Origin of the sequence: Bacillus sp. EKM501B, from assembly GCF_011800505.1 — a bacterium.
Taxonomy (GTDB): Bacteria; Bacillota; Bacilli; order Bacillales; family Bacillaceae_G; genus Bacillus_A; species Bacillus_A cereus.
Window position 1 is genome coordinate 518,356 of the sequence record NZ_JAALFZ010000001.1, and the last position, 56,438, is coordinate 574,793.

The window sequence follows — 56,438 nt, forward strand, 5'->3', positions numbered from 1 at the left end:
CAATGAACTTACACGGATATTTAGCAAAAAATAAAATCGCTTATGAAAGTGCAGAAGCGAAAGAATTCGCTCGTACATTCTTTATGATGTTAAATTACTATTCTATTGAGAAAAGTATGGAAATCGCTACAGAAAAAGGCGAGACATTTAAAGACTTCGATAAATCTGATTATGCGAATGGCACATACTTCGAAAAGTATGAAACGACAGATTACAGTCCTGTAACTGAAAAAGTTCAGCAACTATTTGAAGGAATTCATATTCCGACAAAAGAAGATTGGACAAGTTTAAAAGAGCAAGTGCAGAAGAATGGTTTATACAACTCATATCGTCTTGCCATTGCTCCAACACAATCAATCAGTTACGTTCAAAATGCAACTTCAAGCGTAATGCCGATCGTAAGTCAAATCGAATCAAGAACATATGCGAATGCGACAACATATTATCCAATGCCGTATTTATCAAAAGATACGTTCTGGTACTATAAATCTTCTTACGATATGAATCAGTTTAAATTAATTGATTTAATCGCAGAAATTCAAGAACATATTGACCAAGGAATTAGTACAATTCTTTACGTTAATAGTGATATTTCAACACGTGAATTAGCACGTTACTACATCTATGCACATAAAAAAGGCTTAAAGAGTCTGTATTATACGAGAACACGTAAATTAAGCGTGGAAGAGTGTGTGGCTTGTACCGTTTAATATAAAAAGTGAGACATGATGAGCAGGGTTTTCTGAACCCTGCTCATGCTTAGTTATCATATTTAGAGAAGGGGCGATTTAATGCGTGCGGTAAACTGGAACAAAAAAGAAGATGATTTTAGTTTAATGTTTTGGAAGCAAAATATCGCTCAGTTTTGGACAGAAGAGGAAATCGCGGTATCTTCTGACAAAAATACTTGGGCACAATTATCAAAAGAAGAGCAGATTGCTTATAAGCGTGTATTAGGTGGTTTAACACTTTTAGATACGAAACAAGGCGGCGAAGGTATGCCTCTTGTACTTGTTCATCTTGAAAATTTACAAGCGAAAAGTGTATTAGCTTTCATGGGTGCTATGGAAGAAGTACATGCGAAGAGTTACAGTCATATCTTTACAACGTTAGCTACTGAAGAAGAAATTGATGATATTTTTGAATGGGTAGATACTCATCCATTACTTGAGAAAAAGGCCGGTATTATTACTGGTTACTATCGTCGTTTGCTAAAGCCTGAAGTAACGAAAAAAGAGTTATACATGGCAATGGTAGCAAGTGTGTTCTTAGAAAGTTATTTATTCTATAGTGGATTCTTCTATCCGCTTTACTTAGCTGGTCAAGGAAAACTAACAGCAAGTGGTGAGATTATCAACTTGATAATTCGTGATGAGTCAATTCACGGCGTATTCGTCGGTATTTTAGCACAACAAATCTTCGCAGAACTTTCTGCAGAAGAGCAACAAGAAGTGCAAAAAGAAACACAAGAGTTATTAATGGAACTATATGAAATTGAAATGGCCTATACAGAAGAAATTTACACTTCTATCGGTCTTGTAGAAGATGTAAATCGTTTCGTTCGTTACAATGCGAATAAAGGGCTTATGAACTTAGGACTTGAGCCAAAGTTTGAAGAAGAAGAAATTAACCCAATCGTTTTAAATGGTTTACGTACAGATACGAAAAACCATGATTTCTTCTCTGTAAAAGGAAATGGTTACGTAAAAGCAACGAACGTTGAAAAGTTAGCTGACGATGACTTCGTGTTTAACTTTTAATATAGGATTATAAAGAAAAGCTGTCTTATTGATTGATAAGACAGCTTTTCTTTATAATTTTGTTTACATAACACTATTATTTTTGTATAGCAATTTATATTTGGGAAGTTCTATTCGGTTAACGGATAGAACTTTTTTGTAATTAAATGGGTATTTACAAACCTTTTGTATCAGTGTATTATTTAACTAGTACACCGATACAAAAGGAGGGAAGAAATGAAAATAGAGTTTTCTCCAAATACACCAATTTACATTCAGGTAATGGAATACATAAAAAAAGAAATCGTAACAGGACATTTATTGCCTGGTGATAAAATTCCCTCTGTCCGTGAATTAGCGAGTGAATTACAAGTGAATCCAAATACGATTCAGCGTACATTTCAAGAGCTAGAACGGGATGGAGTTGTTGTAACACGTAGAGGAATGGGACGGTATGTAACGAATGAAGGGGAGAAAATTATGGAGCTGCGAAAAGAGATGGCGAAAGAATTACTTCATTCTTTTATAGATGGAATGGACAATTTAGGTTTTTCAGAAGAAGAAATTCTTACAATTCTTCGTTCTTCATTACATGATAAGAGGGAGGAGAGCCAATGACAGAGCTATTGAAAATAGAAAACTTATGGAAGAGATACGGATTAAAAGCAGTGATCCGTGAATTAAACATAGAGATTACGGAAGGGAAAATCGTTGGGCTTGTTGGAGATAACGGGAGCGGGAAAACGACGTTATTGAAAATGATTGCAGGCTTGCAACACCCTTCTGAAGGTAGTATTACAATAGACGGTAAAAAGGTAGGATTACAGACGAAAGAAATCGTTTCATTTATGTCCGATAAGCCAGTCTTTGATGATTGGATGACTGTAAAAGATGCTTTATTTTTTTACCGAGATTTTTATAAAGACTTCGATATTCAAAAAGCGGTAGATACGATTGCAGAATTTAAAATACCGTTAGAAGAAAAAATTACAGCATTGTCAAAAGGTATGGTTGAGAAGCTGCAGATTATTTTAACGTTTTCTCGAAAAGTGAAGCTATACGTACTGGATGAGCCGTTGGGCGGGATTGATCTTGTTTCTAGAGAACATGTACTTGAGCTAATACTTAAATTTTATCGTGAAGATTGTACGCTACTTATATCGACTCATTTAATAAGAGAAATCGAAAATATATTCGATGAAGTAATCTTTTTGAAAGATGGAGAAATAATATTGCATGAAAATGTGGAAGAACTACGATTTCAAAAGGGTAAAGCAGTACATGAGCTGTTTAAGGAGGCCTATGAGAAATGAGTCAGCTTTTTCGTTATCTGTATAATTGTAATAAGAGAAAGATAGCCATTATTTACTTTGGTTTTATTACAGTTTCATTCATTCTTTTATTTAATATGAAAGGAGTTTCAGGAGTTAGAATTTCAGGTAGGCAAGATATAATTATTATTATATTCTTTATCGTACTAGGTATAAATGGATTTGCAATTCTTTTAACAGGTATATCGTCTTTTCGGAAAATGTTAAAAAACTCTATGCTACGTTATACTTCTATTTCAGCAAAAAAGTATATATGTGCAAATATTTTATTCTGTGTACTACTCTTTATGATTTTACTAGGAATAGGAATCATTTTTCTATACTATTTTTCTTTAAATATTTACAATGGAAAAACTAATTTAGGTATTCAGCAAGCAATACACAGTTTATATAATTATGGAATATTACATCATATATTATCTATTTTCTTATGGGGACTAGATTTTCTTAATATGCTAGTTTCTATTTATTTTATTATAGTAATTGTAAAACTATTCAATGTGAAATCATCGATGAATAAAGTTGCTTGTTTAGTTTTATTCGTCATTTTTACCGCATTTAATGGAGGAATAACGTATATTTTTCAGCAAATAGAAAAGTATGTGTTTGCTATAAATAATATTGGATTTATAGATCAAAATGGTTTTTTAAATACATCATTTTATTCTGGTACAGAGGTTACAATTTTAAATCTATTTTTTAATTGTTTATTAACAATTATATTACTAGTAGTTACAGGTCACATTATCGATAAAAAACTAGAAGTCTAAAGGAGGAATCAGCATTGGGAAACGTAGTAGTAAAGTTAGAGAATGTTCGAAAAAGGATTGGTGGAACGGAAATTATTCGTGGTTTATCATTTGAGGTTCGTGAAGGAGAAGTATACGGATTCCTTGGACCGAATGGTAGCGGTAAGACGACGACGATCCGTATGATGACAGGTCTTATTTCAATGACAGAGGGCGATATTACAATTTGTGGACATAGTATTCGCTCGGAGCGTGAAAAGGCACTAGAGCAAATTGGAGCGATTGTAGAAAATCCTGAACTATATGATTATATGACAGGAATGCAAAACTTAAAGCATTTTGCGAATATGGCCATTACACCAATTAGTAAAGAGCGGATTGCTGAGATTGTAAAGCTTGTTGAATTAGAGCATGCGATTCATAAAAAGGTGAAAACATATTCACTTGGTATGAAACAACGTTTAGGAATTGCACAGGCATTACTTCATCAGCCGAAAATCTTAATTTTAGATGAGCCGACAAATGGACTAGATCCAGCTGGTATTCGCCAAATTCGTGATTATTTACAACGTTTAGCGAAAGAAGAGAATATTGCTGTAATCGTATCAAGTCACTTATTGAGTGAAATTGAATTAATGTGTGATCGCGTCGTTATTATTAAACAAGGTGAGTTTGTACAAGAGTACAACTTACATGAAAAAGTGAAACATGATGAGGCAGTCGTTGTAGCGTTTGAAGTAGATGAAGTTCAGAAAGCAAATGAAATCATTAAAGGTAAAGCAAAAGGGAATGTAATTGTAGCATCTGTAACAAAAGACAACATTCCGCAACTTGTAAAAAAACTTGTTCATGCTGATGTGCTTGTATATGGCGTTACTGTTCAAAATAAAACGTTAGAGGATGAGTTCTTAGCGATTACTGGGGGAGTGAAAGCGTAATGTTTAAATTAATTCAAAATGAATTTTTAAAGTTGCATGCGAAAAAAGGTATGTATATTTTAATTGGTGTCATTGCTTTATTAGAGATTTTAGGAACAGTAGTATTGGCGAAATGGGGCGACGCTGGTAGCTTAAGTGGATCTTACTTAGATTTTGCAAGTTCAAATATCGGCTTAATTATGATATTCACAACGATCTTTGGAATTACAATAGCTTCTCGTACAATTACAGATGAATTCCAAAAAGGAACGATTAAGCAATTATTAATTCGTCCAAGAAAACGAATGACAATTTTATTTTCTAAATATATTACAGTATTATTAACGATGTTATTTATCGTATTTGCTAGTACGTTAATTGCTATGATTATTGGTATAATTGTAATGGACGGTAGTAAAACTGAATTAACGTTAGGAATTGCTTTAAAAACAATTGTATATCAGCTGTTATCACCATTTTTCTTTGCAACACTTGCATTTTTCTTAGCAAACGTGTTTAGAAAGTCTGTATTACCAATAATTATTACGATGTTTCTATTATTCTTACAAGGTACAATTAACATGGTATTAATGATGTTTGCAAAAGGTGTAGCGAAGTTTGTAGTATTTAGCCATTTGGATTTAAGAGCTTACGATAGCAATAAATTAATTAGTGGCGGAGTAGAACCAACATTTACAGAATTTACATTTACAACTTCATTATTACTTGTAGCTGCATACTTTGTTGTGTTACTTGTAGCATCAAGTGCATTATTCCAAAAACGTGACGTATTATAATAAAAGAAATCCCCGCTTGTAAAAACGGGGATTTTTATTACATAAAATTCACTTAGATTGCAACTTGAAGAACAGCGATATGGTATTTTAAGAGATATGCTGTTTGAAATGATTTGAGAAAAATAGGAAGAATTTCAACTATATTCATATTATAATTTAATTATCCTGCTATTTATAGGGAAAGGATTGCCTATAAAGTACTGATTAAAGTTTTATTGTATTTTTACTATCTTTGGGGGTGTTCTATATGCACTATGCATTTTCACGTATAAGGCTACGTAGCTTTTTTGGATGGATGATTATAGGGGTGCTCCTTATAATGATCCCATTAGGTCTAGCAAATGTTTCTGAGAATACGATGGAGGTTATTTCACAAATAACTGTATTTTTTGTATTTCCGTTACTTTGGCTATACGTAAAAACAAATAAAAATAATATTGTATTTAACAGTTTTTTTAATAAGCCAGGACGTTTACCTTGGGGATTAATTATATTAGCAACGATAATGGGGATGATTTTTTCAGTTGGCATATCTCAGATTCAATTTTACATATTAGCACATACGTTACCGAATTTCTTAGTTACTATGCTAGAAGACGGAAATGTTATTAATACGAGTAACGTATATATGACGATATTTACTTTCATTTCAGCATGTGTGTTAGCACCTATTATGGAAGAGGTTATTTTTAGGGGATTTTTCTTACAGCGAATGGCTTATAAATGGGGAATTAAAAAAGCTGTAATTATATCTTCAATTATTTTTGGCTTAGGACATTTTGATGTTATTGGTGCGTTCATGTTTGGTGTCGTTATGTGTCTTTTATACATAAAGACAAAAAATATATGGACGAATATAGCTGTGCACGCTCTAAATAATTTGATTGCAACAAGTATGCAATTTTTCGGTGGAGAAGAAAGTGGTACAATCTCAATTACTGAATTACAAGCGCAAAGTAATTTATGGATTGGTATCGGTCTTACAGTTGTTGGATTACTTTGGTTAATTCCTTATGTTTGGAAACAATGGCGTACAGTAAAAGAAGTTGGCGTGCCACCAGTACGTTTTATAAATGAGCAAAAAGTAGTGAGTTCATCACAAGAAAATGAAGTGTATAGTCAAGTGATCGTAACCGATAGATTGATGGCCATAGAGTTACCAGATGAGGCTGTAAATAAGCTTCGGTTAGAAGAAAATGATTATGTAACAGTATCTGTAGAAGAAGATAAAATCGTTATAAAGAAAGCACATAATAGATAATTAAAAAGTAGCTCCTTAAGAGCTACTTTTTAATTTGTAATAATTTCCACACGAAAATTATTACCGTTCTTTACATATTTAATATCTGTAACAGTGCGGACCGTCTTTAAAATCTCCACTTTTTCACCAATTCGCGGGATGGTCGGAACATTGTCCCAAATACCAAGCAAGTCATCTAATTGTGCCGTTTTTTCATAAAACCAGATTTTCAATGTAAAGCCCCTTTCTCGAACTTTATGTATTTTAATACATAATATATTATTTTTATTCTTATTGTAAGGGGTTTTTTTATATTTTATGAATAAAAATAAATTAATCTTCTGGGAAGATATGTTCAATATCAGGAGTAAGAGATACTTCTGATAATACGATATGAGAAACGGTCGTTGCATATGAAGAAACATCATTGATAAATTCTTCCAGTTCGACGAGTGAAGGAACAGAAATTTTTACAATGTAGCATAAGCTTCCTGTTACTCGGTAACAAAAACTTGCAGATGGATAAGACTGAATAAACTGTTGCATACGTGTTGTATCACCATTTTTTAAAGTGATTTCTAAAATACAATCTAAAACGAGTCCTGCCTTTTTATAATCAATATCGATTGTGTATTTTTGAATAACCCCTTCGCTTTCGAGCTTACGAACACGTTCTGAAGTAGACGGAGCAGATAAGTTTACTCGTTTCGCCAATTCACGCATAGAAAGGCGACTATCATTATATAATTCATTTAAAATTTTTCGATCAACACGGTCTAGTTGCATTTGTAAATATACCTCCAGTAAAATAATGATTTTTGTAAAGGAAAAATATAAATTAAGATTCATATGAAATGTAAAGTGAACGTTATTTATTTTACAATAAAACAGAAGGAAATAGGAGGGGAAATAATGGAGAGAATTTCATTATCAAATGTAGGAGATACAAAGTTTCAAAAGTTATTAGGGCATAATTCGGATATATTACATTCGTGGATTACGTTAGAAGATACACTGTACAATAAAGGAACTCTTTCAGCAGAGTTGAAGGAGCAAGTGAGAAGAACATTAGCGTATGGGAATGAATGTCCGTACTGTATGGCAAAGGGAAGACCTGATGATGTGCAAAGGGCAGAGGAGATTGGTGTAGCTGTTACTTTTGCGCATACATTTGTTCATGACCGAAAAGCAATAGATGATACTATGTTTCACGTATTAAAACAATATTGGACAGAAAAAGAAATTGTAGAGCTTTGCGCCTATGTTTGCTTTATTACTGCGTCACAACAACTTGGTTTTCTATTTCAATTACAGCCAAATTAAGGGGGAAATGATGACAAATCAAATAGCACTTATCATAATCGATGTACAAAAGGCATTTCAATTACCAGATTGGGGCGAGAGAAATAATATTTTTGCTGAAGAAAACATGAGAATTTTGTTAGAAGAATGGAGAAAAAGGAAACGACCAGTTTTTCATATTCAACATGTAAATAAAGAAAATGCTCAGTCAATGTTTTATGAGAGAGCGGAAACGGTAAACTTTAAAGAAGAAGTGCAACCACTACTTGGTGAAGTGGTTATTCAGAAATTCGTTAACAGCGCGTTCATTGGGACAAATTTAGAAGAACAATTAAGAAAGAACAAATGTAATGCAGTAGTGATTGTAGGATTAACGACAAATCACTGTGTGGAAACTACGACACGAATGGCAGGGAATTTAGGATTTACAACATATTTAGTGAGTGATGCAACGGCTACTTTTAACCGTAAAGGTTTAGATGGTAAGGAGTATAGTGCAGAAGATATTCACAATATGACACTTGTAAATTTACATGAAGAGTTTGCTACGATTGTGACGACAAAAGAAGTATTAAAATTATTTTAAGAAAATAATTGCAAATTATGTAGAAAAAAATAAGAATATTTCGTATAATCTAAGTACAATCATTTTGAAAATAGGGGTGGCATCATATGGAGCAAATTTCAGTAAAGAAATTAGAAGAGGTACTTGTTGTAGCAGGGGATGATAAACAGAAGCAAAAGGAATTTTATGAATTGCTCTTATCTACTGAGTTTTATGTTGCTGGTTCACTAGAAGCAGAGGACGGGGCAACAGAGGGAATACTTCGTTTGCGTCATTTCCAAGGAGAAGGTAGATGGATCGTTCCGTTCTTTACACAAATGGAATTTGTAAAAGATGTGTTGCCAGAAGGAACGCCCCTTATTACGATACGTGGGAAAGAGTTATTTGGTAGCATTGAGAAAGATGCTACAGCTGTATTAAATGTTGGTACTGATATAAGTAAAACATTTATTCCAGAAGAAATTGCAGATATCGCATCTGGACGAATTTTTAATTATTATAAGTAAAAGGAAAAGCGTAATCGCTTTTCCTTTTTAATTTGAATATGGAGTGGCTATACCGGAAGAAATAGAGACTGTTTTATTATTCGTGTTTATTGTCGCTGTAGCTCCAAGTGGAATACCGATGTTTGGACTTATATGTCCAATTGGTAAACCGAATAGGACCGGTATATGATATGGTGCGAAATATTCATATAATATTGCTTGCAATGATTGAGATGGCTTTGAAGGAGTACAGTCGTGACAACTTGTGAAAATAACGCCCCTGCATTCATTAAACTTTCCAGATAAAAGTAGCTGATTTAACATACGGTCAATGCGGTACGGTTCTTCACCAATGTCTTCAAGTAATAAAAGTGTATTGTCCGTATTTATCTCATAGGGCGAGCCAATTATACTTGTCAACACAGCTAAATTTCCTCCAACTAACGTACTTGTAACTGTACTGTGAGAGCTAGATACGATACATTCTGATGCAGATAAAATGGTTGAATACGGATGGAATAGCTGATTGAAAGAGGATAAAGATAGGGAATCAATACCTTTTCCTAGTTCTTCAATCATCGGACCATGAAATGTTATAAGCTTTGCATAACGTGAAACAGCAGTATGTAAAGCTGTAATATCGCTATATCCCCAAAAGATTTTAGGGTTTTGCCGAATGATTTCATATTGAATGTGAGGGAGGAGACGAGCACTTCCGTAACCACCTCGTGCACAGAAAACGGCCTTCACTTCATTATTTGTAAATGCTTCATGTATATCGTCAAGCCGAACTTGATCACTTCCGGCTAAAAATCCATATTTCTCGTAAACGCTCTTCCCGATTATTACGGATACCCCCATCTCTTGTAATACATTCACACCTTGTAATACATTTTCGATTGTAGGTGGACCAGATGGTGCAATGATCATTACTGTATCACCTTGTTTTAATGCATTTGGATAAATCATTAAGCTCAGCCTCCTTCTCTTTCAATATATTCGCTTCATATGAAGTTCAACCCTTGCAAAAGCAGGGGAAAGCTTATCAAATAAAGAAGATATAAGGGAAATAGGAGGGAAAATGATGTTTACAAGTCGAGTAACAGACATATTAAAAATTGAGTATCCCGTTGTTCAAGCCGGTATGGCAGGCGCGATTACGACGCCAGAACTTGTTGCAGCAGTAAGTAATAGCGGAGGATTAGGGACGCTTGGAGCGGGCTATATGAGCCCAGAACAAATTCGTGAAGCGATTTATAGAATAAGAGAACTAACAGATAAGCCGTTCGGTGTTAATTTACTTGTAACGAAAGAGATAGAAATAGAAGAAGAGAAGGTAAATGAGGCGAAAGTATTACTAAGCGGAGTGAATAGAGAATTGGGTATAGAAGTAGAAGGAACGTTAAAGCTTCCAAAAAGCTATAAGGAACAATTACAAGTGCTATTAGATGAAAAAGTACCGGTCGTTAGCTTTGCATTTCAAACGTTAGAAAAAGAAGAAATAAATGATTTAAAAAGAAGTGAAATAAAAGTTATCGGAACAGCTACCCATGTGAAGGAAGCGAAAGTACTTGCCGAGCTAGGAGTAGATATTATTGTCGGGCAAGGAAGCGAAGCCGGAGGGCATAGAGGAACGTTTATTGGGAAAGAACGAGATGCTATGATTGGTACTTTTGCGTTGATACCTCAGTTAGTAGGGGTTATTCCGCATATCCCAATTGTCGCAGCAGGTGGTGTAATGAACGGACAAGGGCTTGTTGCGGCATTGGCACTAGGAGCAGAAGGTGTTCAAATGGGATCGGCCTTTTTAACAAGTGAAGAGAGTATTACGCACGATGTGTATAAAGAAGCGGTTTTACATAGTACAGATACGAGCACAACTGTAACTCGTGCGTTTTCTGGGAAATATGCGCGGGGTATTCGGAATGAATTTATAGAGAGACATGAAGGAAAAGAAGAAGGGCTACCGATGTATCCAGTGCAAAACGTATTAACTTCTAAAATACGCCAAGAGGCAGCGAAGCAAAATAAGGAAGAATATATGTCACTTTGGGCAGGACAGGCAGCATCATTAGCTCGAATCGAATCAGCTCAGCATGTAGTGGAGCGAGTTATGAAAGAAGCAGAGAATGCAATCGAACAATTACAAAATATATACAAAAAGACCACTTGAGTAATTCAAGCGGTCTTTTCATTAGTTTGCTTTATAAAATTGTTGGATGGCTTCGTCGATGTAAACCCAGCCTTTCCAACCTAAGTGCATATGATCTTTTAAGAAGTATTTATCGTATTCATGATTTGAGAAGTCAGCAATTGGATAACCAGCTTTTTCAATTTGCTCATGAACTTTCTTATAGTATGCTTCGCGGCGTTCTTTCGGGAAGCCAGCGTAGTCGTACCAAGGACCTTTTACAGGAACAGAAATGAAGAGTGGTTTTGCACCAGATTGTTTTAATAAATCAAGTACAATTTGTAAATCTTCATATTCTGGCGATTGATCATAAGCATCATTTTTTAAGTAGCCTTCACGTTGCTTTAATTTCTTCTTGATTTTGCTATTGAAGTAACCATCTTCGATACCATATTCATTAGATCCAGATTCTGCTGCACCTGTTTGATCTGCATGTTTACGAGCTTCATCCCAGTTCATTTGTTTTAATGAAGGGTCAAGCTTTTCTTTATGCGGTTTAATATTAAACATAGCTGTAAATAAATCTTTACGATCTAAAATGTTACGGTAAATATAAGCGAAAGGTTTAGCAGCAAGTGCTTTTACTTTATACTTCGTATCATCATAAGCGATGCCTTCAAGCGAGATTTTTAATAAAGTTTCTTTTTTTACAATCTCAAAGTTTAATAAACGCTTTGCAATTTGTTTTTTCATTTCAGGTTTTAAATCATTGTTGAAAATGAAGTGGTAACCTTGTTGTTTTGAAAAGTTAGGTGCAAAGTGCGTTTCATCAATACCTTGTGGTACAAACCATTGCGGAGAAAGAACGAATACCATTTTCTTATCTTTCAATTGATCCATTGTAGATGCGAAGTTTAACACATGTACAAGGTCTTGTGTTCCGCCGCGTCCAAGAAGGAATGGCGTAAATCCTTCAGGCTTTACTTTAAAATAATTAGATGGATGGAAAGCATCCATACGTGCGAATTCCGATGAACCGTACATCGGAAGATATTTTGGATCTGCTAACATCTTTTGCTGTAAAATCATACTTTGAATTTTTTCTTCTTTTAAAGAAGTAGCAGCTTGTTCTACTTTTTCATCACTTAAAAGTGGAAGTAGGAAGCGCGTTGGAATAAGTAAGAATACAGCAAAAAGGGCCAATGCTAAAAGCATCGGACCAAATTTTGCTTTGTTCATCGGATTTCTTCCAACTTTTTAATAACCATGTTTGGTGTAGCCCACTCGTCACGGTCAAAATCAGAAATAGAAACTTCAATATCTAAACGCTCTTGGAATTCAACTAATAAAGATACTACAGCAAAAGAATCAAGAATACCTTCTTCAAATAATTGAACATCTAAGTTTTCTTTCACAATATCGTTTTCACATACTTCTTCTAAAATATCTAATACTTGCTCTTTGAATTCTGCCATTTTTAAAATCTCCTTTATATCCGAAATTATTATATGTGCAACTTCTTAATGGAATAAGAAGGGTGCATTAAAAGTATCTGTTAAGGTGTCCAGAGAAGATTAGGAAACCGAAACATACAATGTGGAACGTAATTACAATCGCAAGGATGCGTGTGAATTTATTGTTTGGCCAAAATTTATGCTTCTTGTTTTTTCGTTCGAAAATATCGAATAAAATAAACAGTGCGGCATGATATAGACCATAAATAATATACTGCGCAACAGCGCTTCCTTGGATATGCCAAATTCCCATAATGAAGAAGTTTAAAAATGCACCGATATACGAAATTGTGTAACGGTTCTTAATTAACTTTTTCTTCGTTGCAAAAAATACGAAACGCATGTAGATGAAGTCACGGAACCAGAATGATAAACTCATGTGCCAGCGGTTCCAGAAGTCTTTAATATTACGACTAAGGAATGGCTTATTAAAGTTTTCTGGCGTTTTAATTCCCATCATATAACTTACACCAATTACAAAAGAGCTATAACCAGCAAAATCAAAGAATAGATATAAGCTATAGCTATACATGTAAATCATATTTGAAAAGATTGTATCGTGTTGAGCGAATGCTGGATCCATACAATATTGCTTTATTAAGTAAGCAATAATAAATTTATACAAGAAACCTTGGAAAATACGATTTAGTCCTGTATATAGTAAATTTTGATATTCTTCAGCGCTAGGTGGCTTTTGAATATCTTTTTGGAATCTACGGTAACGATCGATAGGTCCTGTTGAAATCGCAGGGAAAAATAAAACGAATTCCCAGAAGTTAAAGAAAGAAAGCTCTTTAATTAAACCATCACGAACTTCAAATACCATTTGAACTGCTCTGAATGTTACGTAAGATATACCTAGAAAAACAACAAGTTTTAACTCAGGTAGTAACGATGCAAATGGTGCGATTTTTGCCAAAATAAGAGGCAAAATCGATAAAATAACAGCTATGCAAAATGTGAATGTACTATTATTTTGTTTTCTTAAAATTAAATAGCCTTTAATTAGGGCATATTGCCAAATAATAAATGCGGCTAACATCATTGCTTGCTTTGGTTTATCTGAGAAGATAATAGCAAGCATGACTAATGTTAAAACGGCATTATATTTACGCAACATTTTACCTTTTAATCCAGCTATGATAGTAGGTATTAATAAAATGCCCACTATAGCGAAAAAATAAAATGATCCATATGCGGTCATGCTGTAACCTCACTCAATAATTTTTTGCGATCTACCTTTCCATTTGGTGTCATTGGAATAGAAGATTGATACATGAATTTACGTGGAATCATGTAGTTTGGTAATCGCTCATTGAGTTCTTTTTTGATTGCAGATGTTAATTTGAATTCTTTTTCAAACGAATGCTCCCCAGGAACAACAACCGCTAATAAATAATCGTATTTCTCACCTTTTTTAATTGGAACGATAACTGCTCCTTCTACGTAAGAACACGCACGAAGGTGATGCTCAATTTCTTCTAATTCCATTCGATAACCATGCAACTTAATTTGGAAATCAAGACGACCATTATAGAATAGAAGACCATTTTCAACATAGCCAGCATCGCCTGTTTTATAGGCGCGCTCACCGTCAATCATAGTAAATGCTTTTTCTGTTAATTCAGGGCTTCCTAAATATCCAACGCTTACGCTTGGACCGACAATTACGATTTCACCTTTTTCACCATCAGGTGCAATCGTGCCATCTTCTTTCATAATAAGAAGGCGACAGTCTGATTTACAATAGCCAACTGGAAGTGATTTGTATTGATTAAGCACTTCTTCTGTAACGTGAATACCTGTTACAGCGACAGTAGCTTCTGTTGGACCGTAAGTATTCATAATTGTTGCTTTTGGGAAACGCTCAATTAATTTTCTAGCCACTTCATTTGGTAACACTTCACCGCAGAATAAGAATGTTTTCATGTTCGGTAGCATACTTTCAGAGAAGGATGCTTCCATTAAACACATTTCAGCGAAAGAAGGTGTCGAAGTCCATACTTGAATATCCGATTGCTCTAAAGAAGCAAACAAGTCTTTTGGACGCGCAATCATATCTTTATCGATTGCCCAAAGTGTACCACCTGTTACTAATGATGGGTAAATATCCATTACAGATAAATCGAATGAGAAAGGTGCTTGATTTAAGAATACTTGCCCTGTTTGTAAGTTGAAATCTTCTACAGCCCATTTTGTAAAGCTAACAAGGCAGTTATAAGTAATCTGAACCCCTTTCGGATTACCTGTGCTTCCTGATGTGTAAATAATGTAGAAGTTCTCATCACCTTTTACCGCATGTTCAGGATTTGGAGTGTTCCCTTTATGAGTAAAGAAAATATCTTTTAAGTTGTCTTCACTTACGATGCGAACTGGTAAATCAGTTACAGTTACTGCTGTTGCCGATAAAAGTAATTTCGCACCAGAATTTTCAGCAATACGTTGTACACGATCAGCTGGGATAGATAAATCTACAGGAATGTAAGCATGTCCAGCTTTTACACATCCTAAAAAGTTAACAATCATTTCAGGTTGCATATGGCCATACACCATAATTGGTGAACGATCGTCTGGATACTCAGAAGAAATCCAATGTGCCAACGCATCAGAATCTTCCTTTAATTGTTTGTACGTAATTTTCGCATCTCGCCAAACAAAAGCGGTTTGATCAGGCGTTTCTGCAGCCCACTTTTCAATTTGTTCTAATAACTTCATAACGTTCCCACCCTAGAATTCATTGTAAATAAATGTACTTGTGTTTGTATCATGGAATCCATACAACCACAGTAATGCAAATAAAATTGCAAGATAATAAACCGTCTTTGCAACCCATTGTGTGAGTGGTCGAGACCATATCTCTTTTAATCTTTCCATGTCTTTCCCTCTCTTAATGAAATAATAGCTCTTTGTAGGTATCATGTCCTACATTATTGTGAAAAAAACAAAATCCCACATTTTAGGTAAAAATAAGTCAAAAGGCTCTTTTTTGATATTAGCACTAAATACTAAAAAAGAAAATCCCTAACTTAGCAATTATATTACATTCAGCATGAATTTGTAATGGGTTTGACATGTAAATAGAAAGTGGATTGTGTGAATACATAAAAGTGGACTATAAGAATACGTAAAAATACAGTATTTGTTTTTATTAATCATTCAAGACGGAGTAAACTTTTAAATTTCTAGTTCTTTTGAAAAGGAGGAAATTATCATGAATAGAGTGTGGAAGAATCTAATTTCGGAAGAAAATATCGTGAAATGGAGAAGGCACTTCCATAAGTATCCGGAATTATCATTTCATGAAAAAGAAACTTCGCAATTTATATATGATACATTATGCTCATTTTCTTCTTTTGAAGTAACGAGACCGACGAAGTATAGTGTACTAGCAATTAAAAGAGGTGTGAAGCAAGGGAAAGTAATTGCGATTCGAGCTGATATAGATGCTTTGCCAATTCAAGAGGAGACAAGTAAATCTTATACATCTGTGAATAAAGGAATGATGCATGCATGTGGGCACGATGCTCACACAGCTATTTTATTAAGCACAGCAGAGGTGCTATCAAATATAAAGGAAGATTTTGCAGGTGAGATTCGTCTATTCTTTCAGCACGCAGAAGAGGTGTATCCCGGTGGGGGACAAGAAATGGTTGAGGCAGGTGTAATGGACGGTGTTGATTATGTAATAGGTTTACATGTTATGTCTGGATTAGAAAGCGGAAAGATAGGAATTGTGTATGGGCCGATGATGGCGGCACCAGACGTATTTACAGTTGAAATTCAAGGCAAAGGAGGACATGCGGCGCGACCAGAAGAAACGATAGACCCTATTGCTATCGGAGCACAGATTATTACAAATTTACAACATATCGTATCAAGAAATACGAGTGCTTTTATGCAAAGGGTTATTTCAGTTACACAATTTCATGGGGGAACGGCTGACAATATTATTCCTAGTACAGCAACTTTAATGGGAACCGTTCGTTCATTTAATCAAGCATTGAGGATGGAAGCAGAAGGGAAAATCGAGAAAATTGTGAAAGGAATTACAGAAGCACATGGAGGATCGTATACATATACGTATCGATATGGATATGATCCGGTTATTAATGATGAATATATTACGAAAATAGTAGAAGAAAGTGCACTACATTTGTTTGGGAATGAGCGTGTTGTGAAGCTTGAACCTTCTATGGGTGGGGAAGATTTTTCAGCATATTTAAGAAAAGCACCCGGTTGTTTCATTAAATTAGGAACAGGTAATGAAAATATATATACTTGTTATCCACATCATCATCCGAAATTTGACGTGGATGAATCAGCATTAATTTGTGGAGTGGAGCTATTTTTAGAGACGACTATAAGATTACTAAAATCATAGAAAAACAAAAAAAGGCAACTGCACTCTATTGCAGTTGCTTTTATTTCTTTCCGTCAGAGAGGGCTGAGAAAGAACTATGCTCATTCATAGTATATGAATAGCTAACGGACAAGCTTGTACATTTTAATCATTTTTTTAAAAATAGTTGTTGACATTGATAATCAATGTCAATTAATCTAAAAGTAGTTGAAATTGATAATTATTATCAATAGGATGGATGCGACATGTTAATGAGAAAAAATTTTCACCTTCTGCGGAGGGGATTAAAAGATAAAAATAAAGATAAAGATAAAGATGTTGATCAGCATATGGAATGGCAAAGAAATGTAATTCGGTCTGAATATGTAGATGAGAAGAAGAGCATTCAAACAGAAAAAGAGATACAAAGTAAAGGGAGAGGTTCAGTTGAGTAAGTTAGTAATGATTTTTGCAAGTATGAGTGGAAATACAGAGGAAATGGCTGACCACATTGCCGGCGTAATTCGTGAAACAGAAAATGAAATTGAAGTTATTGATATTATGGATTCACCAGAAGCTTCTATATTAGAACAGTATGATGGAATTATTTTAGGTGCATATACTTGGGGAGATGGTGATCTTCCTGATGATTTCTTAGATTTTTATGATGCAATGGATTCTATTGATTTAACTGGGAAAAAAGCGGCAGTATTCGGATCGTGTGATTCGGCTTATCCGAAATACGGAGTGGCAGTTGACATTTTAATAGAAAAGCTACAAGAGCGCGGGGCAGCAGTTGTGTTAGAAGGACTAAAAGTAGAATTAACGCCAGAAGATGAAGATGTAGAAAAATGTTTACAGTTTGGAGCTGAATTTGTAAAACACCTTTCTTAATGGCAGAAGGGAGATGAAGAGCAAGTGCATGAGAAAATCTCAATCAAAACGATGACAGATTATCATTTGTATGATTTTATGCGTTGTCCGCATAAATTTTATTTTCGTCATATAAAAAGAAGAGAACCTTCTTCATTTGAATGGCAACAAATAGCACAAATGATTGTCAATCAAATTATTAACGAGTATTACACGCTACCTGCGGGTCAACAAACGAAAATTGTACTTTTAATATTAATAGAAAAGTATTGGAAAAAAGTAAGGATTAATATGTTTGCTTCGAAGACGGAGTACTATATTGTATTAGCTAAGCTAACGGATCACTTATTACAGTTTGTTGAAAAGGATGATAGTCAGACACCACCATTGTTTTTATACGAGAAGTTTCAAACATATATGGAAGAGTTAGGTGTCCACATGTCATTGACATTTGAAGTTGGTGAGTGGAGTGCTGGGTCGTTTGTAATTAAAAAGTATGTCGTCGATGCGGATGAGGAAATGCTTGCTCTTTGTCAGAAGCTAATGACAGTATTCAGTTATAAAGCTTTCGGCGTTCTTCCAGGAAAGATTGAAGTTATTAATTTAATAGAAGGAACTAAGTATGAGTACATTCCAAAACAGGAAGATATTATAACTGGAATGGCTGATTTATCTAGAATGAAAGAAATGTTGCAACAACCTGAGCATTATACAGAGCGTCATTTTCGTTCTGAGTGTATAAGTTGTGCATTTCGTAGTGAATGCCAAGGGGAAGAAGTAAAGAAAGAAGCGGAGCAGAAGAAAAATATCGTACATTAAAGGATGCAACTTTGCATCCTTTTTTGTTGTTGACATGAAAAGCTTTTCATCATTTACCGTATATTTATAGCAGATTTTAATAAAGTGAATCTTTAATCAGTGGGGGTTTTGTCAATCCCCCACTGATTATCAGCCCTCATTAATCGGACTACCCGCGAATAGCAGGATAAAGGGAGGAATAATCAATGAAAGATGAAACGAAAGTATTTCAATGGTTAAAAGAACAGAATGCTCCTTTTGAAATTCAACTGCAAATTTTACAGGCATTTCAATTGTATAAAGTCATTGTTGAAATGGATAAAAAGTTAATGTTGTATGAGGAGAGAGTATATAGGGAGAGAATGTAATCTCATCCCTGTAATATCGTTTTTAGCTGTTCTGTGCCTGTAATGAATTCGAGTTTATTCTCTGACTCAAAGTTATAAATAATATTATGTAGTAAAGGACTGTATTGATAGAAGATAGTAATGCGATGAATGAGTAATGGATCATGATGAGAAATAAGTGTACTGTACTGTTCATATACAGATGTAGTAAACTCATGTCCGAAATCATAATATAGTCCTGCAAAATCAAAAGCAGGATCGCCAATTTGCGCATCACCAAAATCGATAACACCTGAAATACTTTTGTTATGCTTGTTAAATAAAATGTGATGATGAGTAAAATCAGCGTGAATGATTGTGTTTTGAAAAGTGGATGTAGCTAAACATGCAAAGAAATTTTCAAATAAGCGATTTAAGGCTAGTTTCTGTAATGAAGTAAGGCTAGTAGTGAGATATTGGTTTAATTTTGTTTGTAGCTCTTTCCAGTAGGTACATGTTTTTTCAATAGGGAAACATAGCGTTGTAACTTGGTGTAAAGGAATGCTATGTAGTACCGCAAGGAAAGTAGCTAATTGTGTAATAATTGCTTTCAGCTCTGGATCCTCCAGCGTGGCAACTGTGTCTGTTTTTAATGGTTCACCATGAATGAGAGTATAGTAACTACAAAGAGGAACCTCATCAGATTCATTTTTATAAATTAGGTGATATTGTGGAACTTCGATTTCTTGTAGTGATTGAGTGAGAATTGCGCATAGTTCTTTTTCTAACGGAATTCGCATCGCATATTCCTGTTTTCGCGGGAAACGAAACAATAGCTCATCATTTACTATAACTGCTACATTATCCCATCCTTCTTCATTTTGTTTATATGAATGTATAGAAAGATTAGGCAAAGCTTCTTTTATATAATGTTTGTAAGAGTCCATAATTGTTCCTCGTTTCTAAGTTAAGTTATTCCACTTTATGATATCAGAATTTTCTTTCTATATGTTAAGATATAGCTATCATTATTAAGAAGGGTGGGAGTATTACGAAAAAAAGACTGTTAATCAGTTCTCTATGTATCGCTTTTATATTGTTTTGGTCATATAAAGAGGAGGTTTTTGCTACCTTTAAACCGATTGATCAGTACGAGTTAAATAAGGAGTTAAAGAACAAAAGTATAGAAAATTTAACTCATAATGAAATGAAAAAGGTAGGAGAGCATTTTGTGACCGAGCAACTATCAGTGTTTGGGTCTACTAATAAAGAAGATGTGAAACGAAAAGGTGAAGAACTATTTTTAAATAGAGGGTATGAACAATTAATGGGAAATTATTATCCAAATCGTTTTCGAGATTTAGAGTATAAATTTACAAACGAGGAGGTACGTGAAGAGACCGATGAGAGTTTTCTTTATCAAGCTGTAGCGTACGTTGCGGGTACTGAAAATGGTAAGAGAAGTGAAATGAAATTGAATTATGAAGTGAAAATTGTAAAGGTTAATAATATATTTATGGTGCTAGAACAAAAGCAGCGCGTACAATAAAGGAAATTCATTGCTCAATAGAACATTTGGGGGGTGTACTACTTAATGCGGAATAAAAAGGCCCTCAAGGAATAAAGGGCCTTTAAAGATTTTCATTTTGTTGACCAAGTTCTTTTTGAGCAATATATAAATTTCCTTGCTCGACTTGTTTAAGGGTATGAACAGAATCTCCTGCATATCCTTTTTGTGTTTTAACAGTTCTTTTTGAACGATTGGAATCTTGTTTCTTCATATAATAGGCCACCTTTCATCAAAAATAAACGAAAATGATAAGTATGAGTAATACAGCAGCGAAAATGGTAATGCCCATTAAAAACGAAGTGTTTTTATATTTAGGTGGCTTATGTACATCTTGCCGATATCCAGGTGAAATTTCAGGGGCAAATTCTTCATCGAATGATTGCTTTTTTTCTTTGTCGTCCATATGTACCCACCTTTCTTTTTCATTATATTATACGTTACAAGAAAAAATATGCATAAAGAAAACAGCCGCTTTATTATTAGCGGCTGTTTTGTGTTGTATATTTTCGTTGTACTTGAAAGAGACGGATAAGTAGGAAGGCAGCGCCAAATGCTAGACCGATAATAAGACCGATCCAATAGCCTTTTGCGGCCCATTCTGTATACGTTGCTAATATATAACCTAGTGGTAGACCTATTATCCAATAAGCAATTAAAGTCATAATTAGAGCGACATTTACATCTTTATAACCACGCAGAGCTCCTTGTACAGGAGTTGCAATTGCATCTGAAATTTGAAATAAAATCGCAAAGATAAGAAATTCTTTTGCTAAATGATGAACTTTTGCATCTGTCGTATAAATAGAAGCAATTTGATCATCAAAGAAGTAGAGAAGAATCGAATATAATAAAGCAAAGGCAAGGGCTAATCCAATTCCAATCAGTCCGTATTGTTTTGCATTATCGAAACGTTTTGCACCAACTTCGAATCCGACCGCAATAGTCATTGCCATTGCTAAACTTAGCGGAGTCATATATAACAAGGAAGCAAAGTTCATAGCTGCTTGGTGAGCTGCAATAGTTGTCGTACTAAAATTACTCATCATAAGCGTTACCGCAGCGAAAATACTCGTTTCAAAAAAGATAGCAAATCCGATAGGGACGCCAAGCTTTAAGAATGCTGTCCAACTCGAAAGAGAAGGGCGGTATAATTGTTTGAAAATGTTGAAAGAGGCAAAAGGCTCTTTCGTCTGAATAATAATGACTGTAATAATTAAAATGCACCAATATGTTGCAGTGGAAGCAATTGCCGCTCCGACACCACCAAGCTTTGGGAAACCGAAGTTACCAAAGATTAATAAGTAATTTAATATTACGTTAATTGGTAATGATAGTAATGTAATAATCATCGTTGTTCGAGTTTTTCCTAATGCATCAATAAATCCACGTAAAACCGTGTAAGTGAATAAAGGTATAATTCCTATTGCGATAATACTTAAAAATTGAGCTGCAATACGTTCCACAGGTTCTTCTAAGCGCATGCCGTTTAAAATAGGTGAAACGACGAAGAAACCGATGAGGATAACAACGAAGCTAGCACAAATTGCTAAATAAACTGCTTGTATGACAACGTGAGGAACGTCCTCTTTTTTCTTGGACCCAACGAGCTGGGCAACAATGGGAGTCGTGGCCATTAAAATCCCTGTTAACCCAGTACTAACTGGAATCCATATACTTGTTCCAATTGCGACACCTGCTAAATCAGTTGGGCTTGCATGTCCTGACATTGTTGTATCAAAAAAACTCATCGCAAATAATGACATTTGCGTTACGAAAATCGGAAAAAATAGTAATACAAATTGCTTTAACTTTTGTGAGAATGAAGTAGTTTCTTTCATAAAATCCCCTTTCCGTATAAAAAAACAAACTCTTACTATCATACAATTTAATCAAAGATTAGAAAAGAAATACGCGCCTACAACATATGAAACCAATAAAAAAAGGATGCACTTTGAAAAGGGATAAGGTATTATGATAAGGTGTGAAAAAATTACATATTATTTGTTATTAAGGAGGCACTACTTGTGGCTGATTGGTTAATTGGTTTAATCATGGGTGCTGTTGAAGGGTTAACAGAGTTTCTACCAGTATCATCAACAGGACATATGATTTTAACAGGACATTTAATTGGATTTGACGATGAGAGAGCGAAAGTTTTTGAAGTTGTTATCCAATTGGGATCGATTTTAGCAGTTGTTGTTATATTTTGGAAGCGTCTATGGTCGTTAGTTGGAATAGGTAAAGTAACAGACGGACCATCGTTAAATTTATTACATATTATTATCGGGATGATTCCTGCCGGGGTACTTGGCGTATTATTCCATAGCACTATTAAAGAGGTTTTATTTGGTCCAGGACCAGTTGTTATTAGCTTAGTAGCCGGTGGTATTTTAATGATTGTTGCTGAGAAGTTTTCAAAACCAAGTACAGCAAGAACGTTAGATGAAATCACATATAAACAGGCATTTACAATTGGAATGTTCCAATGTTTAGCTCTTTGGCCAGGATTTTCTCGTTCTGGTTCTACAATAAGTGGTGGTTTATTAGCTCGCGTGTCGCATACAGCGGCAGCTGAATATACGTTCATTTTAGCGGTACCGATGATGGTAGCTGCAAGTGGCTTAGATTTAATTAAAAGCTGGGATGTATTAAGCTCAGCAGATATAACGCTATTTGTAACAGGATTTGTAACTGCATTCGTTGTTGCGATGCTTGCAATTGTTTCATTCTTGAAATTATTATCTCGTGTAAAACTAACACCGTTCGCTTATTATCGTTTCATTTTAGCTGCGGTATTCTATTTCTTCATTATGTAAAATAAAAACCTGCCGAGCTCGGCAGGTTTTTATTTTACTAATTTTTCTATCATGTTTTCCATTACATGTTCCCAAAGAGAAGTATCATCAGCTAATGTAGCACGGAAATTAGCATACATTTCTTTTTGTTTTTCTTCGAATGTTGGATCTTCTTTTTCAGGTAATGTAGCGCGCATTGAAGTTACTAATTCTTGTACTTTTGGAGCGCGTGGTCCAAAGACGGCTTGTTCATTTCCATCTTTATCAATGAAAATAAAGATTGGAATCGCACGTGCTGTTCCATTTGTTAAATATTGATCCATTAATTCTAAGTTTTCATCGCGAATTAATAAACGCATATCAATATTTGCAACTTCAGAAATTCGTTTCATAACAGGTACGCATAAAAGAGCATCGCCACACCAATCAGCAGTTAATACGATAACACGCCAGCCATCATTTTGACGTTCTTCTAATACAGGAAGTAATTCATTTGGAATTAAAAAATTATTGTAAATGTGTAGTAGCTCGTATTGGTTTACTTGCATTTCATTCACATATGTATCAAAGGACATACCTTTATCAGCCCATTGTTGTAAGTTCATAATTAACACCTCTTTAGTAAGATTTGCTTTCATTGTACCAATTTTTATATAGAAAAGCTTGTATTCTTACTCTTTCTTGTCACTTAATAATTTATTTAATAGAAAAAAGAATAGTACGACACATAATTCAGTTAAGTTGGACATTTGTACGCTTTCTATCCAATCATCAGCAGTATGAATGACGAACCAATCTAGTGTAATTTCAATGAATGAGAAAAGAGTGAGAGAAATCCAATTTGGCATGTTTTGAGTCAATGGATATAGCAGGGCTTTGAAGAAACTGAAAATAAATAATGTAATACCATCTAAGAAAGTGATTAATAAAAAAAAGAGAAGTAAAGCAGTACGTGAACTATATGCTATACCTGTAATTTGAAAGATTCCTACATATACAAAAAATATAAATGTAAAAACTATAATGAGAAAAAGAGCAATAATACTAATGATAATTGTTTTATCTTTTAGGCTGAGATTTGAGAACCTATCCTCCTCATGCATTAAAATCCCCCTTTTTCTGGAAGTTGACTTCATTTTATCATGAAATACATATTAAAAAACTACGAATTATGGGAAAATAAGGTGACAAAAAGTAAGATTTCATGTAAAATTATTAATAAGGTTTTTATTTAACTAAATGAAATAAAAGGAGCTGTCAATGTTGTCTCAAAATCGAGAGCAATTAATGGAAGAACTATCGACAAATGTGTTTGCTATGTTTCGCACGTTGCGTAATGATATCGGAAAAATATTCGGTGGTTACATACCGTGGAATGAATTCATCGTCCTAAGAATATTAAATCGTACGAATAAAGAAATGGTATCGCGTGTAGCAAATGAATTAAATGTGTCGAATAGTCATATTACAGCTGTTACAGAAAAATTAATTAATAAAGGTTTTGTAACTCGTTCACGTTCTACATCAGATCGCCGAGTTGTGTATTTAGAGATTACAGAACAAGGGAAAGATTTAGTTGCGAAAATGGAAGATGCGAAAAAACAATATTTACAAGAAAGATTCTCTGCACTTTCAGAAGATGAAATGAATGTAATGATTTCAATTTCCAAAAAACTTATTTAAGTGATTATAAACAAGAAAACGCTTACGTGATAAAATAGAAGATCTTCCTTATAGATGGGAGATCTTCTTTCGTGTGTAATAGATGTTAATAAATAAAATGTGTATGAAAAAAGATAGAGCGCCATACTACTAATACAAGGAAGGAGGGAGAAATATGACGAATCGTAACGGTAGTAAAGGGAGCGGTAATCAAGGATCACCAAAGTCCGGCCAGTTTAATCAGGAATTTAGCACTGAATTTGAAACTGGTAATGATAATAAAGGGAAAGAATATCGTTCTAAAAAAGGGAGTAAATCAAAAAAGGAGTGAATTAATTCACTCCTTTTTTGATTTACGATGCTGCCGATTGATCCGTATTATATTTTTCTTCTGATTTTGCGACAATCATTGCGCAAATTGCATCGCCAGAAATGTTTACAGCTGTTCTAGACATATCTAGAATACGGTCAATACCGATAATTAAAGCGATACCTTCTACTGGTAGATTTACTTGATTTAAAACCATTGTAAGCATTACAAGTCCAACACCAGGTACACCAGCAGTACCGATACTAGCTAGTACAGCAGTTAATACGATCATAGCTAATTGCGGTAATGTAAGTTCAACTCCGTATACTTGAGCGATAAATACAGTGGCTACTCCTTGCATAATGGCAGTACCATCCATATTAATAGTTGCCCCTAGTGGTTGTACAAATGAGCTTATCGCTTTTGGAACGCCAAGCTTATCTTGTGCTGTTTTCATTGCAAATGGAAGCGATGCATTAGAGCTAGATGTACTAAATCCAATTGCCATTATTGGCCCGAAATGTTTAAAGAAACGAACAATACTTTCTTTTGCTAATATCTTTAATAAGCCACCATATACAAAGACCCCGTGAATAATGAGTACTAACATAACGACAATCATATACTTGAACATCGCAGCGACGCCTGCAAGCCCCATTTTACCAACGGATGAAGCGAGCAAACCGAATGTTCCAATTGGGGCTAATTTCATAACGAGATTAACAAGATACATCATTAATTCGTTGCCCTGTTCAAGTAATGAATGGATACCTTGAACTCGTTTTCCTAAAATAGCTATACCGAGTCCAATCAATACGGCAAAGGCAATGATTTGTAACATGTTTCCGTCAGTCATCGCTTTTGCTGGGTTATCTGGTACGATATTTAGCAATGTGTCAACGAAAGATGTTTCAGTTTTTGCACCTTCATACTTCAGACCTTCTGTTTTAAAATTACCGCCAGCTCCTGGTTTTATAATAAGTGCAAATGTAACCGCTATAGAGATGGCAACCGCAGTTGTTACGAGAAAGAATGAAATTGATTTAAAACCGATTCTTCCAAGTTGTTTCGGATCTCCAAGGCCGGCAGCACCAAGTACGATAGAAATGAACACAACAGGAACAACTAGCATTTTAATAAGTCGAATAAACAATTGACCAATTGGGTTGAACATATATTGATTTAGTGGCTCAAAGATAGATGGAGCAGCTAAATTTAGAGTGAGTCCAACAACTAGACCTAGAAATAATGCGATTAAGATTGCTTTTGTTTGTTTCAATAAAATCCCCCCTTTTGTTTTTGTGAAATTTCTTTCTAAAGTAATTATACCGAAAAAACCCCTAATTTAACTATATTTTCTGAATTTTTGGTTTTTAGGTGTAGATAGACTGATTTTGTGTTTGGAAAATAAAATAGACCATCACATAGGATGGTCAAGGGAAGGGGACAATTTATGTCAATTTAATTAGGGATGGAAGTTGCTTTAAGACACTGGGGAATGTCTTATAAATTAGGGAGGAACAACTTCAATACATATACTTTAAAAGGTATGTGTGACTCTCATGTGAACATAGGGTGAAAGAGAGAGGGAGTTTTAAATAAAAGGTAGAAAGACAAAAAAATAAGACCATCACATAAGATGGTCAAGGAAGGGGACAATTTATGTCAATTTAATTAGGGATGGAAGCTGTTCAAAGACACTGGGGAATGTCTTATAAATTAGGGAGGAACAACTTCGATACATATACTATAAAAGGTAGATGTGACCTCTGTGTGAACATAGAGTGAAAGAGAGAGGGAGTTTTAAATAAAAGATAGAAAGACAAAAAAATAAGACCATCATTTATAAGATGGTCAAGGAAGGGGACAATTTATGTCAATTTAATTAGGGATGGAAGCTGTTCAAAGACACTGGGGAATGTCTTATAAATTAGGGAGGAACAACTTCGATACATATACTATAAAAGATAGATGTGACCTCTGTGTGAATATAGAGTGAAAGAGAGAGGGAGTTTTAAATAAAATGAAAATTTAATGAGTGTTTTTTGTTCATCCCCTGTTGATTATTAGCCTTAACCAATCGGGCGTTTATTGCCCACAAATAGCGGAATAAAAGATAGAGCAAACAAAAAATAAGACCATCATTTATAAGATGGTCAAGGGAAGGGGACAATTTATGTCAATTTAATTAGGGATGGAAGCTATTCAAAGACACTGGGGAATGTCTTATAAATTAGGGAGGAACAGCTTCGATACATATACTATAAAAGGTGGATGTGACCTCTATGTGAACATAGAGTGAAAGATATGGGGATTTGAAAGATAGTACATATGAAATTGTTATTGCTAGCAATATAGAATTAGGATATAGAGTTTTCCAGCATAAAACGAAAAGGAATCTGAATATAAATAAAAGTTGTAATCTATGAAAAAAAGGATTATGCTCAACTATATTATGAGAATATAAGGTTTGTCCCAATTATTTAAGGGCTTTTAAAAAGCTTTTTATTTATGAGGGGAAGCTTCACTTTAATAAGGGAGTTAGTGATATGGACGTAACAAAAAAACAAGGGCTGTATAATCGTCTTATACGATTAAACCCACCACAAATATTAGCATTAGGCTTTTTCTGCTTAATTGTGGTTGGTGGTTTGTTATTAAAATTACCATTCGCAACGAAAGCACATATTAGTTGGGTAGATGCTTTCTTTACAGCAACGTCAGCAGCGACCGTAACTGGTTTGGGAGTAGTGGATACAGCAAGTACATTTACGGTGTTTGGCGAAATTGTTATTATGTTTTTAATTCAAACAGGTGGTTTAGGTCTTATGACAATTGCCATTTTAATTGTTTGGGTACTAGGTAAAAAAATCGGATTACGCCATCGTTTATTAATTGGAGAAGCATTTAATCAAACAAATATAGGTGGTCTTGTAAAATTAGTAAAGCGTGTCTTTATATTTTCGATTTGTATTGAACTTATTGGGGTCATCTTTTTATCGTTTCGCTTTATTCCAGAGTTTGGTTTTGGAAAAGGTTTATACTATAGTATTTTTCATGTAATTGCATCTTATAATAATGCAGGATTTGCTTTATGGCCAGATAATTTAACAAGATATGTAGGGGATCCCATTATTAATATTGGGATTTGCTCTTTAATTGTAATCGGAGGACTCGGTTTTACCGTATTAATTGATATATGGTATAGTCGCAGTTTTCGAAAATTATCACTTCACTCAAAAATAATGATTATTGGAACAGTAGTGCTAAATGTTATAGCAATGATTGTAATTTTTGTATTGGAATATAATAATGTGAAGACGTTAGGGAATTTATCTTTAAATGAAAAACTATGGGCTTCCTTCTTTCAAGGTATTACTCCGCGGACAGCTGGATTTAATACGGTTGACTATGGAGGTATGGAAGAATCATCTATATTATTTACGATGATTTTAATGTTTATTGGTGCAGGAAGTGTATCGACAGGTGGAGGAATTAAATTAACGACGTTTGTTATCTTAATTACATCTGTCCTTTCTTTCTTTAGAAAAAAGGAGGAAATTGTTTTATTTCAGCGTACAATTAAAATGTCGACAGTAACGAGGGCATTAGCAATTGCTGTTGCCAGTCAAATACTTATTTTAGCAGCGGTATTCATATTAATGCTTACAGAAAACTTCAGCTTTATTCAATTATTATTTGAGACAATATCAGCGTTTGGCACAGTCGGATTAACGATGGGAATTACTGCACAGCTATCGGCATTCGGAAAATGTATTATTATGTTTGTTATGTTCTGCGGATTAATTGGACCATTAACACTTGTGTTCTCTTTAGCGCGACCAGCAAAACAAAAAATAAAATATCCATCGGAAGATGTGTTTACAGGATAAGGTATCCCGCGTTAAGCGAGATACCTTTTTCTTTTTTAGAACAGGGAGAACAATAGACCAATAAGTGCTACTCGGAATAAAATTGCGATAAGTGCAGCAATTCCACCGACAACTGCAGCGATACCGCCAGTTACAGTAGCTCCGCGATTATAAGCGTAAATACCGAGTAAAACAGAAACAAGACCAAATAGTGTTGGAAATGTAAATAGCGATAAGATAGATAGCGCAAGAGCGATAAAACCAGCAGTTGATCCAGCAGCGGACGATTTTACAACATCTTTATCGTCTTTATCATCGTAATCATAATCAATGCGTTGTGGTGCAACCTCAGCGGCGTATTCTTCTTTATAGTCACTATAATCACTATCTATTCTATCTCTTCTTTTATAATCATCAAATTTCTCAGTCAAAGTCATGACTCCTTTCATAACAAGGTTCAATAGTAGTATGTATCTCTTTTTCTTTTTTATCCCGCTATTTGTGGGAGTCGAGCTACGTACACATCCCACTGATTAAAGTTTCACTATACCGGAGCATGTACAGGGAGTAGTATCTTTTAAAAGAAGGAAAATGTTTTTTTGAAATAGGAAAAGTTAGTATGACTTCCTCTATTTTGGAAAATATAAAAAGGAATAATGAGGAAAGGGTGCAATACATAATGGAACATCCAATTGAAAATTTAATGAAAACGGCAATGACAAATTTAAAAGAGATGGTAGATGTAAATACAATTGTTGGGAGCCCGGTTTCAACAGCTGACGGAAATGTAGTATTAACAGTATCTCAAGTGGCTTTTGGTTTTGGAGCTGGTGGAAGTGATTTTAAAGGGGATTTCATCACTGAAAAACATAACGGTGGGCAAAATCAGCATAAAGAGAACAAACAAGGGCATCCATTTGGAGGAGGAAGCGGGGCTGGGGTTTCCATTAGTCCAGTAGCTTTTTTAGTAGTTGGTTCTAATGGGGTGCAAGTATTACATCTCAACAGCAGTACACATTTAATTGAAAAGGCTTTAAATACTGTACCAAGCACTGTAGATAAATTTGTGAATGGTCGTCAAAAGTGAACTTGCATTTTTTAGGAATTATGATATATTAGAAAAAGTGCGCTTTAGGATGATCGGAATAATTGAAATGTAAATATATATGATGTGTGGAATAAGGGAGAGGAATTTATGATTAATATCAAAAACTTAGTAGTTGGCTTATTTATGTTAGTAAGCGGCTTTGTTGTATATGTAATAAAAGAAAAAGCTCCATTCTAAAACAGACAAACCGTTAATGTCTGTTTTTAATTTGCGGAAAAAAGTTGACAAGTTATTGTATTGGTGTTAAGATTTTAATTCGTGTCTCGGTTACAGCTAGTGTAAAGTAAATATCTCTTATGAATGCAATACGAAAAGTTTGCGAAAGATCGGGTAATTTTATCAACAACTTTTGTGAACAAACCCTATAAATTGTATTTGTAAGCTATATATGTATACTAGTGAATCAAGGAGCGGTCAGTGGAACCGTAATGATGAGAGAGAGGTAGGGCTTTCATCCAGTATATGTTACTTTCCCGTTAGGTGAATATAAAAAAGAGGACTCCTTTTAAAAGGAGTCCTCTTTCATTTTTTAAGTGCGACTTTCAACTTGTTGACAAATTTCATCCGTTGTTAAACCGTGAGCTGTAATGACTGATCCTTTAATTGATGTATCTGCAATGCCCATCACATTAGAATCTTGCCCAGTTACAACGCAACAATCACACCCTTGTGCATCCTGTTCTGAGTTAAGTGTAACAACTTCATGACCTTGTTGTTGAAGAGCTTGTTGAACGTCTGTTAATGAGTTTTCAACGCCAATTCTAGCCATAATTATCACCTCCTACCATCTAATTGCTAGTATGCTCAAGTTCACTGCATATATTTATGAAAAGACGGTAGGAAGTAAATCTTTGTTTAGTCGTTATATACGCCAGTAAGCATTTGACTAACGAATTGATCGTTTAATGTATCTTGTGCTGAAGAAGTATTTGAATGGATGTCGATTGAAGCAATAAAATGATTATGTTCTTTCGTATTTGGTTCTACCTCTACGTAATTATCGAATTTACAAAAACCTTTCGTATCCATTAGATCAAATAATTGCAGCATTTCTACTACCTCTTGTCTCGTTCCTTTAATTTGTACACACGCCATATTTATTTCCTCCTTTATTTTGACAAATTGTTTTTTAAAAATAGGATTATGATTACGAAATGAAAAATATGAATGTTATTTTTAGACAGCGCTATTTTTGTTATTTTCCCCCTTTTTCAGCAAAAGTCGTTATATATTCCCAGATTTATAAAATAGGACGTCCGTTTATTGAATACAATAGATTCGTATCAATTGATGAAAATCCTTCTTTTAAACAAATATTTTTTTAGTGGAAATTGGCGAAAAAAATTTTTTGACTTTTTGTAAACGTTAACAATGTTGTTAAATCAGTATAAGCAAAGAAGTACGTATGATTAAAAATTATAAATTTTCTAAAAATTCACTTGATTTATTTAGAAAGGAGAGTAAACTAGGAAACAATAAAAAATTCATAGAACATAGGAGGCGCTTCTAGTGAATGAGCAATGGATTTTCTTAAATGGAGAATTTGTTCCAAAAGATGAGGCAAAAGTTTCAGTATATGATCATGGCTATTTATATGGCGATGGAGTGTTTGAAGGAATTAGAGTTTATAGCGGTAATGTTTTCCGTTTGAGAGAGCATCTTGTCCGGCTGTATGAATCAGCAAAATCAATCCTTTTAGAAATTCCATATTCATTAGATGAAGTAACAAATATTGTTGTTGAGACGATTCGACAAAATAAATTATCTAATGGATACATTCGCCTTGTTGTATCAAGAGGAGCAGGAAATCTTGGATTGGATCCCGATTCATGTAAGAAGCCGAATGTAGTAGTAATTGCAGAACAATTATCTTTATTCCCACAAGAATATTATGAGAAAGGGATTCCAGTTGTAACAGTTGCAACGCGCCGAAATCGTCCCGATGTTTTATCCCCTCAAGTAAAATCTTTAAATTACTTAAACAATATTTTAGTTCGTATTGAAGCGAAATTAGCTGGAGTACAAGAAGCACTTATGTTAAATGATCAAGGATATGTAGCTGAAGGATCAGGAGATAACGTGTTTATTGTTAAAGGAAATAAATTAATTACACCACCAAGTTCTGCTGGAGCGTTAGAAGGTATTACACGAAACGCCATTTTAGAAATCGGCGAAAAACTTGGGTATGACGTAAGAGAAGAGTTATTTACAAGACATGATGTATATGTAGCTGATGAAGTGTTTTTAACAGGAACAGCTGCTGAAGTGATTGCTGTTACGACAGTAGATGGTAGAACGATTGGCTTAGGGCAAACAGGTCCACATACGAACCGTTTATTAAAAGAGTTTCGTAAGTTAGTTGTAGAAGATGGAGAGAAAATTTACGAAGAAAATAAAGTTGGATAACAACTTTTTTAACATAAGAAAGCGTTGATAGGGAGGAGTAGTTGATTGTGAAGCCTCACAGAGAGTCGGTGGTTGCTGAAAACCGATGGTTCACGTCGACGAACATCGCCCTTGAGTGCTAAGCTAAAGCATTTGTCTAGGCTTAGACGGTAGCTCCGTTATTAGCTAGATCCATTTATGGATCACTGAGGCAAGAGTATTCTTGCGAAGAAGGGTGGTACCGCGAAATCTTTCGTCCCTTCAGCACATAGCTGGAGTGTGGACGTAGGATTTTTTTATTGTATAAAAGTTTGAAAAAGGGGGCTTATAAGAACAATGTCTTCAAAAACGGAAGAGAAACTGGCAACTGGTGCACAGCTATTGTTAGAAGCGCTAGAAAAGGAAGGCGTAGAAGTGATTTTCGGTTATCCGGGTGGTGCCGTTTTACCTCTCTATGATGCATTGTATGATTGTGAAATTCCGCATATTTTAACAAGGCATGAGCAAGGGGCAATTCACGCTGCTGAAGGGTATGCCAGAATTACAGGGCATCCAGGGGTTGTAATTGCAACGAGTGGGCCAGGTGCTACAAATGTAATTACGGGTCTAGCTGATGCGATGATTGATTCATTGCCACTTGTAGTATTTACAGGCCAAGTAGCAACAACGTTAATTGGGAGCGATGCTTTTCAAGAGGCAGATATTATGGGACTTACGATGCCAGTGACAAAACATAACTATCAAGTGCGAAAGGCCTCAGATTTACCTCGAATTATTAAAGAAGCATTTCATATTGCTAAAACTGGAAGACCAGGACCAGTCGTTATTGACCTTCCGAAAGATATGGTAGTCGAGAAAGGTGAGCAATGTAGCAATGTACAAATGGATTTACCGGGATATAACCCTAATTATGAACCGAATCTACTTCAAATAAACAAATTACTCAAAGTAATTGAAACCGCAAAAAAACCGTTAATTTTAGCTGGAGCGGGTATATTGCATGCGAAAGCTTCGAAAGAATTGACAAATTTTGCTCGTAAATATGAAATCCCTGTTGTGCATACATTACTTGGTCTTGGTGGTTTTCCACCAGATGATGAACTATTTCTAGGGATGGGAGGAATGCATGGTTCTTATACAGCCAATATGGCGTTATATGAATGTGACTTACTCATTAATATAGGCGCGAGATTTGATGATCGGCTTACAGGGAATTTAGCTTATTTTGCTAAAGGGGCTACTGTTGCGCATATCGATATCGATCCAGCAGAAATCGGGAAAAATGTGCCAACTGAAATTCCTATTGTTGCAAGTGCTAAGCGGGCATTGGAAGTATTACTTGAACCAGAAGGGGGAAAAGAAAATCATCATGAATGGATCACTTTATTAAAGGGGAGAAAAGAACAATATCCATTCTCTTATAAAAGAAATTCTGAAAGTATTAAGCCCCAATACGCAATTGATATGTTATATGAAATTACGAAGGGAGAAGCGATTGTAACAACAGACGTTGGGCAACACCAAATGTGGGCAGCCCAATATTATCCGCTGAAAAATCCAGATAAATGGGTAACTTCTGGTGGATTAGGAACGATGGGGTTTGGATTTCCAGCAGCAATCGGTGCGCAAATTGCAAAGCCTGAAGAATTAGTTATTGCAATTGTTGGTGATGCTGGGTTTCAAATGACTCTACAAGAATTAAGTGTATTAAAAGAACACGCTTTACCCGTTAAAGTATTTATTTTAAATAATGAAGCTTTAGGAATGGTAAGACAATGGCAAGATGAATTTTACAATCAAAGATATTCACATTCTTTATTACCATGCCAACCAGATTTCGTCGCTCTTGCGAATGCATATGGCATAAAAGGTGTTCGTATTGACGATCCACTTCTTGCAAAGAAGCAAATCCAGCATGCTATTGAATTACAAGAGCCAGTCGTAATTGATTGTCGTGTACTTCAATCAGAGAAGGTTATGCCGATGGTTGCGCCAGGAAAAGGTGTTCACCAAATGGAGGGAGTGGAAAAAGGGTGAAGAGAATTGTTACAGCGACAGTTCGAAATCAAAGTGGTGTTTTAAACCGAATTACAGGGGTTATGACACGAAGACATTTTAATATTGAAAGTATTTCAGTAGGTCATACAGAATCATCAGATATATCGCGAATGACGATTGTTGTACACGTTGAAAGTGAACAGCAAGTGGAGCAGTTAATTAAACAACTGCATAAGCAAATTGACGTACTGAAAGTATCAGATATTACAGAAGAAGCGATGATTGCTAGAGAGCTTGCTCTTATTAAAGTAGCAACTTCTGTAGCGAGGGCAGAGTTATATAGTTTAATTGAACCGTTTCGAGCCGCTGTAATAGATGTTGGGAAGGATTCCATAGTTGTGCAAGTAACAGGTACGCAAGACAAAGTAGAAGCGTTAATTGAATTACTTCGTCCATACGGTTTGAAAGAAATTGCTAGAACAGGTGTAACAGCATTTACACGTAGTATGAAAAAACAAGATAAGCAAGTTATGTTAATTCAATAATCATTTAAATATAGGGGGAAATGAAAATGGCAAAAGTTTATTATGAGAAAGATGTAACAGTAAATGTATTAAAGGAAAAGAAAGTAGCAATCATCGGATATGGCTCGCAAGGTCATGCACATGCGCAAAATTTACGTGATAACGGATTTGATGTAGTAGTAGGTTTAAGAAAAGGTAAGTCTTGGAATAAAGCGAATGAAGATGGATTTTCTGTATATACAGTAGCAGAAGCAGCGGAAAAAGCTGATGTAGTAATGATTCTACTGCCTGATGAATTACAACCAGAAGTATATGAAGCTGAAATTGCACCAAATTTACAGGCTGGAAACTCCCTCGTGTTCGCACATGGATTTAATGTTCACTTTGATCAAGTAAAACCACCAGCTAATGTAGATGTATTTCTAGTAGCGCCAAAAGGACCGGGGCATCTCGTACGCCGTACGTTCGCCGAGGGCGGGGCTGTTCCTGCATTATTTGCAGTATATCAAGATGCAACAGGAGTTGCGACTGAAAAAGCACTTTCTTATGCTGACGGAATTGGAGCAACGAGAGCTGGTGTACTAGAAACGACGTTTAAAGAAGAAACAGAAACAGATTTATTTGGAGAGCAAGCTGTACTCTGCGGCGGAGTGACTGCACTTGTAAAAGCAGGGTTTGAAACGTTAGTTGATGCAGGATATCAGCCTGAACTTGCATATTTTGAATGTTTACATGAACTGAAGCTAATCGTTGACCTTATGTACGAAGGTGGACTTGAAAATATGAGATATTCAGTTTCAGATACAGCGCAGTGGGGAGACTTCGTATCAGGACCACGCGTTGTTACTGAAGATACGAAGAAAGCGATGGGGGCAGTATTAGCAGAAATTCAAGATGGTACATTTGCAAGAGGCTGGATTGCAGAGCATAAAGCAGGAAGACCAAATTTCCATGCGACAAATGAGAAAGAGAATAAACATGAAATCGAAGTAGTTGGACGTAAATTACGTGAAATGATGCCTTTCGTACAGCCGCGAGTAAAGGTAGGGGTTAAATAATATGAAGCAGGTTTTGTTCATGGATACAACGCTTCGTGATGGCGAACAATCACCAGGAGTAAATTTAAATGAACAAGAGAAATTACAAATTGCTAGGCAATTAGAGAGGCTTGGTATTCATGTAATGGAAGCTGGATTCGCGGCAGCTTCCGAAGGTGACTTTCAATCGGTAAAACGTATTGCGAATACAATTCAAAATGCTACGGTTATGAGTTTAGCTAGAGCGAAAGAAAGTGACATTCGAAGAGCATATGAAGCTGTGAAAGGTGCTGTATCTCCTCGTCTACACGTATTTTTAGCTACGAGTGATATTCATATGAAATATAAACTTTGTATGTCAAAAGAAGATGTGTTAAATAGTATTCATCGCTCGGTTACGCTTGGAAAATCATTATTTCCGACAGTACAATTTTCTGCAGAAGATGCGACAAGAACATCGAGAGCATTTTTAGCTGAAGCAGTAGAAATTGCAATTCGAGCAGGAGCGAATGTAATTAATATTCCGGATACAGTTGGATATACGAATCCAGAAGAGTATTATTCTCTTTTTAAATACTTACAAGAATCCGTTCCATCATATGAAAAAGCGATTTTTTCTTGTCATTGTCACGATGATCTTGGTATGGCAGTAGCAAATTCGTTAGCTGCGGTTGAAGGAGGAGCATTGCAAGTAGAAGGAACGATTAATGGCATTGGAGAAAGAGCAGGGAATGCAGCGTTAGAAGAAGTTGCGGTAGCTCTTCATATTAGAAAAGATTTTTATAAAGCAGAGCCTTCAATGACTTTAAAAGAAATTAAGGCGACGAGTATATTAGTAAGCAGGTTAACGGGTATGGTTGTACCGAAAAATAAAGCAATCGTTGGAGCGAATGCATTTGCTCATGAATCGGGCATTCACCAAGACGGGGTTTTAAAAGAAGTAACAACTTATGAAATTATCGAACCAGCGCTTATAGGAGAATCTCAAAATCTCTTTGTACTTGGGAAACATTCTGGCCGTCATGCGTTTACGGAAAAAATGAAAGAGCTTGGTTATGAATTTACAAATGAAGAGCGAGATGCGGCATTCGAAGCATTTAAAAAGTTGGCTGATCGTAAAAAGGAAATTACTGAAGAAGATTTACGCGCACTTATGCTTGGTGAAGCAGCATTTGCAGCTCAGCAATATAACATTACGCAATTACAAGTGCATTTCGTATCAAATAGTACACAATGCGCAACAGTTGTGCTGAAGGATGAGGAAGGAAATGTATATGAAGATGCAGCCACTGGTTCTGGTAGTATTGAAGCGATATACAATGCGATTCAAAGAATTTTAGGATTAGAATGTGAATTGGCAGATTATCGCATACAATCTATTACACAAGGTCAAGATGCACTTGCTCACGTTCATGTTGAATTAAAAGAAGGTAGTCACCAAATATCAGGTTTCGGAGTTGCGCAAGACGTATTGGAAGCGTCGGCGAGAGCTTATGTCCATGCAGCAGGGAAATTAAAATCTCTTATAGCGCTTGTGAAATAAATATTTGATAGGTGAGAGAAGCTTTCCTCACCTATCAAATTAAAGTTCTGAAAATTCAGTTAAAAGGAGTGTTAAAAATGGAAAAACGTATCGTTTGTTTAGCTGGTGATGGTGTTGGTCCAGAAGTAATGGAAAGTGCGAAGGAAGTATTGCGTATGGTAGAAAGGCTATATGGACATCATTTTTATTTGCAAGATGAGTACTTTGGTGGTGTTGCTATCGATTTAACTGGGCAACCATTACCACAGCGAACACTTGCCGCCTGTTTAGCGAGTGATGCGGTTTTACTTGGAGCAGTAGGTGGACCAAGGTGGGATAGTGCGAAAGAAAGGCCTGAGAAAGGATTATTAGCATTAAGAAAAGGACTCGGTGTATTTGCGAATGTTCGCCCTGTAACGGTAGAAAGTGCAACTGCACATTTATCACCATTAAAAAACGCTGATGAAATTGATTTCGTTGTCGTTCGTGAATTAACAGGCGGAATTTATTTTTCTTATCCGAAAGAGCGAACGGAAGAAGTGGCGACAGATACACTTACGTATCATCGCCATGAAATTGAACGTATCGTTTCGTATGCTTTTCAATTAGCGAATAAGCGGAAGAAAAAAGTAACATCTATTGATAAAGCGAATGTTTTAGAGTCTAGTAAATTATGGAGAACTGTGACAGAAGAAGTAGCACTTCGCTACCCAAATGTGGAAGTAGAACACATTTTAGTAGATGCAGCAGCTATGGAATTAATTCGGAATCCAGGAAGATTTGACGTTATTGTAACGGAAAATTTATTTGGTGATATTTTAAGTGATGAGGCTTCAGTATTAGCTGGATCATTAGGAATGCTTCCATCAGCAAGTCACGCTGAAAAGGGGCCTTCATTATACGAGCCTATTCACGGATCAGCACCGGATATTGCGGGGAAAAATAAGGCGAATCCAATTGCGATGATGCGTTCTGTTGCAATGATGCTTGGGCAATCGTTCGGATTAACGAGAGAAGGATATTCAATTGAAGAAGCAGTTTCTGCAGTCCTTAAATCAGGAAAATGTACAGCAGATATCGGGGGGACTGAAACGACAACTTCATTTACAAAGGCAGTTATTCAAGAAATGGAAGAGCAAGCGTTAGTAGGGAGAGGAAGATAATGGGGAAAAGGTTACTAGATAAGCTTTGGGAAAGACATGTAGTTGCGACTAATGAAAATGGATTGGATTTATTATATATCGATCTACATCTTGTTCATGAAGTAACGTCACCGCAAGCCTTTGAAGGCTTGCGGCTTACAAATCGAACAGTCCGCAGACCAGATTTAACATTTGCAACGATGGATCATAATATTCCAACGAAAGATGTTTGGAATATTACCGACCGCATTGCGAAGCAGCAACTAGATACACTTCGGGAAAACTGTAAACAATTTCAGGTGCCATTAGCGGATATCGGAGATGAAGAGCAAGGGATCGTTCATGTAATAGGACCAGAACTTGGACTCACACAGCCAGGAAAAACGATTGTTTGTGGTGATAGTCATACAGCAACACACGGTGCTTTTGGCGCACTAGCGTTTGGTATTGGTACGAGTGAAGTGGAACATGTATTGGCGACGCAAACGTTATGGCAACGAAAGCCGAAAGCAATGGGCATTGAGTTAAAAGGAAAGTTACCGCAAGGTGTTTATGCGAAAGATATTATTTTACACCTTCTTTCAAAGTACGGAGTAGCAGTTGGAACAGGTTACGTAATGGAATTTTACGGAGAGGCCATTCATGCTATGGATATGGAAGAGAGGATGACGCTTTGCAATATGGCAATTGAAGGGGGAGCAAAGGCTGGCATTATTGCACCAGATGAAAAAACGGTTGCTTACGTAAAAGGGCGTAAATATGCACCGAAAGACTATGAATCTATTAAGAAAAAATGGTCAGAACTTTATACAGATTTAGATGCAGTTTATGATTTACATATTCTAGTAGATGTTACGGATTTAGCACCGTACGTTACGTGGGGAACAAATCCTAGTATGGGTGTTCGGATCGATGAGAAATTGCCAGAAAAGCATGATGCAAATGACGAAAGAGCGTTTTCTTATATGGGGTTGAGTCCCGGACAAAGTACGTATGACATTCCAGTTCAACATGTTTTCATTGGATCTTGTACAAATTCTAGGCTTTCTGATTTAGAAATTGCTGCATCTGTCGTGAAAGGTAAAAAAGTAAAAGAAGGCGTGCGAGCACTTGTTGTACCTGGATCTCAAAGGGTAAGAGAAGCAGCGATGCATAAAGGATTACATCGCATATTTGAAGAAGCTGGATTTGAATGGAGAGAGCCCGGATGCTCAATGTGTCTAGGTATGAATCCAGATCAAGTGCCTGAAGGGGAACATTGTGCCTCTACGTCAAATCGCAATTTTGAAGGAAGACAAGGAAAGGGAGCACGAACGCATTTAGTTAGCCCGGCAATGGCGGCAGCGGCTGCGTTATATGGTCATTTTGTTGATATTAGAAAGGAGAGTTATGATGGAGCCATTTCGTATTCATAAAGGTACTGCCGCAGTACTGATGAATGATAACATTGATACAGATCAAATTATTCCGAAGCAATATTTAAAGAGAATTGAAAGAACTGGGTTTGGGAAGTTTTTATTTGATGAGTGGCGATATGATAATAATCGCCAAGAAAACCCTAATTTCCCGCTTAATGCACAAGAAAGAAAAGGAGCCAGTATATTAATCACAGGCGATAATTTTGGATGTGGCTCGTCAAGAGAACATGCTCCATGGGCACTTGCTGATTATGGTTTCCGCGTTATTATCGCTGGAGGATTTGCCGATATCTTTTATATGAATTGTATGAAAAATGGCATGTTACCGATTGTAATGGATAAAGATATGCGTGAACAACTTGCTAAAACAGATGCGAGAGAACAAATCACAGTTGATTTAGAAAATGAAATAATGACAACGAATACGCATAGATTCCATTTTACAATCGAGAAAATGTGGAAAGAGAAGTTATTAAATGGTTTAGATGAAATTAGTATTACAATGCAATATGAACAAGAAATAAAAGAGTATGAAAGAAAAATGGCTTTACATTAAAAAAATGACGGAATATTAAAAATGTATTTACATTCAAAATTAACTGTTATATACTATGTGAAAATCAGAGGAGAAAGGGAGTAAGTATTATGAATATCGTGCAATCTATTACAATGCTTACACAACTACATCATCATACATGAAACCCTTGAACCTAGCGTGAAAACGTGTAGGTACAAGGGTTATTCCCGTTGTACCTACACTCTACTGAAGAGCCTTGTAGGTATTTTGTCTACAAGGCTCTTTTTATTTTCGGCTTAGGGGAATGAAATAGGCATACATTAGAAGGGGAAAGGTGTGAAAATTTAGATGACAAAATGGAAACGGGCAAATCCAAATGGAACGAGAGATTATTTATTCGAAGAATGTACGTTAATTGAAGAAGTAGAACAAAAATTAAGGCTTACTTTTTTAGAGAGAGGTTATGAAGAAATAAGAACACCTACAATTGAATTTTATGACGTTTTTGCATTTCAAAATAGACCGATAGATGAAGAGAAGATGTATAAATTTTTTGATGAAAAGGGAAGGATTATCGTTTTACGTCCAGATATGACAATTCCTTTAGCGAGAGTTATTGGAACACAGAGATGGGATACGCCACTTAAAGTGACGTATAGCGGGAATGTATTTCGAGCGAATGAATCCCATTCTGGAAAATATAATGAAATCGTACAAAGTGGTATTGAAGTTATCGGGATTGATAATGTAAGAGCTGAAATTGAATGTGTAATAAGTGTCATTCAAGCACTTCAAAAGTTGAAGGTGCAATCTTTTACAATTGAGATTGGGCAAGTACAGTTATATAAATGTATTGTAAAAAAACTCTCCATCCATGATGAAGAAGAAAGGGTACTTAGAACGTATATAGAAAGTAAAAATTATGCAGCCCTCTCAAATTTTATCGGAGAAAAGAAATTAAATCGATGCGATGAGACAGTAAGGTTACTTGAGAAATTGCCAAGGCTATTTGGAAATTTAGAAGTTATTGAGGAAGCAGAAAAGCTTGCTTCAAGTAATGAAATGAAAATGGCAATTGCAAGAATAAAAGAAATGTATGAAACAATTGAAACGTTAGGATATGGTTCTTATATATCAATTGATTTGGGCATGATTCAACACTTAGATTACTATACGGGTGTTATTTTCAAAGGATATATATATGAAATTGGAGAAGAAATCGTTAGTGGCGGAAGATACGATGAGCTAATTGGCAATTTTGGAGAAATGCTGCCAGCTGTTGGACTCGCGGTACAAGTAAATCAAATTGTGAAGGCGCTGCAAGAGCAGCAAGAACCATATGAACGAAATCAAATTGATATTGTGATTCATTATGAGTTAAATAGATTAGCGGAAGCAGAAAGGTTACGAAATTTACTTCGAAAGGATGGGAAGAATGCTTGGTTATCTCTATTCTCTAATTTAAGCGATACCTTTCAATTTGCAAGAAAAAATAAAATAGGAACGGTTGTTGAGGCAAAGAATGAATATTTAGTGGAATATGTATGGAATGAGAAATGGGTAGTCCAGAAAGAAGGAGAGGCTTCATGCGTAACATTCAAATTGCGTTAACGAAAGGAAGATTAGAAAAACATGTCATTCCACTTTTTGAGCAGATTGGAATTGATTGTTCCGAGCTCAAAAATAAAGGTCGGAAGCTTGTATTTCAAAGTAAAAATACAAATATTTCATTTATTTTAGTAAAAGCGGTTGATGTTGCTACTTATGTAGAACATGGGGTAGCTGATATTGGCATCGTTGGAAAAGATATTTTAATGGAAAACGAGAAAGATATTTATGAAATGCTGGATTTAGGAGTGGGGATTTGTAAGTTTTGTGTTGCTTCTATTCCTACGTATAATCCGAAGAGTTACCGAAAAAAAAGAATTGCTACGAAATACCCGCATATTACTTCTACTTATTTTCATGATAAGGGAGAGGATGTAGAAATTATTAAAATAGAAGGTTCTGTAGAAATCGCTCCTCTTCTTGGATTGGCGGATGCAATTGTAGATATTGTTGAAACAGGAAAAACATTACAAGAGAATGGACTCATTGTATTTGAGGAAATGCACTCTATATCAGCTCGGATGATTGTGAATAAGGCAGCTTTAAAAACTAAAAAAGACGAAATATTCAGTATTATAAATATGATGGAGCAAGAAATCTTATCAGGGAAATAGGAGGATTTAAAGTGGAAATCATTTATGAAGATTTTAAGGAGGCATTATCTAAAATAAAAGTGCTAAGAGAAAACGCTAATATAATAGAAGAAACTGTTCAAAGAAGTGTAAGAGAAATCATTAGACATGTAAGGGAAGGGAATGATGAGGCTTTATCTTTCTATACAAAAAAGTTTGATGGTGTAGAGATGAAAAATTTTCGTGTAAGTGAAGAAGAAATACAGCAAGCGAGTATGTTTGTAGAGAATTCATTTTTAGAAGCTTTAAAAGAGGCGAAGAAAAACATTGTTTCGTATCACGAAAAGCAAAAGAAGTATTCAATATTCGATTGTGAAAGTAAAGGCATAATTAGAGGGCAGCTTATTCGGCCATTAGAAAATGTAGGTGTATATGTACCGGGTGGGACAGCCTCATATCCTTCTTCAGTATTAATGAATGTATTGCCGGCGAAACTTGCAGGTGTGAAAAAGATTGTAATGGTAACACCGCCGAGGAAAGGGGGAATTGATCCTCATATATTAGCTGCTGCAAATCTTGCGGGAGTAGATGAAATTTATACGATAGGTGGCGCACAAGCAATTGCTGCTTTAGCATACGGGACGGAATCGATTCCGAAAGTGGATAAAATAGTTGGACCGGGAAATTTGTACGTCGCTCTAGCGAAACGAGAAGTATACGGGATAGTAAATATCGATATGATTGCTGGTCCATCAGAAATTGTAGTTGTCGCGGATGAAACAGGTAATGCAAAATATATCGCAGCGGATTTATTATCGCAAGCAGAGCATGATGAGAGAGCAACGGCGATTTGTATTACAACGAATATGGAACTAGCTAAAGAAGTAGAAAAAGAGGTAGAAAGACAGTTAGAAACGTTACCAAGAAGTGAAATTGCACGTGAATCAATAAATAGAAATGGAGCCATCTTTATCGTTGCTTCTTTAGAGGAGGCACTAAAGTTATCAAATAAAATTGCTCCAGAACATTTAGAGTTACATATAAAAGAACCGATGAATGCTCTAGATTATGTGAAACATGCAGGCTCTATTTTCCTTGGGCCATATGCACCTGAACCGCTCGGGGATTATTTGGCGGGACCGAATCATGTATTACCAACGAGCGGAACGGCAAGATTTTTTTCTCCGTTATCAGTCGATGATTTTGTGAAAAAATCAAGTTTTATTTCTTATACAGAGGAAGCATTAAAAAATGTACAGCATCATATTGTAGAGCTTGCAAATAAAGAAGGGTTACATGCACATGCGAGAGCAATCCAAATAAGGTTTGAGGAGGAAAAATAATGCGTCAGTCCAGTCAAGCACGTGAGACGACAGAAACAAAAATTAAATTAAGTTTGCAGCTTGATGAAAGTACGAGTGTATCTATTCAAACGGGGGTTGGTTTTTTCGATCATATGCTGACTTTATTTGCTAGACATGGAAGATTTGGATTGCAAGTTGAGGCAGAAGGTGATGTATTTGTCGATGCACATCACACCGTTGAAGATGTTGGAATTGTACTCGGAAATTGCTTGAAAGAAGCATTGCAAAATAAAGAAGGAATTAATCGTTACGGTTCCGCGTATGTACCGATGGATGAATCTTTAGGATTTGTTGCAATTGATATAAGTGGACGCTCATATTGTGTATTTCAAGGGGAATTAACAAATCCGAAGCTCGGGGATTTTGATACAGAATTGACGGAAGAATTTTTTAGAGCAGTTGCACATGCTGCCAATATTACATTACATGCGCGCGTTCTATACGGAAGTAATACACATCACAAAATTGAAGCATTATTTAAAGCTTTTGGTAGAGCGCTTAGAGAAGCGGTCGAAAAAAATGCCAACATTACTGGTGTAAATTCAACGAAAGGGATGTTGTAATTGATTGCCATTATAGATTATGGAATGGGGAATATTCGCAGTGTAGAGCAAGCATTAAAATATATTGAGGCAGAGTACATTGTAACGAGTGATAAAGAAGAGATATTGAGAAGCGATGGCGTGATTCTACCGGGAGTAGGTGCATTTCCGAAAGCGATGGAAGTATTAAAAGAAAGAGATTTAGTGTGTGTACTAAAAGAAGTTTGTGACATAGGAAAACCACTCCTCGGTATATGTTTGGGCATGCAACTTTTATTTGAACGAAGTGAGGAACTAAAAGATTGTAGCGGGTTAGGTTTACTACCAGGTGAAATTCGGAAGTTAAAAGTTTCGTATAAAATTCCTCATATGGGATGGAATGAATTAAGGAAGGAAAGAGAATTTCCGCTTTGGAATGGATTAGTGGATGGTTCTTTCGTGTATTATGTTCACTCATATTACGCGGATTGTCCAGATGAAATTGTATGCGGAGTAAGTGATTATGGAATGCAAATACCAGGGTTTGTCGCGAAAGGAAATGTATTTGGTACACAGTTTCATCCAGAAAAAAGTGGCGAAATTGGCATGCAAATATTAAAAAATTTTCAAGGAGTGGTAGAAGCATGGAAATCTTCCCAGCTATCGATTTAAAAGAAGGGCGATGCGTTAGACTTTATCAAGGAGAGTTTAGTAAAGAAACGGTGATGAATGAAGATCCGGTAGCGCAGGCGATCATATTTGAAAAGCTTGGAGCGGAAATACTACACATTGTTGATTTAGACGGTGCAATTGCTGGCGAGTCGTTAAATTTGCCCGTCATTGAAAAAATCTGCAAGGCGGTACGTATTCCTGTGCAAGTGGGAGGAGGAATTCGTTCACTTGTAACGGTGGAGAAGTTATTGTCAGCAGGTGTAGAAAAAGTGATTTTAGGAACAGCAGCTCTTTATGATAATTCATTTTTAGAGGAAGCAGTTCGTCTATATAAAGAGAAAATCATTGTTGGAATTGATGCGAAAAATGGTTTCGTAGCAACGAGAGGTTGGCTTGATCTGTCTGAAATTTCTTACGTTAGTTTAGCGAAACAAATGGAAAGTTTAGGTGTTCAAACGATTGTGTTTACAGACATTTCGAAAGACGGGACGCTTACAGGTCCAAATTTTGAACAATTAGCGATACTTCAAAAAAGTGTGGGCATTCGTCTCATCGCCTCTGGAGGAGTGGCATCTATTCAAGATGTGAAAAAGTTAAATGATATGAATATATATGGTGTCATAATTGGAAAGGCGCTTTACGAGAAAACGATTGATTTAGAAGAAGTGTTACAGGTAACGAAGTTATGTTAGCGAAACGAATCATTCCATGTCTAGATGTGAAAGAAGGGCGAGTCGTAAAGGGTGTAAATTTTATAGGATTACAAGATGTCGGTAATCCGGTTGAAATAGCTGAAGCATATAACGAGGCAGGGGCAGATGAAATCGTATTTTTAGATATTACAGCGACTCATGAAGGAAGAAAAACGATTATAGATGTTGTAGAAAAAACAGCAGCTAAAGTATTTATTCCTCTTACGGTTGGCGGGGGGATTTCAAGTGTGAAAGATATGTACAATTTACTAAGAGCTGGAGCAGACAAAGTTTCAATAAACTCAGCGGCAGTGCGAAACCCGAAGCTTATAGAAGAAGGGGCAGAACACTTTGGATCACAATGTATTGTCGTGGCAATTGATGCTAGAAAAGTAGCAGAAGGTAAATGGAACGTATACGTCAACGGCGGAAGAGTTGACACAGGAATGGATGCCATAGAATGGGCGAAGCGTGTTGTTAAACTTGGGGCAGGTGAAATTTTGTTAACGAGTATGGATGCAGATGGAACGAAAAGCGGATATGACCTTCGTTTAACAGAAGAAATTTCAAAAAGTGTTTCCATTCCAGTCATCGCATCAGGGGGCTGTGGTCATACGGATCACATTATAGAAGTTTTTCAAAAGACAACAGTTGATGCAGCGTTAGCGGCATCCATCTTTCATTATGGTGAGGCGACAGTGCAGAGTGTAAAGCGAAAATTAAGAGATGCAAATGTTGAGGTGCGGTTATGAAACCTAATTTTTCAAAAGGATTAATACCAGCAATTGTCATCGAAGAAGGTACGAAAGAAGTTTTAATGCTAGCTTATATGAATGAAGAAGCATATGAAAAAACGTTAGAGACGAAAAGAACATGGTTTTATTCTCGTTCGAGGCAGTCGTTATGGAATAAGGGGGAAACATCAGGGAATCTTCAATATGTGCAATCTTTATATTTAGATTGTGATCAAGATTCAATTGTTGTGAATGTGAAACAAGTAGGACCTGCTTGTCATACGGGAGAGAAGACATGTTTTCACTATCAAATTATATAGGGGGATACATATGGAAAATGCCTTTAAGTTGCTGTATAAAATAATTGAAGAACGAAAGGAAAGCCCACTTCCTGAATCGTATACAAATTATTTATTTTCAAAAGGAGAAGATAAAATTTTAAAGAAAATTGGTGAAGAGTGTGCTGAAGTAATTATCGCATGTAAAAATAATGATAAAGAAGAAGTAGTGAAAGAAATGGTTGATGTATTTTATCACTGTTTCGTTTTATTAGCTGAAAAAAATATTACATTGGAAGATGTCATGCGAGAGGTGAAAGAACGAAATGGAAAGCTTTCGAGAGTTGGGGATAGAAGGGAAATAGATACATTATAAGGGGGAATGTATATGAAAGTAGATTATCATCTTCACTTAGAAGAAGGACCGTATTCAATAGGATGGCTTGCTAAAATAAATGAAGCGCTGGAACGTTATGAACCGCTTCAAGAAAGGCATTCTATTGATTGGCTTATGAAAACACAAGAGCGTTTGCAAAAGCGTGTGAAGGAAGGGCCATTTACAACAGAATGGATGGACCTCTATTTAGAAGAAGCTGTGCGAAAAGGTATAACAGAAGTTGGGATTGTTGATCATTTATATCGTTTTCATGAAGCGAAAGGATATTATGAAAAATATGTAGATATTAGTGATTCTAAGCTCGGTCGTATACAGAAGGAATGGTTAGATCAAGTAAGGGTAGTTTCACTGTATGATTTTACAAAGGGCATTGAAGAGGCGAAAGAACGATGGAGTAAAAGAGGTGTCACACTTAAACTTGGAATTGAAGCGGATTATTTTATTGGTTGTGAAGGAGAGTTAAAAGAATTATTAGCGCTAGGAGACTTTGATTATATAATTGGTTCCGTTCATTTTTTAAATGGCTGGGGATTTGATAATCCAGATACGAAAGAATATTTTGAGAAGCATGACCTACGCGCATTATATGATATGTTTTTTAAAACAGTTGAGAGTGCGATTCGTACCGAGTTATTTGATATTATCGCTCATCTTGATAATATAAAGGTATTTAATTATCGATTGGATGAGAATGAACAGCTTTCTTATTATGAGGAAATTGCCTGTGCGTTAGTAGAAACGAATACGGCAACAGAAATAAATGCAGGATTATACTATCGTTATCCTGTTCGTGAAATGTGCCCAAGTCCACTATATTTACAAGTATTAGCTAAGTATGGTGTTCCAATTACGATTTCTTCGGATGCCCATTATCCAAATGATTTAGGGAATTATGTACAAGAAAATGTACAAACATTACTAGCTCACGGTGTTACTCAGGTTGCAACATTTACGAAGCGAGCAAGAGTAATGAGGTCGCTTGAAGAAGAAGTAACAAATTCAAAATGAAACGCAATTTTTTGATGAAAACCGTCCTTTTTGTTCAAAATAAGAAAGAATGAAAAGGAGGGTAAGAAATGGCGAAACAACAAAATAAACAAAATGTACAAGGTGCACAGCAACAAGCTTATACTTCTGAAACGAATGCTGAATCTCAATCGGTTATTGAGGAGCAAATTAGCGATACGGTTGCAGAAGGAACGATTGATGTGAAGCTTGGAAAAGAATCGCAGGAAAAAGCGTAAGAAAAGGGGAGAGTTGCATCTCCTCTTTTTTCATGGAAAAGTGTCGATTTTTAAAACTATAATCAAATTCCTTGGTTTTTATATGTGGATTTCTTACAATGAAATATAAGAGATATCTTATTTTCTATAGAAGAGGTGTTAGTAGTGGCAAAAATATTAGTAGCGGGAAAAATTCCGGAAATTGGATTAGAACTATTAAAAGATCATGATGTAGAAATGTACGATAAAGAGGAGTTAATTTCTATAGATGAATTAACAGAGCGTGTAAAAGATAAAGATGCATTGTTAAGTTTACTTTCGACAAAGGTGCCAAAAGAAGTTATTGATGCAGCCCCTCATTTAAAGATTGTTGCAAACTATGGTGCTGGTTACGACAATATTGATTACACGTATGCGGGCGAAAAAGGAATTGCAGTTACGAATACACCGAAAGTATCAACGGAAGCGACTGCAGAATTAACATTTGCACTTCTTTTAGCAGCGGCGCGTAGAATTCCTGAAGGGGATACGTTATGTCGTACGACTGGATTTAACGGATGGGCACCGTTATTTTTCTTAGGACGAGAAGTTCATGGTAAGACAATCGGAATTATAGGTCTTGGAGAAATCGGGAAGGCTGTTGCAAAACGTACGAAAGCATTTGGAATGGATGTTTTATATACAGGGCCAAATCGTAAGCTTGAAGCTGAAAGTGAGCTGGGGGCAACGTATGTGATGTTGGAAGAATTATTACAAACAGCAGACTTTATTACAATTAACTGTGCTTATAATCCAAAATTACATCATATGATTGATGAAGAGCAGTTTAAAATGATGAAGAAAACAGCGTATATTGTAAATGCTTCACGTGGGCCAATTATGAATGAAGCAGCACTTGCTCATGCATTAAAAACGAATGAAATTGAAGGAGCAGCTCTTGACGTGTTTGAATTTGAACCGAAAATTACAGAAGAGCTAAAAGAATTAAAGAATGTAGTACTTGCTCCACACGTAGGGAATGCAACATTTGAAACTCGTGATGCGATGGCTGAAATGGCTGTCAGAAATATTTTAGCTGTATTAAACGGTGAAGAGCCAGTAACACCTGTAAATCAAAAGGTATTAGTTACAAAATAAAAAGAAACCTTCCGGACTCGGAAGGTTTTCTTATTTTTCTTTATTCGCTTTTTTAGACGGTCTTTGTCTAATGAATTGAGATAACATGTACAAAATATATAGTGGAATGGCAATAAATAAGAAAACAGAAAAATTTCCAAATCCTGTTTGATACATTGTAATAATGATTCCAACTAAAAATAGTGTAATAATGATGCTATATCGTGGAATTGGTACATCTTTTAAACTTGGGATACGAATGCGGCTCACCATTAAAAATGCGAACGTTACAAATACGGTAATAAGAACGATTTTTGGAATGGTATGTGAAAATAATGTTAAGAAAGCAACAAGCCCTCCCGCTGCTGTAATCGGTACTCCAGTGAAATATTTCATTGAAGTAGAAGATGGTGTTACATTAAATCGTGCTAAACGATATGCTCCGAAAAGAGGGAATAATCCCGCTATGTATAATCCGATGATTCCGTAGTTTGAGAAAGATGTGTAATACATTAAAACAGCTGGTGCTGCACCAAATGTTACGACATCTGCAAGCGAGTCGAGCTCTTTTCCCATTTGTGAATCAACACGTAATAAACGAGCAACACGACCATCAAGACTATCTAACATCATCCCGATAAGTACTAAAATAGCAGCTGATTTATAATATCCTAAAGATGCATAGCCGATTGATAAAAATCCGCTATATAAATTTCCGAGCGTAAATAAGTTTGGAATAGCTGCTCTATACAAAATCTGATCCCTTGCTTTCTGTAATAAATTCTTAATTAGTGTATGAAAGTTTACTTATTTTATCATACCATAAATTTATTCCTCATACGAAAGAAATTACCAATTTGTGAAAGATTTCATAGAAGGATGGTTTGAAAATTAAGTGAAAATAAAAAGAGGAAGCAACTTGTATAAAGTTGCTTCCTTTACTATTCAAATTTCGTTGTCATCGTTCCAGTTTTATATCGATTATTAGGATCGAAGCGTAATAAATCTCCATAAATTAATTTATCGGAGAGTTTTAATTCTGTTTTTGCTTTTTCAATATACGGCTGACATAGCGTCATGTCAGCTTCTTCACCCGTACTTCTTTTGTAGCACATATTTTTTGTATAAACATACTCTTCAGAAACAAAGCTACCATCACGCATTACCATAAGCGGGTCTTTCTCTTTAATAAATAAGTCAGTTCCAAATTCAACGGATTTATTTGTTTTAATACCAAGTAAATGAAGGAGCGTTGGCTTAATATCAATTTGACCGGATACTTTAGAAACAACTTTTCCTTCTTGGCCAGGCACATGAATAATAAGAGGGACTCGTTGTAATTGCATAGAATCGAATGGTGTAATAGTATCTTTTCCTAGGAACTGTGCCATAGCTGCGTTATGGTTTTCGGAAATACCGTAATGATCACCATAGATGACAATAACGGAATTATCATACAATCCTTCTTCTTTTAATTGTTTAATAAATAATTTAAGAGCTTCATCTGTGTAACGAACAGTTGGGAAGTAGCGGTTTACAACACCACTTTCCGAGTTGAATTCATCAACATATTGATCTTCCGGATTTAGAAGAAATGGAAAATGATTTGTTAATGTAATAAATTTTGTATAGAACGGTTGCGGTAAAGATTTTAACTTTGGAATAGATTGTTCAAAGAACTCTTTATCTTTTAATCCCCAACCGACAGACATTTGCTCCGTTCCTGCGTAATCATTTAAATTAAAGTAACGATCATATCCAAGCGCAGGATACATTACATCCCGATTCCAAAACGTTTTATCATTTGAATGGAAGACGGCAGAAGAATATCCGTATTTCTTTAATTGTTCTGGTGTCGCTGTGTATTCATTTGTTGCATGAGTAAAGAATACAGAACCACGATCTAGCGGATAAAGTGAGTTTTCAACGATAAATTCAGCATCAGAAGTTTTACCTTGTCCAGTTTGATGATAGAAGTTATCGAAATAGAAACTATCCTTAATAAATTCATTTAAAAATGGTGTAATTTCTTTTCCATTTATTTTTTTATTAATAACAAAGCTTTGTGTAGATTCCATTGAAATTAAAATTACATTTTTACCTTTTGCAGCTCCAAATAAGTTTTTATCAACTCGTTTGTCTTTTGAGTCTGTATAGTTTTTAATTTCAGAAAACCCATCCCCACTTGCAAATACACGCTCAGCTGAGGACTTGGATTGAAGCGTAATATCAAATAGATGATATGTGTATAAACCTAAATTCTTCACGACAGTTTGACGGTCAAATGAGCGTGAGAACATTTGTGGTTTATAAATAACTGATACAACAATTTGTAGTGCTAATAAAGCTGTTACACCGCTAAAGAAAGTTCGCTTCTCTGAGCGGGAAAGTGGTGTTTTGTCGCCAAATGATGGGAATTTACGCGAAATAAACATTAAAATAATTGCATCTGCAAATAAAAGTAATGTTTTGTACGTAAAGAGTTCTTTTATACTTGTCCCTAAATCAGCCATATTGTTTGTTTGGAATAAAACTGGGAAAGTAACGAAATCGTTATAGAACCCATAAAACATTGCGTTTCCAAATAAAATAAATGACAGTATAAAACTGATTCCAATTATAATTCGGTTTCGGTGCTTAGATGCAAGTAAAGCTAAGCCGAAAAATAAAAGTAACGCAGCTAGTGGATTGATAAAAAGCATGAATTCTTCAAAGAAATTATCAATTTTAATATCAAATGCTAGCTTGTACACAATATATGTTTTAATCCATAGTAAAACGACTGCAACGAGTGCAAATCGCAGTTTTGGAAACAGATGTTGTAGCATAATATACTCCTCTCCTAAAAAGCATGACAGTTCTTGAGAGTCAGTTTGCTTAACGACTCATTTTATATATACGAACAGTCCTTTGTTATTATGATTATTATACTATGAGTATCATTATACGAAAATAAAAGAAGGTTGTGGGCTTTTTTATAATAATCGAGTAGAAAAAGAGTGGTGGGAGACAATAAAACAGAATTTCTATGTATGATAATTATTGTACGCAGAAAGAATCGCGTGATAATACGGAGGTTATAATGCGAAAATTATTATATTTTATAGCATGCAGTAGTGTTATACTTTTTACTTCACCGAGTGTGTCGGTAGCCCAATATGATGCACCTCTTATGGAAGATGCACTTTATTCTGTTTTATTTCCAAAAATAAATAAAGCAATTGAAAAACAATATGGAAGTTTGAAACCTTATCAATGTCCTAAAATTATTAGTTTAAAAAAAGTGTATAGCGGTACATATTTATTTCAAGCAAGTATTGAAGTGACAAAGTATGAACGTGTTGCTGGGAAAATTGCTCCACCATTTGAGAAGGTAACGATTACATTTAATAACGAAGAAGGCGAATGGGAAGTGACAAAGATTTCAGTAAAGCGCTTACCAAACGATACAAAACTAAACTGCAAAAAAACAATATAAAAAATTGTTTGACAAATAAAATGGTCCTTTGGTATTGTTAATAGCAACAATTAGATGTTTGAAAATTAAATAGACTTACCTCATCTACTCTCAAAGGTAGAGGCCGCGATAGGAAAGAGTAAGCTATGGGAGATTTAATGGAATCTGTGATCATAGGTTGAAAGGGACTATTGCCGAAATATAAGAATAACCATCTTATTCATATATTGGGACTGCATTGAATAAATGTAGTACTGTCATAAGATTTATTTTATGGAGAGCTATTTGGAGATGTTGATGCGGTTTCTTATTTTGAGGAGATAACAACTCGTTTATTTTTTCAATATATATTTTTCCTAATAAGAAACGCGTGTGAACATTGTTCCGCGCGTTTTTTGTCTATCTAAAAGCGTGCTGCAATGAATAGAAGATTGGGGTTATGAGTTTTAGAGGAAATAAGGGAGGAATTTAAATGTATTTACACGGCACAAGCCGAATTAATGGGCAAGGACACTTAGAAATTGGAGGGTGCGATACGACGCAGCTAGCAAAGCAATACGGAACACCACTTTATGTATACGATGAAGAGTCTATCCGAGGAAAATGCCGAGCATTTCATCGTGCTTTTAAAGAAAGTGGTTTCTCTTATCAAGTAGCATATGCAAGCAAGGCGTTCTTGTGCATGGAGATGTGCCGAGTAGCTCGTGAAGAGAATATGTCATTAGACGTTGTCTCTGGGGGAGAATTATATACTGCGCTCCAAGCAGGATTTCCGGCATCACGTATTCATTTTCATGGAAATAATAAAACAGAAGAAGAAATAGTGATGGCTCTTCAGGCGAATATCGGTTGTTTTGTCGTAGATAATTTCTTTGAATTAGAAGTTTTACACGATTTAGCGATGCAACATGGAAAGTTTGTGAACATATTAATTCGTGTAACGCCTGGAGTAGAGGCGCACACACATGAATATATTACGACAGGCCAAGATGATTCGAAATTTGGATTTGGCGTTTCAAACGGTCAAGCGATGCAGGCAATTAGATTTGCTTTACAAAAATCCAATTATAATGTGCTAGGGATCCATTCACATATTGGATCGCAAATATTTGAAACAGCTGGTTTTGTTCGAGCGATTGAAGTTCTTCGCCAATTTTTAGTAGAAGTGAGAGAGCAAACAAACTATGTAGTAAAAGTGTTAAATGTAGGCGGGGGATTTGGAATACGCTACACAGAGTCAGATACACCATTAACTCTTGAGACATATGTGCGAGCTGTAACAAGTGCAGTGAGAGAACAATTTACTGTATGTGAATATCCATTGCCAGAAATATGGATTGAACCAGGACGTAGCATTGTAGGTGATGCTGGGACAACAATTTATACAGTTGGATCTGTGAAAGATATTCCTGGTATTCGGAAATATGTATCAGTCGATGGTGGAATGACAGATAATTTAAGACCTGCTTTATATAGCGCGCGTTATGAAGCGATGTTAGCGAATCGAGGGAATGATGAGAATGAGGAACTCGTTTCGATTGCCGGGAAATGCTGTGAGAGTGGAGACATGTTGATTTGGGATATTCATTTACCAAAAGTCGCTTCTTCTGATTTACTAGCAGTTTCCTGTACAGGAGCATACGGGTACTCGATGGCGAATAATTACAATCGGATTCGAAGACCAGCCGTTGTCTTTGCAAAAGGCGGAACATCGCAAGTAGTTGTGGAACGCGAAACATATGAAAATATTATTGGGAACGATCGCATACGTATTAAAGAGCTTGTCTAAATAGAAAAAGGGGTTGTTCGGATGGGCAATTCCTTTTTTGTAAAAATAAAATAATTAAAATATATCGGAAAACTAGGATTGAAAAAAATCAGAATTATGATAAAATACAAATACAAAGCTTATCAAGAGAAGCGGAGGGAACTGGCCCGAAGAAGCTCGGCAACCTGCTTATAGAAAGCAAGGTGCTAAATCCAGCAAAATGGAATCCATTTTGAAAGATAAGGTAAAATATATTACCGAACAGTCTTTTCGAAATGGGAAAGATTTTTTTTATGAATAAAAAGGGGGGCTGTTCGCGTGAGTGTACGGGAACATTTTGATGAAGTATCCGAGAAGATTGAAGCGATGCTTGCTGATATGAAATATGGTTCAATTACAATTGTTGTGCAAGATGGAAAAGTAATTCAGTTAGAGAAAAGTGAAAAAGTACGTTTAAAGTGAAAAGCGCTGACTAGAAAAACTAGAGGCGGTTTTAACCTATTTTCATTGGGTTAAAACCGTCTTTTTGCTTTTACAGGGGGAAAAAACATGTTGACGTATGAAACGTGGGAAGAAAATGTTGTTTCGTTTTCGGAAGAAGATGAAACAAAAGGCGCGCTATCAGTATTAAAGTGGGCTTATAAAGAATATAAAGATGAAATCGTCTACGCATGTAGCTTTGGGGTGGAAGGTATGGTATTGCTGCACCTTATAAACCAAGTAAATCCATATGCTAAAGTCGTATTTTTGGATACAAATGTTCATTTTCAAGAAACGTATGAATTAATTCGGAAAGTGCGGGAAAGATTTCCTTCATTGAATATTATAGAAAAACAGCCAGAACTTACACTTGATGAACAGGCGAAGTTGCATGGTGAAAAACTGTGGGAGAGCAATCCGAATCTTTGTTGTAAGATTAGAAAAATTTTACCTTTAGAAAAATCATTAGTAGTGGAAAAAGCATGGATATCAGGCTTAAGAAGGGAACAATCAGAAACACGTAAGCATACAAAGTTTATAAATCAAGATCATCGTTTTCAATCTATTAAAGTTTGTCCACTCATTCATTG

General features: G+C 35.6%; 68 protein-coding genes, 2 riboswitches and 1 other annotated feature (2 of these 71 only partly in view). Of the genes, 48 read left to right on the forward strand and 20 right to left on the reverse strand.

What is annotated here, in order from left to right:
* The 8 genes from nrdE to HFD78_RS02730 all read left to right on the forward strand — a co-directional run.
* Positions 1-710 carry the 3' portion of a class 1b ribonucleoside-diphosphate reductase subunit alpha gene (gene nrdE / locus HFD78_RS02695; protein WP_001215839.1) on the forward strand. The gene continues 1,375 nt to the left of window position 1, outside the view, so 710 of the gene's 2,085 nt are visible here — the last part of the coding sequence; its start codon lies off the left edge, out of view; it ends in the stop codon at positions 708-710.
* 81 nt (positions 711-791) lie between these two features.
* A complete protein-coding gene (gene nrdF, locus HFD78_RS02700) occupies positions 792-1,760 on the forward strand; it encodes a class 1b ribonucleoside-diphosphate reductase subunit beta (RefSeq protein WP_001203012.1) in 969 nt (322 codons plus the stop codon).
* A 216-nt stretch (positions 1,761-1,976) separates the two neighbouring features.
* Positions 1,977-2,357: a GntR family transcriptional regulator gene (locus tag HFD78_RS02705; RefSeq protein ID WP_000687512.1), complete on the forward strand. Its 381-nt coding sequence runs from the start codon at positions 1,977-1,979 to the stop codon at positions 2,355-2,357.
* Positions 2,354-3,052, forward strand: a complete 699-nt coding sequence (locus tag HFD78_RS02710; RefSeq protein ID WP_000137748.1) for an ABC transporter ATP-binding protein — start codon at positions 2,354-2,356, stop codon at positions 3,050-3,052. Before HFD78_RS02705 ends, HFD78_RS02710 begins: the two co-directional genes overlap by 4 nt.
* Positions 3,049-3,840 (forward strand): hypothetical protein, encoded by a 792-nt coding sequence (locus HFD78_RS02715; protein ID WP_000080438.1) that lies wholly within the window; start codon positions 3,049-3,051, stop codon positions 3,838-3,840. The genes HFD78_RS02710 and HFD78_RS02715 overlap by 4 nt, the downstream gene beginning before the upstream one ends.
* A 14-nt stretch (positions 3,841-3,854) precedes the next feature.
* Positions 3,855-4,757: an ABC transporter ATP-binding protein gene (locus HFD78_RS02720; RefSeq protein ID WP_000528820.1), complete on the forward strand. Its 903-nt coding sequence runs from the start codon at positions 3,855-3,857 to the stop codon at positions 4,755-4,757.
* A complete protein-coding gene (locus HFD78_RS02725; protein WP_000475438.1) occupies positions 4,757-5,533 on the forward strand; it encodes an ABC transporter permease in 777 nt (258 codons plus the stop codon). Before HFD78_RS02720 ends, HFD78_RS02725 begins: the two co-directional genes overlap by 1 nt.
* Before the next feature lie 247 nt (positions 5,534-5,780).
* Positions 5,781-6,794: a CPBP family intramembrane glutamic endopeptidase gene (locus HFD78_RS02730; RefSeq protein WP_000558817.1), complete on the forward strand. Its 1,014-nt coding sequence runs from the start codon at positions 5,781-5,783 to the stop codon at positions 6,792-6,794.
* A 29-nt stretch (positions 6,795-6,823) separates the two neighbouring features.
* Here HFD78_RS02730 and HFD78_RS02735 read toward each other — a convergent pair whose 3' ends face one another.
* On the reverse strand, positions 6,824-7,006 hold the full coding sequence (locus HFD78_RS02735; RefSeq protein WP_000707107.1) for a DUF3913 family protein: 183 nt from the start codon (positions 7,004-7,006) through the stop codon (positions 6,824-6,826).
* 100 nt (positions 7,007-7,106) lie between these two features.
* Positions 7,107-7,559 carry an Lrp/AsnC family transcriptional regulator gene (locus HFD78_RS02740; RefSeq protein WP_001175505.1) on the reverse strand — a complete coding sequence of 151 codons (453 nt, stop codon included), beginning with the start codon at positions 7,557-7,559 and terminating at the stop codon, positions 7,107-7,109.
* Between the two features lie 126 nt (positions 7,560-7,685).
* Here HFD78_RS02740 and HFD78_RS02745 point away from each other — a divergent pair, with 126 nt between their 5' ends.
* From HFD78_RS02745 to HFD78_RS02755, 3 genes are all read left to right on the forward strand, one after another.
* Positions 7,686-8,096: a carboxymuconolactone decarboxylase family protein gene (locus HFD78_RS02745; RefSeq protein WP_000439747.1), complete on the forward strand. Its 411-nt coding sequence runs from the start codon at positions 7,686-7,688 to the stop codon at positions 8,094-8,096.
* Positions 8,097-8,106: 10 nt separating this feature from the next.
* A complete protein-coding gene (locus HFD78_RS02750; protein ID WP_000184435.1) occupies positions 8,107-8,661 on the forward strand; it encodes a cysteine hydrolase family protein in 555 nt (184 codons plus the stop codon).
* Between the two features lie 86 nt (positions 8,662-8,747).
* Positions 8,748-9,146 carry an SseB family protein gene (locus HFD78_RS02755; protein ID WP_000435265.1) on the forward strand — a complete coding sequence of 133 codons (399 nt, stop codon included), beginning with the start codon at positions 8,748-8,750 and terminating at the stop codon, positions 9,144-9,146.
* Positions 9,147-9,173: 27 nt separating this feature from the next.
* On the opposite strand, the gene HFD78_RS02760 is transcribed toward HFD78_RS02755, so the two are convergent.
* Positions 9,174-10,094, reverse strand: a complete 921-nt coding sequence (locus HFD78_RS02760) for a S66 peptidase family protein (RefSeq protein WP_000640077.1) — start codon at positions 10,092-10,094, stop codon at positions 9,174-9,176.
* A gap of 115 nt (positions 10,095-10,209) precedes the next feature.
* Between HFD78_RS02760 and HFD78_RS02765 the strand changes: the two genes are divergently transcribed.
* A complete protein-coding gene (locus HFD78_RS02765) occupies positions 10,210-11,298 on the forward strand; it encodes an NAD(P)H-dependent flavin oxidoreductase (RefSeq protein ID WP_000495276.1) in 1,089 nt (362 codons plus the stop codon).
* A 21-nt stretch (positions 11,299-11,319) separates the two neighbouring features.
* Here the strand turns inward: HFD78_RS02765 and dltD are convergent, their stop codons facing one another.
* The 5 genes from dltD to HFD78_RS02790 form a co-directional block, all read right to left on the reverse strand.
* Complete coding sequence (dltD, locus tag HFD78_RS02770; protein ID WP_001030266.1) at positions 11,320-12,495, reverse strand: D-alanyl-lipoteichoic acid biosynthesis protein DltD; 1,176 nt, start codon at positions 12,493-12,495, stop codon at positions 11,320-11,322.
* Positions 12,492-12,731 carry a D-alanine--poly(phosphoribitol) ligase subunit DltC gene (dltC, locus tag HFD78_RS02775; RefSeq protein WP_000807310.1) on the reverse strand — a complete coding sequence of 80 codons (240 nt, stop codon included), beginning with the start codon at positions 12,729-12,731 and terminating at the stop codon, positions 12,492-12,494. The genes dltD and dltC overlap by 4 nt, the downstream gene beginning before the upstream one ends.
* Before the next feature lie 67 nt (positions 12,732-12,798).
* Positions 12,799-13,974: a D-alanyl-lipoteichoic acid biosynthesis protein DltB gene (gene dltB / locus HFD78_RS02780; protein ID WP_000127953.1), complete on the reverse strand. Its 1,176-nt coding sequence runs from the start codon at positions 13,972-13,974 to the stop codon at positions 12,799-12,801.
* Positions 13,971-15,485, reverse strand: a complete 1,515-nt coding sequence (gene dltA / locus HFD78_RS02785) for a D-alanine--poly(phosphoribitol) ligase subunit DltA (RefSeq protein WP_000770512.1) — start codon at positions 15,483-15,485, stop codon at positions 13,971-13,973. Before dltA ends, dltB begins: the two co-directional genes overlap by 4 nt.
* A gap of 12 nt (positions 15,486-15,497) precedes the next feature.
* Entirely contained in the window at positions 15,498-15,644 is a 147-nt protein-coding gene (locus HFD78_RS02790; RefSeq protein ID WP_000440293.1) for a teichoic acid D-Ala incorporation-associated protein DltX, read from the reverse strand.
* A 337-nt stretch (positions 15,645-15,981) separates the two neighbouring features.
* Here HFD78_RS02790 and HFD78_RS02795 point away from each other — a divergent pair, with 337 nt between their 5' ends.
* The 5 genes from HFD78_RS02795 to HFD78_RS02815 all read left to right on the forward strand — a co-directional run bounded on the left by HFD78_RS02795 (position 15,982) and on the right by HFD78_RS02815 (position 19,148).
* The gene (locus tag HFD78_RS02795) at positions 15,982-17,151 is read left to right on the forward strand and encodes an amidohydrolase (protein WP_001082786.1); all 1,170 of its coding nucleotides are present in this window, start codon (positions 15,982-15,984) and stop codon (positions 17,149-17,151) included.
* A gap of 224 nt (positions 17,152-17,375) precedes the next feature.
* A complete protein-coding gene (locus HFD78_RS02800; RefSeq protein ID WP_000929019.1) occupies positions 17,376-17,564 on the forward strand; it encodes a hypothetical protein in 189 nt (62 codons plus the stop codon).
* Positions 17,557-18,003: a flavodoxin gene (locus tag HFD78_RS02805; protein ID WP_000041153.1), complete on the forward strand. Its 447-nt coding sequence runs from the start codon at positions 17,557-17,559 to the stop codon at positions 18,001-18,003. The genes HFD78_RS02800 and HFD78_RS02805 overlap by 8 nt, the downstream gene beginning before the upstream one ends.
* A 24-nt stretch (positions 18,004-18,027) precedes the next feature.
* The gene (locus HFD78_RS02810) at positions 18,028-18,801 is read left to right on the forward strand and encodes a hypothetical protein (protein WP_000544577.1); all 774 of its coding nucleotides are present in this window, start codon (positions 18,028-18,030) and stop codon (positions 18,799-18,801) included.
* 185 nt (positions 18,802-18,986) lie between these two features.
* The gene (locus tag HFD78_RS02815) at positions 18,987-19,148 is read left to right on the forward strand and encodes a hypothetical protein (protein ID WP_000651084.1); all 162 of its coding nucleotides are present in this window, start codon (positions 18,987-18,989) and stop codon (positions 19,146-19,148) included.
* 2 nt (positions 19,149-19,150) lie between these two features.
* On the opposite strand, the gene HFD78_RS02820 is transcribed toward HFD78_RS02815, so the two are convergent.
* Complete coding sequence (locus HFD78_RS02820) at positions 19,151-20,053, reverse strand: aminoglycoside phosphotransferase family protein (RefSeq protein ID WP_000378981.1); 903 nt, start codon at positions 20,051-20,053, stop codon at positions 19,151-19,153.
* An 83-nt stretch (positions 20,054-20,136) separates the two neighbouring features.
* Here HFD78_RS02820 and HFD78_RS02825 point away from each other — a divergent pair, with 83 nt between their 5' ends.
* On the forward strand, positions 20,137-20,655 hold the full coding sequence (locus tag HFD78_RS02825; protein WP_033690118.1) for a hypothetical protein: 519 nt from the start codon (positions 20,137-20,139) through the stop codon (positions 20,653-20,655).
* An 82-nt stretch (positions 20,656-20,737) separates the two neighbouring features.
* On the opposite strand, the gene HFD78_RS02830 is transcribed toward HFD78_RS02825, so the two are convergent.
* From HFD78_RS02830 to HFD78_RS02840, 3 genes are all read right to left on the reverse strand, one after another.
* A complete protein-coding gene (locus tag HFD78_RS02830) occupies positions 20,738-20,887 on the reverse strand; it encodes a hypothetical protein (protein WP_000743742.1) in 150 nt (49 codons plus the stop codon).
* A gap of 18 nt (positions 20,888-20,905) precedes the next feature.
* A complete protein-coding gene (locus HFD78_RS02835) occupies positions 20,906-21,079 on the reverse strand; it encodes a hypothetical protein (RefSeq protein ID WP_000341062.1) in 174 nt (57 codons plus the stop codon).
* Positions 21,080-21,155: 76 nt separating this feature from the next.
* Positions 21,156-22,514 carry an MATE family efflux transporter gene (locus tag HFD78_RS02840; RefSeq protein WP_000665550.1) on the reverse strand — a complete coding sequence of 453 codons (1,359 nt, stop codon included), beginning with the start codon at positions 22,512-22,514 and terminating at the stop codon, positions 21,156-21,158.
* 186 nt (positions 22,515-22,700) lie between these two features.
* Between HFD78_RS02840 and uppP the strand changes: the two genes are divergently transcribed.
* Entirely contained in the window at positions 22,701-23,492 is a 792-nt protein-coding gene (gene uppP / locus HFD78_RS02845) for a bacitracin resistance undecaprenyl-diphosphatase (protein WP_000796256.1), read from the forward strand.
* 29 nt (positions 23,493-23,521) lie between these two features.
* On the opposite strand, the gene HFD78_RS02850 is transcribed toward uppP, so the two are convergent.
* Together HFD78_RS02850 and HFD78_RS02855 are read right to left on the reverse strand one after the other, a co-directional pair.
* Positions 23,522-24,109 (reverse strand): thioredoxin family protein, encoded by a 588-nt coding sequence (locus HFD78_RS02850; protein WP_001999429.1) that lies wholly within the window; start codon positions 24,107-24,109, stop codon positions 23,522-23,524.
* Between the two features lie 33 nt (positions 24,110-24,142).
* Positions 24,143-24,574, reverse strand: a complete 432-nt coding sequence (locus HFD78_RS02855) for a regulatory YrvL family protein (RefSeq protein WP_000544068.1) — start codon at positions 24,572-24,574, stop codon at positions 24,143-24,145.
* Positions 24,575-24,734: 160 nt separating this feature from the next.
* Between HFD78_RS02855 and HFD78_RS02860 the strand changes: the two genes are divergently transcribed.
* On the forward strand, positions 24,735-25,154 hold the full coding sequence (locus HFD78_RS02860; RefSeq protein WP_000081432.1) for a MarR family winged helix-turn-helix transcriptional regulator: 420 nt from the start codon (positions 24,735-24,737) through the stop codon (positions 25,152-25,154).
* Between the two features lie 154 nt (positions 25,155-25,308).
* Positions 25,309-25,464, forward strand: coding sequence for a hypothetical protein (locus tag HFD78_RS02865; RefSeq protein WP_000184928.1), 156 nt, complete (start codon positions 25,309-25,311; stop codon positions 25,462-25,464).
* A 22-nt stretch (positions 25,465-25,486) separates the two neighbouring features.
* Here HFD78_RS02865 and HFD78_RS02870 read toward each other — a convergent pair whose 3' ends face one another.
* Positions 25,487-26,722: a dicarboxylate/amino acid:cation symporter gene (locus tag HFD78_RS02870; RefSeq protein ID WP_097813778.1), complete on the reverse strand. Its 1,236-nt coding sequence runs from the start codon at positions 26,720-26,722 to the stop codon at positions 25,487-25,489.
* A gap of 1,270 nt (positions 26,723-27,992) precedes the next feature.
* On the opposite strand from HFD78_RS02870, the gene HFD78_RS02875 reads away from it, so the two are divergent.
* Entirely contained in the window at positions 27,993-29,336 is a 1,344-nt protein-coding gene (locus tag HFD78_RS02875; RefSeq protein ID WP_097813779.1) for a TrkH family potassium uptake protein, read from the forward strand.
* A gap of 35 nt (positions 29,337-29,371) precedes the next feature.
* Here HFD78_RS02875 and HFD78_RS02880 read toward each other — a convergent pair whose 3' ends face one another.
* Entirely contained in the window at positions 29,372-29,746 is a 375-nt protein-coding gene (locus HFD78_RS02880) for a hypothetical protein (protein WP_000136546.1), read from the reverse strand.
* A 188-nt stretch (positions 29,747-29,934) separates the two neighbouring features.
* On the opposite strand from HFD78_RS02880, the gene ytfJ reads away from it, so the two are divergent.
* Together ytfJ and HFD78_RS02890 are read left to right on the forward strand one after the other, a co-directional pair.
* Positions 29,935-30,402 carry a GerW family sporulation protein gene (ytfJ, locus tag HFD78_RS02885; RefSeq protein WP_000204234.1) on the forward strand — a complete coding sequence of 156 codons (468 nt, stop codon included), beginning with the start codon at positions 29,935-29,937 and terminating at the stop codon, positions 30,400-30,402.
* A 108-nt stretch (positions 30,403-30,510) separates the two neighbouring features.
* On the forward strand, positions 30,511-30,600 hold the full coding sequence (locus HFD78_RS02890) for a hypothetical protein (protein ID WP_000608227.1): 90 nt from the start codon (positions 30,511-30,513) through the stop codon (positions 30,598-30,600).
* A gap of 352 nt (positions 30,601-30,952) precedes the next feature.
* Here the strand turns inward: HFD78_RS02890 and HFD78_RS02895 are convergent, their stop codons facing one another.
* Together HFD78_RS02895 and HFD78_RS02900 are read right to left on the reverse strand one after the other, a co-directional pair.
* Entirely contained in the window at positions 30,953-31,192 is a 240-nt protein-coding gene (locus tag HFD78_RS02895) for a YkuS family protein (RefSeq protein WP_000101022.1), read from the reverse strand.
* A gap of 86 nt (positions 31,193-31,278) precedes the next feature.
* Positions 31,279-31,518, reverse strand: coding sequence for a DUF3911 family protein (locus HFD78_RS02900; RefSeq protein WP_000752512.1), 240 nt, complete (start codon positions 31,516-31,518; stop codon positions 31,279-31,281).
* 414 nt (positions 31,519-31,932) lie between these two features.
* On the opposite strand from HFD78_RS02900, the gene ilvE reads away from it, so the two are divergent.
* The 20 genes from ilvE (at position 31,933) to HFD78_RS03000 (ending at position 50,164) form a co-directional block, all read left to right on the forward strand.
* A complete protein-coding gene (ilvE, locus tag HFD78_RS02905) occupies positions 31,933-32,829 on the forward strand; it encodes a branched-chain-amino-acid transaminase (protein ID WP_001005487.1) in 897 nt (298 codons plus the stop codon).
* A gap of 15 nt (positions 32,830-32,844) precedes the next feature.
* Positions 32,845-33,072 (forward strand) — a binding site (T-box leader).
* Positions 33,073-33,144: 72 nt separating this feature from the next.
* Entirely contained in the window at positions 33,145-34,845 is a 1,701-nt protein-coding gene (gene ilvB, locus HFD78_RS02910) for an acetolactate synthase large subunit (RefSeq protein ID WP_000095832.1), read from the forward strand.
* On the forward strand, positions 34,842-35,351 hold the full coding sequence (gene ilvN, locus HFD78_RS02915; protein ID WP_000822952.1) for an acetolactate synthase small subunit: 510 nt from the start codon (positions 34,842-34,844) through the stop codon (positions 35,349-35,351). The genes ilvB and ilvN overlap by 4 nt, the downstream gene beginning before the upstream one ends.
* Positions 35,352-35,377: 26 nt before the next feature.
* On the forward strand, positions 35,378-36,388 hold the full coding sequence (gene ilvC / locus HFD78_RS02920; RefSeq protein WP_001151747.1) for a ketol-acid reductoisomerase: 1,011 nt from the start codon (positions 35,378-35,380) through the stop codon (positions 36,386-36,388).
* A gap of 1 nt (position 36,389) precedes the next feature.
* The gene (gene leuA, locus HFD78_RS02925; protein ID WP_000815753.1) at positions 36,390-37,910 is read left to right on the forward strand and encodes a 2-isopropylmalate synthase; all 1,521 of its coding nucleotides are present in this window, start codon (positions 36,390-36,392) and stop codon (positions 37,908-37,910) included.
* A gap of 77 nt (positions 37,911-37,987) precedes the next feature.
* Positions 37,988-39,052, forward strand: a complete 1,065-nt coding sequence (leuB, locus tag HFD78_RS02930; RefSeq protein ID WP_087966059.1) for a 3-isopropylmalate dehydrogenase — start codon at positions 37,988-37,990, stop codon at positions 39,050-39,052.
* The gene (gene leuC / locus HFD78_RS02935; protein WP_000518102.1) at positions 39,052-40,446 is read left to right on the forward strand and encodes a 3-isopropylmalate dehydratase large subunit; all 1,395 of its coding nucleotides are present in this window, start codon (positions 39,052-39,054) and stop codon (positions 40,444-40,446) included. The genes leuB and leuC overlap by 1 nt, the downstream gene beginning before the upstream one ends.
* Complete coding sequence (gene leuD / locus HFD78_RS02940; protein WP_097862900.1) at positions 40,424-41,005, forward strand: 3-isopropylmalate dehydratase small subunit; 582 nt, start codon at positions 40,424-40,426, stop codon at positions 41,003-41,005. Before leuC ends, leuD begins: the two co-directional genes overlap by 23 nt.
* Before the next feature lie 309 nt (positions 41,006-41,314).
* The gene (locus HFD78_RS02945) at positions 41,315-42,577 is read left to right on the forward strand and encodes an ATP phosphoribosyltransferase regulatory subunit (RefSeq protein ID WP_000170293.1); all 1,263 of its coding nucleotides are present in this window, start codon (positions 41,315-41,317) and stop codon (positions 42,575-42,577) included.
* Positions 42,553-43,188, forward strand: coding sequence for an ATP phosphoribosyltransferase (gene hisG / locus HFD78_RS02950; protein WP_001244485.1), 636 nt, complete (start codon positions 42,553-42,555; stop codon positions 43,186-43,188). The genes HFD78_RS02945 and hisG overlap by 25 nt, the downstream gene beginning before the upstream one ends.
* 11 nt (positions 43,189-43,199) lie before the next feature.
* Positions 43,200-44,489 carry a histidinol dehydrogenase gene (gene hisD / locus HFD78_RS02955; protein ID WP_097813780.1) on the forward strand — a complete coding sequence of 430 codons (1,290 nt, stop codon included), beginning with the start codon at positions 43,200-43,202 and terminating at the stop codon, positions 44,487-44,489.
* The gene (gene hisB / locus HFD78_RS02960) at positions 44,489-45,073 is read left to right on the forward strand and encodes an imidazoleglycerol-phosphate dehydratase HisB (protein WP_001249951.1); all 585 of its coding nucleotides are present in this window, start codon (positions 44,489-44,491) and stop codon (positions 45,071-45,073) included. The genes hisD and hisB overlap by 1 nt, the downstream gene beginning before the upstream one ends.
* Entirely contained in the window at positions 45,074-45,703 is a 630-nt protein-coding gene (hisH, locus tag HFD78_RS02965; RefSeq protein WP_097813781.1) for an imidazole glycerol phosphate synthase subunit HisH, read from the forward strand.
* On the forward strand, positions 45,676-46,395 hold the full coding sequence (hisA, locus tag HFD78_RS02970) for a 1-(5-phosphoribosyl)-5-[(5-phosphoribosylamino)methylideneamino]imidazole-4-carboxamide isomerase (RefSeq protein ID WP_000402299.1): 720 nt from the start codon (positions 45,676-45,678) through the stop codon (positions 46,393-46,395). Before hisH ends, hisA begins: the two co-directional genes overlap by 28 nt.
* On the forward strand, positions 46,389-47,147 hold the full coding sequence (gene hisF, locus HFD78_RS02975; protein WP_000880117.1) for an imidazoleglycerol phosphate synthase cyclase subunit: 759 nt from the start codon (positions 46,389-46,391) through the stop codon (positions 47,145-47,147). The genes hisA and hisF overlap by 7 nt, the downstream gene beginning before the upstream one ends.
* A complete protein-coding gene (gene hisI, locus HFD78_RS02980) occupies positions 47,144-47,449 on the forward strand; it encodes a phosphoribosyl-AMP cyclohydrolase (protein WP_000803961.1) in 306 nt (101 codons plus the stop codon). Before hisF ends, hisI begins: the two co-directional genes overlap by 4 nt.
* A gap of 10 nt (positions 47,450-47,459) precedes the next feature.
* Complete coding sequence (hisE, locus tag HFD78_RS02985) at positions 47,460-47,783, forward strand: phosphoribosyl-ATP diphosphatase (protein ID WP_000426351.1); 324 nt, start codon at positions 47,460-47,462, stop codon at positions 47,781-47,783.
* A gap of 12 nt (positions 47,784-47,795) precedes the next feature.
* Positions 47,796-48,812 (forward strand): histidinol phosphate phosphatase domain-containing protein, encoded by a 1,017-nt coding sequence (locus tag HFD78_RS02990; RefSeq protein ID WP_016109656.1) that lies wholly within the window; start codon positions 47,796-47,798, stop codon positions 48,810-48,812.
* A gap of 68 nt (positions 48,813-48,880) precedes the next feature.
* Positions 48,881-49,048, forward strand: a complete 168-nt coding sequence (locus HFD78_RS02995; RefSeq protein WP_001118880.1) for a YozQ family protein — start codon at positions 48,881-48,883, stop codon at positions 49,046-49,048.
* Between the two features lie 144 nt (positions 49,049-49,192).
* Positions 49,193-50,164, forward strand: coding sequence for an NAD(P)-dependent oxidoreductase (locus tag HFD78_RS03000; protein WP_097862901.1), 972 nt, complete (start codon positions 49,193-49,195; stop codon positions 50,162-50,164).
* Between the two features lie 30 nt (positions 50,165-50,194).
* Here the strand turns inward: HFD78_RS03000 and pssA are convergent, their stop codons facing one another.
* The gene (gene pssA / locus HFD78_RS03005; RefSeq protein WP_000285417.1) at positions 50,195-50,896 is read right to left on the reverse strand and encodes a CDP-diacylglycerol--serine O-phosphatidyltransferase; all 702 of its coding nucleotides are present in this window, start codon (positions 50,894-50,896) and stop codon (positions 50,195-50,197) included.
* Positions 50,897-51,084: 188 nt separating this feature from the next.
* Positions 51,085-52,971, reverse strand: a complete 1,887-nt coding sequence (locus HFD78_RS03010; protein ID WP_016109657.1) for an LTA synthase family protein — start codon at positions 52,969-52,971, stop codon at positions 51,085-51,087.
* Positions 52,972-53,225: 254 nt separating this feature from the next.
* On the opposite strand from HFD78_RS03010, the gene HFD78_RS03015 reads away from it, so the two are divergent.
* The 4 genes from HFD78_RS03015 to HFD78_RS03030 form a co-directional block, all read left to right on the forward strand.
* The gene (locus HFD78_RS03015; RefSeq protein WP_001228823.1) at positions 53,226-53,621 is read left to right on the forward strand and encodes a DUF3888 domain-containing protein; all 396 of its coding nucleotides are present in this window, start codon (positions 53,226-53,228) and stop codon (positions 53,619-53,621) included.
* 89 nt (positions 53,622-53,710) lie between these two features.
* Positions 53,711-53,892: riboswitch (Lysine riboswitch) on the forward strand.
* A gap of 180 nt (positions 53,893-54,072) precedes the next feature.
* Complete coding sequence (lysA, locus tag HFD78_RS03020; protein WP_000280649.1) at positions 54,073-55,389, forward strand: diaminopimelate decarboxylase; 1,317 nt, start codon at positions 54,073-54,075, stop codon at positions 55,387-55,389.
* A gap of 116 nt (positions 55,390-55,505) precedes the next feature.
* Positions 55,506-55,614: riboswitch (SAM riboswitch) on the forward strand.
* 72 nt (positions 55,615-55,686) lie between these two features.
* The gene (locus tag HFD78_RS03025; RefSeq protein WP_000116158.1) at positions 55,687-55,830 is read left to right on the forward strand and encodes a YezD family protein; all 144 of its coding nucleotides are present in this window, start codon (positions 55,687-55,689) and stop codon (positions 55,828-55,830) included.
* An 87-nt stretch (positions 55,831-55,917) separates the two neighbouring features.
* Positions 55,918-56,438: the 5' portion of a phosphoadenylyl-sulfate reductase gene (locus HFD78_RS03030; protein ID WP_097862902.1), read on the forward strand. 184 nt of this gene lie beyond the right edge of the window; 521 of the gene's 705 nt are visible here — the first part of the coding sequence; the start codon lies at positions 55,918-55,920; the stop codon falls past the right edge of the window.

What these genes read in the sequence shown, in the direction of transcription:
- HFD78_RS02875 (WP_097813779.1), top strand. Translation starts at nt 27,993, where the DNA reads ATGGACGTAACAAAAAAACAAGGGCTGTATAATCGTCTTATACGATTA.
- HFD78_RS02800 (WP_000929019.1), top strand. Translation starts at nt 17,376, where the DNA reads ATGTTAATGAGAAAAAATTTTCACCTTCTGCGGAGGGGATTAAAAGAT.
- ytfJ (WP_000204234.1), top strand. Translation starts at nt 29,935, where the DNA reads ATGACTTCCTCTATTTTGGAAAATATAAAAAGGAATAATGAGGAAAGG.
- dltB (WP_000127953.1), bottom strand. Translation starts at nt 13,974, where the DNA reads ATGACCGCATATGGATCATTTTATTTTTTCGCTATAGTGGGCATTTTA.
- leuA (WP_000815753.1), top strand. Translation starts at nt 36,390, where the DNA reads ATGAAGCAGGTTTTGTTCATGGATACAACGCTTCGTGATGGCGAACAA.
- HFD78_RS02945 (WP_000170293.1), top strand. Translation starts at nt 41,315, where the DNA reads ATGACAAAATGGAAACGGGCAAATCCAAATGGAACGAGAGATTATTTA.
- HFD78_RS02710 (WP_000137748.1), top strand. Translation starts at nt 2,354, where the DNA reads ATGACAGAGCTATTGAAAATAGAAAACTTATGGAAGAGATACGGATTA.
- HFD78_RS02835 (WP_000341062.1), bottom strand. Translation starts at nt 21,079, where the DNA reads ATGGACGACAAAGAAAAAAAGCAATCATTCGATGAAGAATTTGCCCCT.
- HFD78_RS02895 (WP_000101022.1), bottom strand. Translation starts at nt 31,192, where the DNA reads ATGGCTAGAATTGGCGTTGAAAACTCATTAACAGACGTTCAACAAGCT.
- hisF (WP_000880117.1), top strand. Translation starts at nt 46,389, where the DNA reads ATGTTAGCGAAACGAATCATTCCATGTCTAGATGTGAAAGAAGGGCGA.
- leuC (WP_000518102.1), top strand. Translation starts at nt 39,052, where the DNA reads ATGGGGAAAAGGTTACTAGATAAGCTTTGGGAAAGACATGTAGTTGCG.
- hisG (WP_001244485.1), top strand. Translation starts at nt 42,553, where the DNA reads ATGCGTAACATTCAAATTGCGTTAACGAAAGGAAGATTAGAAAAACAT.
- ilvC (WP_001151747.1), top strand. Translation starts at nt 35,378, where the DNA reads ATGGCAAAAGTTTATTATGAGAAAGATGTAACAGTAAATGTATTAAAG.
- HFD78_RS02815 (WP_000651084.1), top strand. Translation starts at nt 18,987, where the DNA reads ATGAAAGATGAAACGAAAGTATTTCAATGGTTAAAAGAACAGAATGCT.
- HFD78_RS02855 (WP_000544068.1), bottom strand. Translation starts at nt 24,574, where the DNA reads ATGCATGAGGAGGATAGGTTCTCAAATCTCAGCCTAAAAGATAAAACA.
- HFD78_RS02705 (WP_000687512.1), top strand. Translation starts at nt 1,977, where the DNA reads ATGAAAATAGAGTTTTCTCCAAATACACCAATTTACATTCAGGTAATG.
- HFD78_RS02990 (WP_016109656.1), top strand. Translation starts at nt 47,796, where the DNA reads ATGAAAGTAGATTATCATCTTCACTTAGAAGAAGGACCGTATTCAATA.
- HFD78_RS02760 (WP_000640077.1), bottom strand. Translation starts at nt 10,094, where the DNA reads ATGATTTATCCAAATGCATTAAAACAAGGTGATACAGTAATGATCATT.
- hisB (WP_001249951.1), top strand. Translation starts at nt 44,489, where the DNA reads ATGCGTCAGTCCAGTCAAGCACGTGAGACGACAGAAACAAAAATTAAA.
- HFD78_RS02840 (WP_000665550.1), bottom strand. Translation starts at nt 22,514, where the DNA reads ATGAAAGAAACTACTTCATTCTCACAAAAGTTAAAGCAATTTGTATTA.
- HFD78_RS02820 (WP_000378981.1), bottom strand. Translation starts at nt 20,053, where the DNA reads ATGGACTCTTACAAACATTATATAAAAGAAGCTTTGCCTAATCTTTCT.
- HFD78_RS02715 (WP_000080438.1), top strand. Translation starts at nt 3,049, where the DNA reads ATGAGTCAGCTTTTTCGTTATCTGTATAATTGTAATAAGAGAAAGATA.
- dltC (WP_000807310.1), bottom strand. Translation starts at nt 12,731, where the DNA reads ATGGCAGAATTCAAAGAGCAAGTATTAGATATTTTAGAAGAAGTATGT.
- hisA (WP_000402299.1), top strand. Translation starts at nt 45,676, where the DNA reads ATGGAAATCTTCCCAGCTATCGATTTAAAAGAAGGGCGATGCGTTAGA.
- HFD78_RS02740 (WP_001175505.1), bottom strand. Translation starts at nt 7,559, where the DNA reads ATGCAACTAGACCGTGTTGATCGAAAAATTTTAAATGAATTATATAAT.
- HFD78_RS03010 (WP_016109657.1), bottom strand. Translation starts at nt 52,971, where the DNA reads ATGCTACAACATCTGTTTCCAAAACTGCGATTTGCACTCGTTGCAGTC.
- nrdF (WP_001203012.1), top strand. Translation starts at nt 792, where the DNA reads ATGCGTGCGGTAAACTGGAACAAAAAAGAAGATGATTTTAGTTTAATG.
- HFD78_RS02725 (WP_000475438.1), top strand. Translation starts at nt 4,757, where the DNA reads ATGTTTAAATTAATTCAAAATGAATTTTTAAAGTTGCATGCGAAAAAA.
- HFD78_RS02765 (WP_000495276.1), top strand. Translation starts at nt 10,210, where the DNA reads ATGTTTACAAGTCGAGTAACAGACATATTAAAAATTGAGTATCCCGTT.
- HFD78_RS02850 (WP_001999429.1), bottom strand. Translation starts at nt 24,109, where the DNA reads ATGAAAGCAAATCTTACTAAAGAGGTGTTAATTATGAACTTACAACAA.
- HFD78_RS02900 (WP_000752512.1), bottom strand. Translation starts at nt 31,518, where the DNA reads ATGGCGTGTGTACAAATTAAAGGAACGAGACAAGAGGTAGTAGAAATG.
- HFD78_RS02995 (WP_001118880.1), top strand. Translation starts at nt 48,881, where the DNA reads ATGGCGAAACAACAAAATAAACAAAATGTACAAGGTGCACAGCAACAA.
- hisE (WP_000426351.1), top strand. Translation starts at nt 47,460, where the DNA reads ATGGAAAATGCCTTTAAGTTGCTGTATAAAATAATTGAAGAACGAAAG.
- HFD78_RS02755 (WP_000435265.1), top strand. Translation starts at nt 8,748, where the DNA reads ATGGAGCAAATTTCAGTAAAGAAATTAGAAGAGGTACTTGTTGTAGCA.
- HFD78_RS02790 (WP_000440293.1), bottom strand. Translation starts at nt 15,644, where the DNA reads ATGGAAAGATTAAAAGAGATATGGTCTCGACCACTCACACAATGGGTT.
- HFD78_RS03015 (WP_001228823.1), top strand. Translation starts at nt 53,226, where the DNA reads ATGCGAAAATTATTATATTTTATAGCATGCAGTAGTGTTATACTTTTT.
- HFD78_RS02730 (WP_000558817.1), top strand. Translation starts at nt 5,781, where the DNA reads ATGCACTATGCATTTTCACGTATAAGGCTACGTAGCTTTTTTGGATGG.
- ilvB (WP_000095832.1), top strand. Translation starts at nt 33,145, where the DNA reads ATGTCTTCAAAAACGGAAGAGAAACTGGCAACTGGTGCACAGCTATTG.
- hisI (WP_000803961.1), top strand. Translation starts at nt 47,144, where the DNA reads ATGAAACCTAATTTTTCAAAAGGATTAATACCAGCAATTGTCATCGAA.
- dltD (WP_001030266.1), bottom strand. Translation starts at nt 12,495, where the DNA reads ATGAACAAAGCAAAATTTGGTCCGATGCTTTTAGCATTGGCCCTTTTT.
- HFD78_RS02890 (WP_000608227.1), top strand. Translation starts at nt 30,511, where the DNA reads ATGATTAATATCAAAAACTTAGTAGTTGGCTTATTTATGTTAGTAAGC.
- HFD78_RS02750 (WP_000184435.1), top strand. Translation starts at nt 8,107, where the DNA reads ATGACAAATCAAATAGCACTTATCATAATCGATGTACAAAAGGCATTT.
- HFD78_RS02795 (WP_001082786.1), top strand. Translation starts at nt 15,982, where the DNA reads ATGAATAGAGTGTGGAAGAATCTAATTTCGGAAGAAAATATCGTGAAA.
- HFD78_RS02830 (WP_000743742.1), bottom strand. Translation starts at nt 20,887, where the DNA reads ATGAAGAAACAAGATTCCAATCGTTCAAAAAGAACTGTTAAAACACAA.
- leuD (WP_097862900.1), top strand. Translation starts at nt 40,424, where the DNA reads ATGGAGCCATTTCGTATTCATAAAGGTACTGCCGCAGTACTGATGAAT.
- HFD78_RS02865 (WP_000184928.1), top strand. Translation starts at nt 25,309, where the DNA reads ATGACGAATCGTAACGGTAGTAAAGGGAGCGGTAATCAAGGATCACCA.
- dltA (WP_000770512.1), bottom strand. Translation starts at nt 15,485, where the DNA reads ATGAAGTTATTAGAACAAATTGAAAAGTGGGCTGCAGAAACGCCTGAT.
- lysA (WP_000280649.1), top strand. Translation starts at nt 54,073, where the DNA reads ATGTATTTACACGGCACAAGCCGAATTAATGGGCAAGGACACTTAGAA.
- HFD78_RS02745 (WP_000439747.1), top strand. Translation starts at nt 7,686, where the DNA reads ATGGAGAGAATTTCATTATCAAATGTAGGAGATACAAAGTTTCAAAAG.
- leuB (WP_087966059.1), top strand. Translation starts at nt 37,988, where the DNA reads ATGGAAAAACGTATCGTTTGTTTAGCTGGTGATGGTGTTGGTCCAGAA.